Genomic DNA, 55115 nt, shown 5'->3' with positions numbered 1-55115 from the left:
CGCTGTCGGACTGCACTCGCCTCGTCGGAGCCGGAATCGGAGTCGGTAGACATCCGTCGTGGCTTCCGGCGGGACGGACGAAACACTTTCGGGCAGTTGCCGGAATGCGGAACTGGTTCTGGTTTCGGTAGTGGCTGTGGCAGGACGCGAGTAACTGTAATGCGTTACCTCGTCACATCCCCCCACGTTCCGTGGAGTCACCGGCCGGGACGCCCGCCGACGGCGTCAGTTGGGGTCGTCGTAGCCGACGACGAGCCCGTCGAGCACTTCGTGGTGTTCGGTCGTGTGCGGGGCGGTGAGCGGCGACACCGACACCCGGCCCTCGACGACGGCGCGGCGGTCGGTCCCCTCGGGGTCGGTGATGTCGCCCTCGGCCATCCGCTCCCAGATGCGGTCCTCCAGGTGGATAGTCGTCCCCTCGCGTTCGGCGTCCATGTCGTACACGCGGGAGGGACGGGTGACGACCATCTGGGCCTGCTCGTCGCCCGGGACGGGGCAGTTGACGTTGAGGTAGTCCGCCTGCTCGAACACGCCGGTGTCGACGGTGTGTTTGACCAGATACCGGGTGGCGCGGGCCGCCTCGGCGTACTCGCCGTAGTCGACCGGGAAGTCGCTCGTGGAGATGTCCTCGCCGACCGGGACGTACAGCGAGACAGCGATGGCCGGCAGACCGAAGAAGGCCGCCTCGACGGCCGCCGACACCGTTCCCGACCGCCCGAGCACGTACTCGCCGAGGTTCGCGCCGCGGTTACAGCCGGAGACGACGAGGTCCGGCGTCAGGTCGAGCGCGCCGACGGCCGCGACCACGCAGTCGGTCGGCGTGCCGTGGACGGCGTAGCCGAGGTCGTGCTCGTCGATGTCGACCTCGTGTGACATCATCCGGCCGACCGCACTCTGGTCGGTCGCGGGCGCGACGGCGGTCACGTCACCGACGTCCGAGAGGGCGTCGTAGATGGCGTGGAGGCCGTCGGCCTCGATGCCGTCGTCGTTGGTGAGCAGGATCTCCATACGAGCGAGAGGAGCACCGGGTGCAAAAAGCTACCCGGCGAGACGGTCCACGACCGTCTCCGCGTCGACCACGAGGTTGTACGCCCCCTCGTCGTCGTTCCACAGCACGAGGGCGTTCTCGAACGCGAGCGGGTCGCCGTACGCCGCCCGCGAGAGGTCGCGGTTGAGCGCCGATTCGCGGGTGAGAACGGCGTAGTGGTCGACCGCCTCCGAGCCGTCCGACACCTTGTAGAGCGGGTTGCCGTCCTCGGCGAGGTCGTGGGACAGTTTCAGCGCCACGCAGTCGACGCGGTTAGTGACGTGCGTCTCGCTGTCCGCGAACCGCGCGAATCGGGAGGCGTCCGGGCGGAACGCGACCATCCGCTCGTCGTCGTGGCGGACGACCGAGAAGGCGTACTGCACGTCGACGTTGACAAACTCGCCGTCGCCCGCGGTGCCGTCAGCCGCCGCCCGGTCTCCCTCGTCGAGTCGCCGCTGGAACGGCGGCACCGCCAGGTCGGGCTGGACGTCGAAGCTCCACCCCTCGTCGGTCGGCCGACAGTCGGGCCACAGCCGGACCTGTGGCCCCCAGACGCCGTAGCCCGCCGCTTCGAGCGACCGTTCCACCTCGCGGAGCCCGACGGCCGTGTTGCGGTCCGCGGGTGCGATACCGACGAGCGACCCGTCCTCGGCGACCGACTCCGCATAGCGGGCCGCGACGGATTCGGGGTCGTCGAGTTCCGAGAGGACGTTGGCGAACAGCACGATGTCGAAGGTGGCGTCGAGGTCGAACGCCTCCGCAGTCGTGCGGTGGACGCGCGTGTCGAACCCGGGGCGGGTCTCCCCGACGAACGCCTCGAACACGTCGGCCGCCGCGGACGGCTCGACCGCATGATACTCGACGACGCTGTCGTCGGGCACGAGGTCGTGGACGCCGAGCATCGGCCCCCCGACCCCTGCGCCCACGTCGAGCACGCGCAGGCGACGGTCGAGGAGGCCGTGGTCCGCCAGCCGTGCCAGCACGTACTGGACGACGGCGTAGTAGTCCGGCAGATGGTAGAGCGCGTACGCCAGCGCCGTCCGGTAGTCGTACTCGACGGCCGTGCCCTCGAGGTAGTCGGCCTTCAACTCGCGGACCGTCGCCCGCAGGTCGTCGCCCGATTCGCCGTCGGGCCAGCCGGCCCCGAACTCGTCGACGAGCAGGTCCTCCAGCGTGCGGCCGTACCGCTCGGGGAACGACTCGACGCCGGCGAACGTAACCGACAGCGGGCCTTCCTCGACGGGGACGAACGTCCCCTCGTCGGTCTCGCGGACGCCGAGTTCGACGGCGTGTTCCCGCAGGACCTGCCGGACGACGGCCGGATGGGGCTGGCCGTCGACGTACTCGTATATCTCCTCCGGATCGATGGGTCGCACCTCGCGAAGGTAGCGGGCGTTGTCGAGCACCGCCTCGCGCTGGTCGGGGTTCATCGTGACGCCTCCTCGTACAGGTCGACGAACGTCTCGGTGTCGGCATCCGCTATCCGTCGAGCGGCGTCGGCCACCCCGTCGGCGCCGTCGAAGGCGGCCTGTATCTCGGCGTACACGCGGGGGTTGTTGTCGAGCAGTTGGTCGACCAACTGCTGGAGCGGGCCGGACAGCGGCGTGTGGAACTCCTCACGGACGTCTTCGGCCGCCAGCGCGTACGCGAGCACGGCCGCGTGCGCCTTCGCCTGCACCGTCTCCATCGCGCGGTCGTGTTCGGCGGCCGTGGTCTCGAAGACCTCGTTGCCGGCGACCTCGAGTGCGTCGACCACCGCGTCGGTGACCGGGCCGACGGCATCGCGGACGACGGCGACGTTGCCGGGGGCGTTGGCGGCCGCGAACAGCGGGTGGGTCGACAGCCGCTCGCGGTCCGGTGCCACATCCCGCATCGCGTCCAGCGCGGTCGTCATCTCGCCGGTCACGTCGAGCAACGCGCGGTCGGCGCGGTCAGCGTGGGCGGCGACGGCATCGTCGACGGCGCTCATCGGGACGGCGAAGCAGACGGCGTCGAACGTCTCGCCGTCGTCGGCGACCCTGGCGTCGACGACGGCCGCGGCGTCGCGGGCGACGGCCTGGTCGACGTCGGTGACCGCGACATCGAAGGCGGGGGCGAGGCTCTCGGCGAGCCAGCGGCCCATCTCGCCCGCGCCCACGACGAGTAGTCGCATCAGTAGCCGGTATCGGGCCGGGGTGCAAAAGGGGTTCGCTCGACGCCTACACGACCAGCGACGTCTCGTAGTCGGTGAAGTTCTCGTAGCCGTCCTCGGTGACGACGACGATGTCCTCGATGCGGACGCCGCCGACCTCGGGGTCGTACAGGCCGGGTTCGATTGTGACGACGTGGCCCGGTTCGAGTTCGTTGTCCGCCGTCGAGACGCGGGGGTACTCGTGGATGTCGAGACCGACGCCGTGGCCCGTCGTGTGGATGAACCCCGTCTCCGTCTCCGGGTCCGAGCGGAGCGTCGGCAGACCGGCGTCCTCGTACACGTCACAGACGGCGCCGTGGACCTCGCTCCCGGAGACGCCAGGCCCGAGTGCGTCTAGCGCGGCCTCCTTGGCTTCCAGCGTCAGGTCGTACCACTCCTGGACCGTGTCGCTCGGGGCGCCCTTCACGAACGTTCGCGTCATGTCGGCGAAGTAGCCGGTCTCCTTCGACCGCGGGAAGATGTCGACGATGATGGATTCGTCGGCTCGGAGCGGCCCGGAGCCACGGTCGTGGGGGTCCGCGGCGTCGGCACCGCAGGCGACGATGGTCGTATCGAGCGCGTAGCCGTCCCGCAGGAGGCTGATTTCGATTTCGGTCTTGACGCGCTCGCTCGTCAGCACGTCGCCGTCGTGGACGAGTTCGCCGTCGCCGTTCACGTCCGCCTCCCGAACGAGACGCTCGGCGGTGGCCATCGCCCGCTCGTTGGCCTTCTGGGCGTCGCGCACGTGGTCGAGTTCCTCCGGGAGCTTCGTCGCGCGGATGTGTTCGACGACGCCGTCGTGGTCGACGGTCACCTCGATGCCCTGCTCGCGGGCGCCGTCGGCGGTGCCCGCGGGGAACTCGTTGGGCACGGCGACCGATTCGGCGTCGTGGGTGCGCAGGAACTCCGCAAGCAAGCGATGGCTTCCCTCGTGTTCGCCGTACTCCTCGATCTTCTGTTGGCCGTCGTAGTCGGCGCTCCGCTCGACCGTGTCCGCCCGGGCCTCGCGCTTGGCCCGGCCGTACTCCAGCGACGAGACCAGCAGGTGCGTCTCGCCTGTGTACAGCGTTCCGAACGGGTCCGGGGCGGTGAACCCGGAGAGATACCGCTGGTCGGAGTCGTCGCCGTCGGCCTCGATGAGGTAGCCGTCGAGGTCGTTCTCGTCGAGGTAGTCGTCGAGTCGAGAGAGGTCGGGGTCCATGCCCTCGCGTGGGGTGCGCGCCGGCTAAAGGCTACCGTCTGCCGGGGCCGGTAGCCTCTTTTCGACCGGCGACGACCCCCGGACGTGAACGTCTCCGTCTCCCCATCGCGGGTCGCGGGTCGGGTCCGTGCCCCACCGTCGAAGAGCTACACCCACCGGGCGATACTGGCCGCCGGCCACGGGCAGGGTGCGACCGTCACTGACCCGCTCGACTCCGCGGACACCCGGGCGACGGCGCGGGCCGTCGAGGCGTTCGGCGGCACCGTCGAGCGCCGCGAGGGGAGCATCGAGGTGGTCGGGTTCGACGGCCGACCCGACGTGCCCGACGACGTGCTCGACTGCGCGAACTCCGGGACGACGATGCGGCTCACGACGGCGACCGCGGCGCTGGCCGACGGGCTGACGGTGCTCACGGGCGACGACTCGCTCCGGTCGCGGCCGCAGGGACCGCTGCTGGAGGCGCTCGACGCGCTCGGCGCGCGCGCCGAGTCGACGCGCGGCAACGGGCAGGCGCCGCTGGTCGTCGGCGGCCCCATCGACGGGGGAGAGGTGTCCATTCGGGGGGACGTCTCCTCGCAGTACATCACCGCGCTGTTGATGGCGGGCGCGGTCACGCCGGAGGGTATCGACGTGGAGTTGACGACCGAGCTGAAATCCGCGCCGTACGTCGACATCACGCTCGAACTGCTCGACGACTTCGGCGTCGAGGCGACGAAGACGGACGCGGGGTTCTCCGTGCCGGGGGGACAGTCGTACGCACCCGCCGACGGGGAGTACGCCGTTCCGGGCGACTTCTCCTCGATGTCGTACCTGCTGTCGGCGGGCGCGCTCGCGGCCGACGGCGAACTGACTGTCGAGGGTGCGCGTCCGAGCGCGCAGGGCGACTCGGCCATCGTCGACGTGTTAGAGCGGATGGGCGCGGCCCTCGAGTGGGACCGCGAGGCCGGCGAAATCGTCGTCGCTCGGTCCGACCTCTCGGGCGTCGAGGTGGGCGTGGCGGACACTCCGGACCTGCTCCCGACCATCGCCGCCGTGGGTGCCGCGGCCGACGGCACCACCCGCATCACGGACTGCGAGCATGTCCGCTACAAGGAGACGGACCGGGTGAGCGCGATGGCGACCGAACTGGAGACGCTCGGTGCGGTCGTCGAAGAGCGCGAGGACGAACTGGTGGTCCGGGGCGGCGAGTCCGACCTGCGTGGCGCCACCGTCGCGGGGCACGACGACCACCGTATCATCATGGCGCTGGCGCTGGTCGGGCTAGTCGCCGAGGGGACGACGACCATCGAGGGGGCCGACCACGTCGACGTGTCGTTCCCCGGGTTCTTCGACACGCTTCGTGACCTCGGCGCGGCCATCGAGTAGCGAACAGGCGGATATCTCGCCCCGAGTCGGTGTCCCGCGCTACGGCCTCGTCCCGACCCGGACTGTGCTCAGGTCACGGGACCGGTGGCCGCGCCCCCGTATTTCAACCCTCGGTCCGGCTTGCACCGATTGTAAGGTATAAGCGGCCGCCCGCCCGACGCCGTGGTAATGAACGGCAACAGTTTCGGGCGGCTCTTCCGGTTCGTCACCTACGGCGAGAGCCACGGCGACGCGATGGGCTGTACCGTCTCGGGGTGTCCCGCGGGCGTCGAACTCTCCGAGGAGGAGATACAGCGGGAACTCGACCGCCGGAAGCCCGGCCAGTCGATGATAACGACCTCGCGGGGAGAGCCCGACGAGGTGACCATCAACTCCGGTACGCAGGACGGCTACACGACGGGGACGCCCATCGGGATGGTCATCCAGAACAAGGACGCCCGCTCGGGCAAGTACGAACCGTTCGTGACCGCGCCTCGCCCCTCGCACGGCGACTACACCTACTCCGCGAAGTTCGGCACGCGCAACTGGGGCGGCGGCGGCCGCTCCTCGGCCCGGGAGACGGTGAACTGGGTCGCGGCCGGCGCCGTCGCCAAGCAGGTGCTCGACCAGTCCGAGTACGACATCGAGATAAAGGCCCACGTCAACCAGATAGGCGGCATCACCGCACCCGAGGTCACGTTCGAGGAGATGCTCGAACACACGGAGGAGAACGAGGTCCGGTGTGCCCACCCGGAGACGGCTGAGGAGATGCGCGAGGCCATCGACCGCTACCAGGAGGAGGGCGACTCCATCGGCGGTTCCATCTACTTCGAGGCGCGCGGCGTCCCCCGGGGGCTCGGCGCGCCACGGTTCGACAGCGTTCCGTCCCGGCTGGGACAGGCGATGATGTCGATTCCGGCGACGACGGCCTTCGAGTTCGGCCTCGGGCGCGACGCTCGCGAGGTGCGCGGCATCGACCGCAACGAGGACTGGGAGTTCGACGACGGGAGCCGCGAGGAGGTCGCGAGCGACGAGGGCGACCCCGTTCCCGTCGGCAACGACCACGGCGGCTTGCAGGGCGGTATCACCACCGGCGAACCCATCTACGGCGAGGTGACGTGGCACGCACCCACGTCGATTCCGAAGAAACAGCGAACCGTGGACTGGGAGACGGGCGAGGAGAAGGAGATTCAGGTCGTCGGCCGTCACGACCCCTCCCTGCCGCCGCGAGCGGTGCCCGTCGTCGAGGCGATGCTGTACTGCACGGTGCTGGACTTCATGCTTCTGGGCGGGCGCATCAACCCCGACCGGCTCGACGACCGGCCCGGCGAGTACGCCACCGACTACCACCCGTCGTCGCCGCAGTCGGACCCCGACGACGCCGCCACGAGCGCGGAGTCGGTCGACGAGGAGTGAGTCAGCGGGACCCCGTCGCGGTCTCTCGACCGTCGCGGTCCGCCTCAGCGACGTACGTCTCGCCGTCGTAGCGGAACGCTCTGCGGCGCGCGTCGTACCCGACCACGCCGTCGACGACGTGCTCGTCGGCACGGAGCACGACGGGCGTCTCCGAAAGGTACGGCACCACGTCTCGGAGTCCACGGAACGGCCGCCGATACACCTGCTCGGGGATGAGCCGGCGGGCGTCGGCCGCGTCGCCGGTGGGTTGGACGGTTAGCGTCGCGTTCGCCGGGTGGTCGCCGTCGTTCCACTCGGGCCGGGTGACGACGGTGCGGCCGTCCCGGGTCTCTACTGTCGCCTCGCCCGTGGGCGTCACCTCCAACGCGGGCGCCTCGAACCCGACGAGCGCGGCGTTCGTCCCCGAGTCCCGCCGCGAGAACCCCGCGCGGACCGCGTAGGTCCCGCCGCCGAGGTGGCCGACCGCGCCGCCGGTCGCCTCGTCGTCACAGCGGATGGAATCGCCGTGGAACGCGTGGACGGCGTAGTCGAACCGCTCGCCGGGGGAGACGGCGCTGGCGGGCACGTTGACTCCCCACGGCGCCACGTGGAACCACTCGCCGTCGACCAGTTTGTACAGCCCCCAGTCGTACGGGTTCCCCGGGACGGGGTCGGCCGTGTGGTTGACCAACTCGAATGTGAACGTTGCGGGCGCGTCGGCCTGCTCGGTGGCCGGTTCGAGGTAGACGCCCGCGTTCGCGTCGGCCTCGTGGTACCAGTCCGTGGTGTCGCCGTCGGGCAGGTCCGGCACGACACGGTCCTCGAACCGGGAGTCGCGCGTCGGGCCCGGCGTCTCGGTATCCCACGCCGCGATTCCGAACGCGCTCTCGTCGTAGCCGAACTGGTAGCGACCGGTCGGGAACCCGCGCCGTTCCCAGTAGCCGAGCAGGAGATACTCGCCGTGGATGGACTCGCCGGGTGCGAGCCGTAGCGTCGACGGGAGCTTCGGCGGTACCTCGGTGGCCTGCCAGTACCCCTCGGGCCCGCGCTCGTAGCCGGGGTCGGCGTCCACGAGGTCGTGGTTCGCGGTCGGCGCGAGATACAGCGTCGTCTCGCGGTCGGTGTCGAGGTCCCGCAGACGCGCAGTGTTCACCTCTTGGAACGGTGCTATCTCGCGGAGTCGGAACGTGTTCGACCAGTCGTTGTCGTTCGTGAGCGTCGCGGTCACCCGTGCGGGCGAGTCGGCGGTCGCCGTCCCGGCGAACCGCATTTCGACTACCGCGCCGTCGGGGCCGCGCGAGACCGGCGGCGACAGCGACAGCGTCCGCGGGCCGGTCTCGAGACTGACAACGCTGGCATCTCCCAGCCGGAACTCGGGGTCGTCGTCGGGCGTCGACTCGGGCGTCTCCGTCGGTGTCGTGGTCTCGGATGGGTCGACGGGCGTCAGCGTCTCGGACGGCGAACTGTCCGCGGGGTCGCCGACCGACGAACAGCCGGCGAGCCCGGCCGCGACGCCCAACGAAGCGAGAAAGCGGCGACGGTCCATACTCCCGCGTTCCGGATGTCCGGATAAACGCCTTCGGTACGTTCAAGCGTCCCTTTGAGTCACGGCTCGGGCCCCCTCGGGCCGCGGCTCACCAGTAGCCGCCGTTGGCGAGCCAGCGGCTCCCGGTGCCGCGAGCGCCCGCGGCGGCGGCGCCGACGACCAGAAGCGCCACCAGCGCGACGGTGACCGCCGCCGCGGTGGGGTTCGGACCGGCCGACAGCGGACCGACCACGAGTTGCACGAGCGCACCGACGACGGTCACTGCGACGGCCAGCACCGCGACGGCACTCACCAGTGTAGTCCAGTTCATGTCTCCGACTGTAGTCCCCGAGATATAAAACTCAAGACGTTCCCGCGACGACTGCCGACCATGACCACCGTCGCCGTCCTTGTTGACCCGCCCCGTCCCGGCCACGTCCTGCCCCGTCTTCCCGAGACATCGCCGCTCTCCGAACGCGAGGCCGCCGACCTGTACGCCGCGATGGCGAGGGACCTCGTCGGCGCCGTGGCGGGAAGCGGCGGTGACCTGCTCGTCAACTACCGCCCCGAGGATGCGGTGCCGGGCGACGGCGACGCCGAAGCGGAGGTGCGCGAACTCGCGGTCGAGGCGGGCGTCGACGAGCCCCGACTGGAGGTGCAGGTCGGCGAGACGTTCGCCGGTCGCGTCGGTAACACCGTGACGCATCTGCTGGAGTCCGAGGGCGTCGCCTCGGCGGCGGCCGTCGCGCCGACGACGCCGTTCCTGACGCGCCAGCACATCGACGAGGCGGCGATGAAACTCCGGCGAAGCGAGGTGGTGCTCGGCCCCGCGACGGGCGGGCGGGTCTACTACGCCGGCTTCACCGACGGCATCGACTTCGCCGACGCGTACACCGACCCGGCCGTCGGGACGCTCACGGACCGCGCCCGCGACGTGGGCCACGAGGTGGACTTCCTCCCGTTCCTGCCCGTCGTCGAGACGGGGAGCGACCTCGCCACCGCCGTCGCCACCCTGAACGCCCGCCGCCGCGCGGAGCGTATCGTCCCGACCCACACCGCCGAGACGCTGGCCGACTTGGGACTCGTGGTCGAGTCCGCGGACGGTGACCTGACGCTGACCCGGTAACCGAAAGCGAAAAACCGCGGGAGGAAGTACCTCCGCACGCGGTGGGATGGCAGAGTGGCAATGCGCCTGCCTTGAGAGCAGGTGTCCGTCAGGACTCCTGGGTTCAAATCCCAGTCCCACCGCCTCTCGCGTGAGTGCGTGGCGACCACCGCGACGCGTGTGGTCGCCAGCGGCGAACGCGTGTTCGGGTCGCTGGTTTGAATCAGGGAGGACGCGCACAGCGACCGACGGGAGCGAGCACGTCCGACCGTGGTTCAAATCCCAGTCCCACCGTTTCTCTCGCGCTTGTGACCGACGAGCGGCGCGCTGGCGGGTTACCGAAGGAGCGTGAGGAGCGCGTGGAGCACGGCGCGTCAGTCCGGTCTGCCGTTACTGGACGAGCCCCGAGACGACGCGGGATTCGGCCTTCCGGAGGTGTTCGTCGACGGTCGATGGCGCACAGTCGAGCGTCGCGGCGATGTCCTTGTGGGTGGCGCGGCGGGGCACGTCGTAGTACCCCTCGTCGACGGCCGTCTGGAACACCTCTAGCTGGCGGTCGGTCAGCGGCGACAGCAGGTCCTCGCCGCCGGGGATGTACGGGCCGGCGTTGTCGACCGAGAACTGGATGCCGTCGGGCATCTTCGACAGCGCTTCCCGGAGGTTGCTGTGGGTGCCCACCAGCGTCGCGCTGAGGCCGCCCTCGACGAACTCCAGCGGCGTGTCGATGATGAGCGCGTGGTCGTGAGCCACCTCGACGAGTTCGCCCATCGCCGAGGAGCCGACCTGCAGGAACACGTGGAAGCCGTCCGAAACGTCGACGACCTCGTGGTCACGGACCGTCGAGCGGTCGGCCAGCGCCGACCCGAACGCGTCCTCGTCGCCGGTCAGTCGGTACAGCAGGACCGTCGTGCCGTCGGCGCGGGCGTCGACGTGCATGAGTGCCTCCCGCTGGACGTCGTCGTGGTCGGCCACGAACGCGTCGATGGGGTGAATCGCCCGGTCCGCCGGTGAGATCGTGAGTTTGAGGTACTGCATCGGTGCTCCACCTGACCTGGAGTGGGATATAGACGGGAAAAGGGGTTCTGACAAAACCATCAAAACGTCCGTGTACGTTCGGCCACGGACCGCCGTGCCAGCGCCCCACGCCGGACGGAAACCCTTTTGCGAGGGCTCTCCGACGTTGGTATATGGACTGGCTGCACGACCCCGACGGCGAAGAAGGGAGCGAGGGGATGCGCAAATTCGGACACGCCGTCATCGTCAAGAAGGTCGACGAGGAGGAGTCGTTCCCGCTGTCGGCCGAGGAGTTCGTCGAGGAGTACGGCGACGACCCCGTCAGGATGGACTTCGAGACGGTGGTGTCGGTCGCGGACGTGTTCGAGTACGTCGACGCCGAGGAGTTCGAGGACATCGTCGACATGCACCGGGCGGTCGGTGACGCGCTCCGTGCGTCGCCGTACTGGCAGTACAACCCGCAGGTAGGCGAGTCCCGCTCCGCCTAAACGCCGGGACGCTCGTCGCCCGAGACCACGCCGCGGACCCGCTCGCGCAGGAGGTCGACCGCGGTGTCGTTGACCCCCTCCGGGATGATGAGGTCCGCCTCCTTCTTCGTCGGTTCGACGAACTGCTCGTGCATCGGCTTCACCGTCGAGAGGTACTGCGAGACCACGCCTTCGAGGTCACGCCCCCGGTCGACCACGTCACGGCGGATGCGCCGGATGATGCGCACGTCGGCGTCCGTCTCGACGTACAGTTTCACGTCCAGCATCTCCCGAATTTCGGGCCGGTGGAGCGTGAGGATGCCCTCGACGATGATGACGTCGCCGGGGTCGATGCTGGTCGTCTCGTCGGTCCGGTTGTGGATGGAGAAGTCGTACTCGGGCATCTCGACGGTCCGCCCCTCCGCGAGCGCGGACAGTTGCTCGACGAGCAGGTCCCAGTCGAACGCGTCCGGGTGGTCGTAGTTTATCTCCTCGCGCTGCTCCATCGGGATGCCGGAGCGGTCCTCGTAGTAGTTGTCCAGCGGAACGAGCGTCACCGACTCGACGCCCGCCGTTATCTCGCGGGCGATGGTCGTCTTGCCGGCACCGGTCCCCCCGGCGATGCCGACGACGAGCGACGGAACGGGCATTACCGTGGTGTGTGCCCCGGGGGAAATGAGCGCTCGGGTTCACAGCAGGAGACCGGCGACGCCGAAGCCGGCCGCGACGAGCGCCCCCAGGAGGTAGCTGTACCGCGTCATCGCTACCTTCCAGCCGGCGGCCTCCACCTCGCGTGCGGCGTCCCGGGTACTCCCGACTGCGTCCCACTTCTCGTCGCGGTCGGCGATTTCCTCGGCGTTGCCCGCCGCGGCGAGCAGAAACACCGCGGCGCCGAACCCGACGATGGCCCACAGCGGTTTCATGCGCGCGGCTGGCGCCGTAGCCGACAAATGTCTTGTGGGAGACAGGTACGTCTCGTGTGGCTTACAGCCGCGTCGAGACGTACGGCCCGTCCTGGTAGTAGCCGAGTTTCTCGCGGTAGTACTCCCGGACGCCGATACCCGAGATGACCGACAGCTTCCCGTAGCCGGCCTCGCGGGCGAGTTCTTCGGCGCGGCCGAGCAGTTTCCGGCCCCAGCCACGGTGCTGGTGGGTGGCGTCGTCACCCGGGTCGCCCATCCCCACCTCCGAGCCGTAGACGTGCAACTCGCGGACGATGGCGGCGTCCGATAGCTCGCGGCGCACCGGGTCGTTCGGGAACCGGAGCCGACAGAACCCGACCAGAAGGTCCTGTTCGAAATCTTCGACCGAGATGAAATGTTCGGTGCCACCCGCCGCCTCGTACGTGTCGACGCGCATCTCGACGCCCTGCGGTTCGGCGTCGTTCATCCCGGCTTCCCGACACCGAATGCACTCGCAGGTCCAGCCGTGTTCCTCCATCCGCTTCCACGCGAGCTGTCGGAGGTTGGACTTCCAGACGCCGGCGTCGATGTGGTCGGCGGGGATGTCCCGCTGGACGCGCTGGAGCCGGGTGTAGCGGGGCACCATCGACTTGATTTCCGCGACGAGTTCGGCGGCCTCGTCGTTGTCGAGCGGTTCGTACTCGTCGCGGCGCCACATATCGTAGGTGAGGGTGTCGCGGACGACGAGCGTCGGGTAGATTTTGAGGTAGTCGGGTTTCCACTCCGTCCGCTCGAAGATGCGCCGGAAATCTTCGAGACACATCTCCTTCGACATCCCGGGCTGACCGGGCATCATGTGAAAGCCGACCTTGAACCCCGCGTCCCGGAGCCTACGGTTGGCGTCGATGCTGGCTTGAACGCCGTGACCCCGGTGCATCTCGCGGTTGATGCGCTCGTAGGTCGTCTGGACGCCCACCTCGACTTTCGTGCCGCCCAACTCGAGCATCCGATGTATCTGCTCGGGGTCACACCAGTCCGGCTTCGTCTCGAAGGTTGTGCCGATGTTGCGCACGTCGGCCGTCTCGTTGGCGGCGATGACGTCCTCGAGATACCGGAACGGGTAGTCGTCTTCGGCGAACGACTCCGTCTCCGACGGCGAGGGGGCGGCGTCGGGGTCGAACTCGTTCATCGCCTCCAGACACCGCTTCACGAACCACTCCTGGTAGTCGTGGCTCCGGGCGGTCATCGTCCCGCCCATCACGATGAGTTCCACCTTGTCGACCGGGTGGCCAATCTCCCGCAGTTGGTTCAGCCGCAGGGTGACCTGCCCGTACGGGTCGTAGTCGTTCTGGACGCCGCGGGCGGCGGCGGGTTCGTGGCCCGTGTACGACTGCGAGGAGTCGAACTCCGAGGCCGGACCGCCCGGACAGTAGAGACATTTGCCGTGGGGACAGGTGTGTGGCGAGGTCATCACCGCGACGGGCGAGACGCCCGAAGCGGTGCGGACAGGCTTCCGCTGGAGCACCGACTCCAACTCCTCCCGGCGCCCGTCGGGGGCGGCATCGAGGATGTCGGCGTGTTTGGGGACCGTCCCGGCGGAGAACTCCGAGCAGACCTCCAGTTTCGCCTGCTCGACCTCGTCCTTCTCGATTTCGCCCGCGAGGATGCGCTCGGCGAGGGTCTCACAGACCTGTCTGAAGGCGTCGTCGGTGCTCACGCTACCGGACGCAGGCCGCGGACGAACTTGTGTCCGACGGTTACAACCGCTCGGTCACCGCGTCGACGACCGCGTCGACCACGGCGTCCCGGCGACCCGAGAGGAACACGAGTTTGCCGACGTGGGCGCCGCGGGCGGAGACGCCCGCGTTCGGCGCGCGCTCGGCGGCGTCGGCCGCCACGTCGTCGAGGTCCAGCCCGTTCGGGGAGCGGACGTACAGTTCGTCCTTCGCGTAGCCAACGACGACCGGCGTCTCCTCGCGGTGCCGGCGGTGGAGTTCGTCGAGCAGCAGCGTCTTCGGCGGGAAGTCGAACCGGTGGGTGTACGCGTCGGTGTCGAGCACCGCGACCTCCGTGCCGCCGACCTCGCGGGTCTCGATGTTCGCCTCCGCCGTGTCGAGTTCCGCGTCGAGTTTCTCGCGGAACTGCGTCGACACCTGCTCGGCGAGGCCGACCTCCTGGTCGAACAGGAGGTCGATGATGAGTTCGCGCTTGTCCTCGTAGCTCTGGTAGTAGGCTTCGAGCGCGATGGCCTCGCGCAGGCGGGTCGCGGCCTCCGCGTCGATGCCGGCCTCGCTGGCCAGGTCGACGTACACCTCGGGCGTGTCCTCCCAGTAAGTGACTGCAGGCAGGTGGAACAGGTCGTCGCGCACGTCGTCGTTGACCGCCGCGGCGACGTTGGCCGCGAACGTGCCGGCCGTGCGGTCGCCGTCGCCCGTGACGGTGACGGCCGCCCGCTCGCTGATGTCGTCGTCCGCCGCGAGGCCGTCGACCACGACGCTCTCGGCGCCGTACACGTCGAGCAGGCCGAGCCCGTCCAGCGAGTCGCCGGTCGACCCGGCGGCCGCGAACACGAACAGCGGGAGCTTCTCGTCGTGGCGCTCGCGGTTGTCGAGCATCCGGGTGACGTCCTTCGTCGCGTCGTCCATATCGTAGGTACCGTCCTCCAGCGGACGGCGGTCGAAGTAGTGGTACGCCGCGTCCGTGCCCGGGTGCTCCTCGCGGACCAGCGGCAACACCGCACGCTCGATGGCGGCGCCCGCGACGTAGCCGTCCGTCGTCGCGGAGTGACGGACGACGATGGGCCGCGAGTCCAGCACCGCGCGCCGGATGGCCGTCGCCGCGTCCACGACGTCGTCGACCAGCGCCGCCACGGCGTCGTCGTCGGCCAGCAGCTCGTAGTCGGTCGGTTCGGCCTCGCTGTCGAGCGCGTCGGCCATCCGCTCTTCGACGGCCTCCCGTTCGTCGCCCTCGAGGACGGTCAGCGTCTCCGTCTCGACCTGCAGTTCGTCGCGGCGGACCCGAACCTCGCCGTCCAGGCGGACGACGTCGCCCGACTCCACGTCGGGGTACGCACGGACGCCCGCCTCCTCGAAGGCCGCACAGTCGACGACGGCCGTCTCGTCGCGGAGTTCGAACACCGTCGGGCCGGCGGTCTGACGCGCGGAGACTATCTCGCCCTCCAGGCGCACGTCCTCGCCGACGCGGTCGGTCAGCGACTCGACGGTCGCCCGCTCGTAGTCGCGGTCGTCCGCGTCTGACCCCGCCTCGGTGGGCTCGTCTGCCGTCTCGCTCCGGTCGTCCGCGGACGATTCCGTGGCGGCCTCCGCGCCGCCGTCGTCGGCCGACTCGCCGGCGGACGACTCGGTGTCGTCCGTCTCGGCGTCGGCGCCGTCGCCGGAGCTTGACGGTCGGCGGTCCGTCGAGTCGGCGTCGCTCGATTCGATGTTCGAGACGTTCGTCCGCGTCGGGCCGTCGTCGTCGTCGTCGTCGCTCTCCTCGGGCAGTTCGTCGCCCTCGGGCGTCTCGACGAGCACGCCGCGGAAGTCGCGCTCGGACTGGCGGATGGACCAGCCGAGGTCGATGTCGCCGTTGTCGCGGACGTTCGTCACCTGCACGAACACCTCGTCGCCCTCCTCCCAGTCGAGGGATTCGAGCCGGCGGTCTATCTTCGAGCGGTGCAACAGCCCGGTGACCCCGGGCGCGAGGTCGACGAACACGCCGAAGTCGGCGTAGCCGTCGACCGTCCCGCGGTAGAACCGTCCGTCGGTGAGTTGCGAGGCGGAGTTGCCCGTGAATTCGAACAGCACGTCCTCCTGGTGGGTGTCACAGACCGGCCCCCCACAGGACGCACCACAGATGATGCACGTATCCATTACCGTGATGAAACGGGTCGGGGGTAAAACGGTTGTCGGAATCGTCTCGGCGCCACACGCGTCGCGCGACCGCAGAACAGCGGGTCGAGACGCCCGCTGCTCGCGGGTCGTCGCTCCGCTCCTCCCCGCTCGCCGTGACGTGGCCTCGCTCCGCCGGTCGCTCGGCCACGCTCTACTCGAACACCCGACTCTCCTCCTCCAGCATCTCGATACCGCGTCGCACCTCCGCGGCCTGTTCGGGGAACAGCGCCACCTCCACCTCGTTGCCCTCGTCGTCGTCGAACGCGAGCTTCAGCCGCTTGTCGCCGAACTCCCTGACGTCGACCGACTCCACGTCGAACAGTTTCCCGGTCGCACCCTTGTTGGTGGGGCCGACGTTCTTGATGGAGCCTTCGGTCAGTTCCACGTTCCAGTTGTCGAGCGATAGGTTGAACACGACCACCACTCGCCGGGGCGCACGCATAAAGTTTCGAGCCGCGAGCGAAACGCGGGGCTTAGGTAGTTCCCCCCGGAACTCCAGGTGAATGCGCGTCGAACAGTTGGGCGAGGGGGAGCCGGAAATCGCCATCGTCGGCGGTATCCACGGCGACGAGCCGTGCGGCAAGCGGGCCGTCGAAGGGTTGCTCGATGCGGACCTCGACGTCACCCGCCCGGTGAAGCTCGTCGTCGCGAACGAGGAGGCGCTGGAGCGGAACGAACGGTACGTCGAGGAGGACCTCAACCGGGCGTTTCCAGGGGACCCCGACGGCGACACACACGAGTCGCGGCTGGCCCACGAGCTGTTACAGGAGCTCCGGGGGCAGACGGTGTTCTCGCTCCACTCGACGCAGTCGTACGCCGCGCCGTTCGCGCTGACGGACGACCTCGACCCGCTCGCGGCGTCGGTGGTGCCGTATCTCACCGTCGAGGCCGTCGTCGAGACGGCCAACTTCTCGGAGGGCCGACTCATCCAGAAGCCGGACGTGCTCGAGGTGGAGTGCGGCCTGCAAGGAAGCGAGAGCGCCGCACAGAACGCCTACCTGCTGTGTACGCAGTTCCTCGCGGGCGTCGGCGCGCTCTCCGACGACGGTCACCGCCGCGTCGACGAGGTGCCGGTGTTCCGGCTGGAGCGGGAACTCCCGAAGCCGGCCGGCGTCCCCGGCCAGTACGAGTACGAGGTGCTCGCGGCCAACTTCGAGCGGGTCGCCGAGGGGAGCGTCTACGCCCGCGCGAACGACGAGACGTTCGTCGCGGACCGCCCGTTCTACCCGGTGCTCCTGTCGGCGTACGGCTACGAGAGCGTGTTCGGCTACGCGGCGTCGCTCGTCGGACGGCTCGACGAGAACGCCGCACAGGAACACGCCGCCGAACGCCTGTAGGTCACTCGACGAGCGTGACGCCGGCGAACTCGAAGCGAGCGCCGCCGTCGGACCCCTCCGTCACCCGCACATCCCACCCGTGGCCGTCGGCGACGTCGGCGACGATGTTGAGCCCCAGTCCCGTCCCCCCGTCGGCCGTCGTGTAGCTGGGGTCGAACACCTCCTCGCGGACGGGTTCCGGCACGCCGCGACCGTCGTCCTCGACGTAGAACCCCTTCTCGCCGACGAGCAGGCCGACCGTCACCGTCACGTCGCCGGCGTCGGGCGTCGCGTGGTCCCGGCTGTTGCGGAACAGGTTCTCGAACAGCTGTCGGAGCCGGGCGGGGTCGGCCCGGAGCGCAACCGACTCCGGGGCCGACATCTCGACGGTTAGCTGGTCACCCGAGACCATCGCGCGGGCGTCGCTGGCCGCCTCCTCGAGCGACACCCGTTGGAGTTCGCCGACCGCGGTGCCGTCCCGTGCGAGCATCAGCAGGTCCTCGACGAGCACCGTCATCCGGTCGAGCGCGTTCGAGGCGGCGTCGAGATGCTCGTCGTCACGTCGCTCGCGGGCGAGGTCGACCCGGCCGCTGGCGACGTTCAGCGGGTTCCGCAGGTCGTGGGAGATGATGCCCGCGAACTCGTCGAGACGGTCGTTCTCCGCCTCGAGTTGCCGTTCGTGTTCGCGGACCAGCCGCTCGCGTTCCGTCCGGTCGAACGCGGCCGTAAGCGCCGTCGCCAGCACCTCGACCAGCAGTTCGTCCGTGGCGTCGAACGCGTCCGGTTCCGTCGCCGCCACGACGAACACCCCGTGGTCGTCGAGTGGATGGACGAAGCCGGACGCGGTCCTGACCGAGGGGGCGCCGGGTACCTCCGTCCCCGCGAACGACGTCCGCTCGCCGGTCTCGTACGCCTCCCAGAGCACCGCGCCGACCGGGTCCTCCCGGATGCACTCCTCGCGGGGCGGCAACTCGAGCGGGTCGTCCCCGACGGCGTCGTGGAACGCGACCGGCTCCAGCACCTCCCGGTCGGGGCCGTCGACGACGTGGACGCCGGCCAGCGGGACGCCGATGATGTCGCTGGCGGCCGCGACGGCCACCTCGGCCGTCTCCACGGTGTCCTCCGTGTGCATCAGTCGCTCCGTGCACGCCTGCAGTTCCCGAAGCATGCGCTCGCGCTCCCGGCGCTCGGAGATGTCACGGACGACCGCGAGCACGCGCTCGCGGCCCCCGAGCGTCGTCTGTCGCAGGCTGACCTCCATCGGCACGGCCTCGCCGTCGCTCGTCTCGCAGACCCACTCGAACACCTGCGACCCCTCCTCGGTGGCCGCCGCGATGCGGGCTCTCGCCGCCGCGTCGGTGTAGTCCGTATCGGAGGCGCTGAACTCGCCGACCGACATCTCCAGCACCCGCTCGCGGTCGTAGCCGAGCCGCTCGCAGAACGCCCGGTTCACGTCCAGCACCGCGCCCGTGTCGGGGTCGTGGACGAGGATACCGTCCGAGGCCTCGTCGAATATCTCGCGGTAGTCGGAGCGGACCCGCCGTCGGGCTACCGCGTTCCCGACGCGTCGCGCGAGCAAATCGGTCGTCGTCCGCGTGCCGTCGAACCGCACGCAGTCGGTGACGCCGGCCGACAGCGCCGCCTCGACGGTCGCTTCGTCACCGGGAGACACGAGCAGTACGAACGGGAGCGTGGCGTCGACGGCCTCGAACAGGTCCAGTCCCGTCCGGTCGGGCAGGTCGTGAAAGCTCACGACGCAGTCGACCCCGCCCGCCTCGATGCGGTCGAGCGCCGCGGCGCCGTCGGGGACGGCATCGACCCGGACGTGCCCCACCTCCCCGGCGAGCGCCGTCTCGACTGCTCCGACGGTCTCCCCCGTCGGTCCGACGAGAAGCACCGTCACCACACGGTCCTCAGCGTCGACACCTGGGGGTGTCTGCTCGTCGGACATCGATACAACCGTGTCGCGGTTCGAGCACCGACCGTATTAATTTCCCCGGTTCTCAACACCGGGGGCACACCGGCCAGCCGACGCCGGAGCGCAGAACGCTACGGCGGGAGATACTCGACGTAGCGGTCGTCGTAGCCGACGGCCCTCCCCAGCGGTGCGAGCAGGCGAACCGCGGCCCGCTGGAGCCACACCGGGAGCGCCGAGAGATACAGCATGTCGTCGTACGTGGAAAGCAGGACGGCGAGCCGAAGGACGTTCAGCGGCATCCCCGACGGCGTGATGGGCGCGCCGTCGCGGGCCAGCCCGTACGTGACCCGCATGAACTGCTCGGTGCGCAGGCCGGGCGCGACGCCGCCGTGGAGGCGGAGTTCACCCCTCCCGGCGTTCCAGAACCGGTGGGGCGTGCCCGCCGGTATCGTGACGCGCTCGCCCGGTTCGAGTTCCTCGGTGCGGCCCTCGACCCAGACACCGAGGCGTCCCTCCTGTACCTCGAGCCACTCGTCCTGTTCGGGGTGGACGTGCCGCATCGGCCCGTGGCCGTCGGGCGCGAGCGTCATCTCGAAGGTGAGCGGGTCGCTGTCGGGGTCGTCGGGCCGCTCCAGGAACCGGACCGTCTTGCCCGACGGGGGACTCGTCACCATCTCCGAGTCGGGGAGGACGACCGCGTGGTCGGCCACGCCGCTACTCCTCCTCGGGAGGTGCAAACTCCACGAGCGTCAGGTCGCGGTCGAGCATGCAGTAGTCGTGGGGCGGGTCGCCGACTACCTCCGCGATGCGGTACTCGACGTCGAACTCGGCGCCGGCCGGCTCGCAGAACTCGTGGCTCGGACACTCGGTGTACGGACACGGGCCCTCGAGTTCGGCTTTCGACCCGGCGTACGCGGAGTTGGCCGCGACGTTGGCCCGCACAGGCGCGGGCTCTACCTCGACGGCCCGGACCCCCGAGTCGTGGACCGCACACTCCAGCCGCTGGGTGTTGTCGCGGACCCCCGTCACCCGGTAGCGCCGCCCCTCGGTGAGGTTGAGACACTGTTCGCGGTACGGACAGCCCTCACACAGCGCGGACTCGCCGTCGTAGACGAACTCGGTGCCCGCCTCCGCGAGGCGGGTTCCGATGAGCGTGACCTTCGACATGAGCGGGGGTAGGGCCACGCCGTTGGTAAGTCTCCCGCCCGCTCACGGCCGAGCGGTCACTCCCGTCCGGTCAACTCGTCCAGTTTCTCGAAGTACGTCTCCCGCGGGACCTGGTACAGCGCGCGGTAGTCGACGTCGCCGGCGTCGAACCGGCGGGCGAGTTCGCGGGCCGCCTCGCGGGCTTCGGCCTCCGTCGGATACTGCTCGGCGTCGCGTTCGACCTCGGGTTCGAGAAACAGCGTGACGTACCACGGCGTCCCCGGCGCGGGGTCGCGGTCGGTGCCCGGCCGCCGGGAGCGTCGCCCCTGGGTGACGTAGATGGTGGGGAGACACGGCGCGGGAAAGGCGTTTCCGTCGAACACGTCCGGCCGGTACGCGACGACGAGTTTGTCGTCGGCGTCGCTCCACACCAGCCACCCGGGGGCGAACTCCTCGTCGTCTGCGTCGCCGTCGGCCATGCGCGTCCGTAGCGGGGGGCCCGGCAAGACCGTTGTGCCCCGGCGAAGCGACGCCGACACCCCCGGCCGGCCGGTGCTCTCGCCGTGTATCGCCGGCAGATTTAAATACGCATTTACTTCATCTCACCGACCCCGCCGACGCGACCGGCATTCGCGCACCGTTCGCCGGTTTGGCGCCGCTGGCTGGGGGTCGCTATATATCTTCTGGAGGCAAGCTTATGTGAATGCGACACACACCTATAATAGGGTATCGGTACGGCGCGAGCGCCGTTCGATCCGTCGCCCTGCTGTGCCGTCACGTCGTTCGACGGTCGCGCGGTGCACGCAGGGTGTCACACGCACACATGACACACACGTCCGACCGCTCCGGGGACGGAGCACAGACACCCTCGGCCCCGCCGGCGGGGACCGGCGCCCGTGCCACCCGTACGCCATCGTCGCGTCGCGCGGCGACAGACCGGCTTGCCCGGATGATAGAATGAGCGACATGGAAACACTCGAAGACCTGAGCGAGGAGTACCGGCGGTCGATCCCCGCGGACCTCCGCGAGACGCGGTCGTTCGACTGGTACCTCGAGGAGCTACACGACGCGCCGAAGGTCGCACGCAACGCCCACCAGCGCGTCGCGGACATGTTCGACTACTACGGCACCACCTACGACGAGGAGGCCGGCGTGGTCGAGTACGAACTCGCGTCCGAGGACCCGCTCGGGGACGGCGAGAACACGTTCTACGGCCGGAACATCCACGAGTCCATCCACGAGTTCGTCAACAAGGTGAAGTCCGGTGCGAGGGGGCTCGGCCCCGAGAAGCGGATCAAGCTCCTGCTCGGGCCCGTGGGGTCTGGGAAGTCCGACTTCGACCGGCAGGTCCGCCGCTACTACGAGGACTACACGATGCGGGAGGCGGGTCGGATGTACACGTTCCGGTGGACGAACCTCTGTGACGTGGTCCGCGACCAGGACCCCGGCGACGACGTGGTCCGGTCGCCGATGAACCAGGACCCGCTCGTCCTGCTTCCCGTCGAACAGCGCCAGCGCGTCGTCGACGACCTCAACGAGCGGCTGGACGCGCCGTACACCATCCGCAACGAGCAGGCGCTCGACCCGGCCAGCGAGTTCTACATGGACAAACTGCTGGAGCATTACGACGACGACCTCCAGCAGGTGCTGGAGAACCACATCGAGGTGATCCGGCTCGTCGCCGACGAGAACAAACGGCAGTCCATCGAGACGTTCGAGCCGAAGGACAAGAAGAACCAGGACGAGACGGAACTGACGGGCGACGTCAACTACTCGAAGATAGCGGTCTACGGCGAGTCCGACCCGCGGGCGTTCGACTACTCGGGGGCGTTCTGCAACGCGAACCGGGGGCTGTTCTCAGGCGAGGAACTGCTGAAACTCCAGCGGGAGTTCCTCTACGACTTCCTGCACGCCACCCAGGAGCAGACCATCAAGCCGAAGAACAACCCGCGCATCGACATCGACCAGGTCATCGTCGGCCGGACGAACATGCCCGAGTACCGGGACAAGAAGGGCGACGAGAAGATGGAGGCGTTCAACGACCGCACCAAGCGCATCGACTTCCCGTACGTTCTCCAGTACGAGGAAGAGGCCCAGATTTACCGGAAGATGCTGTCGAACGCCGACGTGCCCGACATCCACGTCGAGCCACACACCCTGGAGATGGCGGGGCTGTTCGGCGTCCTCACGCGCATCGAAGAGCCGGACGGCGGGCAGGTGTCCATCGTTCAGAAAGCGAAGGCCTACAACGGCGAAATCGACGAGGCTGACGACATCGACGTGAAGAAGCTCCGCGACGAGGCCGAGGAGACGGCCGACATCGGCGAGGGGATGGACGGCGTCTCCCCGCGGTTCATCGGCGACGAAATCGCGGAGGCCATCATGGACTCGATGCACCGCGACCGCGGCTTCCTCTCCCCGCTGACGACGTTCAACCACCTCGAGGAGAACCTGGAGAACCACGGCTCCATCCCGACCGAGAACTTCGAGACGTACTACCGCTACCTCGAGTCCGTCCGCGAGGAGTACAAGGAGCGGGCCATCGAGGACGTCCGGCACGCCCTCGCCTACGACCTCGACGAGATACAGCGGCAGGGCGAGAAGTACATGGACCACGTCATGGCGTACATCGACGACGACACCGTCGAAGACGAGATCACGGGTCGGGAGCAGGAGCCCGACGAGAAGTTCCTGCGCGACGTCGAGGAGAAACTCGACATCCCCGAGGACAGGAAAAACGACTTCCGCCAAGAGGTCGCCAACTGGGTCTCGCGGCGCGCCCGCGAGGGGTCGTCGTTCGACCCGCAGGACAACGACCGCCTGCGCCGCGCGCTCGAGCGGAAACTCTGGGAGGACAAGAAACACAACATCAACTTCTCCGCGCTGGTGTCCAGCGGGGAGATGGACGACGACGAGCGCAACGCCTGGATAAGCGCCCTGGAGGAGCAGGGCTACTCCCGTGAGGGCGCCAAGGAGGTGCTCGAGTTCGCCGGCGCGGAGGTCGCAAAGGCAGAGATGGAGGAATGAGCGAGGAGTTCATCCGCGCCGCCGACGACGCCCTCCGGGAGACGTACGAGCCGCCGATGTCGCTGTCGGCGTACGTCGACCACGTCATCGAGAACCCGACGACCGCGAGCCACGCTTCGAAGTACCTGCTGGAAGCCATCGAGGCCGCGGGCACCCGCACCGTCGTCGAAGAGGGCGAGGAGAAACAGCGCCACCGGTTCTTCGACGACCCGCACAACGACGGCGAGCACGCCATCCTCGGCAACACGGAGGTGCTCAACGCGTTCGTCGACGACCTGCGCTCCATCGCCGCAGGACGGGGGAAAGACGAGAAGATAGTGTGGCTCGACGGGCCCACCGCGACCGGGAAGTCCGAGCTGAAGCGGTGTCTCATCAACGGCCTCCGGGAGTACTCCAAGACGCCGGAGGGCCGCCGCTACACCGTCGAGTGGAACGTCGCGGGCGTCTCCGAGTCGCCGGGGATGACGTACGGCGACGGTCCCGTCGCCGACGAGGACGACTGGTACGAGTCGCCGGTGCAGGTCCACCCGCTGTCGGTGTTCCCCGAGTCCGTCCGCGAGGACGTGCTCGCGCGGGTCAACGAGTCGCTCGACGACCACGTCCCCGTCCGCGTGGAGGGGCGGCTCGACCCGTTCTCGCGGGAGGCGTACGAGTATCTGGAGGAACGGTACCGGCGCGAGGGCGTCGAGGCGCTGTTCTCGGCGGTGACTGACCCCCAGCATCTCCGTGTGAAGAACTACGTCGCCGACGTGGGGAAGGGCATCGGCGTGCTCCACAGCGAGGACGACGGCCCGCCGAAGGAGCGGCTGGTCGGCTCGTGGATGCACGGGATGTTGCAGGAACTCGACTCGCGGGGCCGCAAGAACCCGCAGGCGTTCTCCTACGACGGCGTGTTGTCGCAGGGCAACGGCATCCTCACCGTCGTCGAGGACGCCGCCCAGCACGCCGACCTGCTCCAGAAACTGCTGAACGTGCCCGACGAGGGCACCGTCAAACTCGACAAGGGCATCGGGATGGACATCGACACCCAGATGGTCATCATCTCGAACCCGGACCTCGAGGCTCAGTTGAATCAGCACGCTGAGTCCGGGGGGTCCGACCCGCTGAAGGCGCTGAAGCGCCGGCTCGACAAACACGAGTTCACGTACCTGACGAACCTCTCGCTGGAAGCCGAACTCGTGCGCCGGGAGCTGACCGATGAGACGCAGGTGTGGGACGCCGACAGCTACGACCAGCTCGCCGAGAAGATACGGGAGCCGCTCCACGTCACCGTCCGGGGGCGTGACGGCGAGACGCGCGACCGGGAACTGCCGCCCCACGCCGTCGAGGCGGCCGCGATGTACGCGGTCGTCTCGCGACTGGACGGCGAGGACCTGCCGCCGGGCGTCGACCTGGTGGACAAGGCGCTGGTGTTCGACCGCGGCTACCTGCGTGACGGCGACGAGCGACGCGAGAAGGCGGAACTGGCGTTCGACGACGACGCGACCGACGGCGAGGCGGGTATCCCCGTGACGTTCACCCGCGACGTCATCGCGGACCTCCTCCAGGAGGAGACGGACCGCCACCACCCCGACCTCCCCGTCGAGGACGTGGTGATGCCCCGCGACGTGTTGAACGCGATGGCCGCGGACCTCGGGGACGCGCCCGTGTTCTCCCCCAGCGAGCGCACCGAGTTCGAGAACCGTCTCGTCCCGGTGAAGAACCACGTGTTCACCGCCCAGGAGGAGGACGTGCTCGCGGCCATCATGCGCGAGAAGCGCGTCGACGCCGAGACCGTCGAGGAGTACATCGAGCACGTGTACGCCTGGGTCGAGGACGAGACCATCGAGAACGAACGCGGGGAGTCGGAGGAGCCGGACCCGCTGAAGATGAAGGTGTTCGAGACCGAGCATCTCGGCCGGTTCGACGAGAGCGACTACGACGGCACCGACCCCGACGAGGGGGTCCGGGAGTTCCGCGAGGGGAAGGTCGTCACCGCGCTCAACCGCCACGCGTGGCGCAACCGCGACGCGGAGTTCCGCGTCGGCGACGTCAACCCCAAGGAGATTCCCGTCATCGAGACGGTGCTGGGGAGCCACGACTGGGACGACGTGCGCCGCGTCCACGAGGACTTCGACCCCGCGCAGTGGGACGACCCGCCCTCGGGGACGGAGACGGCTCGCGTCAAGGAGCAGACCATCGAGAACTTGGTCGAGATGTTCGACTACAGCGAGGCGTCGGCGGAACTGACCAGCCGGCACGTCATGAGCCAGGTGAGCTACAGATGGGACTGAAAGAAGACCTCGACCGCTACCGGGAAGTCGGCGAACAGCGCCGGCAGGACCTCTCGGAGTTCATCCAGTACGGCGACCTGGGCCAGTCGCTCCCGGGCGAGATACGCGTCCCCATCAAAATCGTCGACCTGCCGGCCTTCGAGTACGACAGACGCGACATGGGTGGGGTCGGACAGGGCGACGGCGGCACGCCCGAGGAGGGCGACCCGGTCGGCCAGCCCGAACCCGGCGACGGCGACGAGGACGGCGACCCCGGCGAGGAGGGCGCGGACCACGAGTACTACGAGATGGACCCCGAGGAGTTCGCCCAGGAACTCGACGAGGAACTCGGCCTGGACCTCGACCCCAAGGGGAAACAGGTGGTCGAGGAGAAGGAGGGTGACTTCACCGACATCACCCGCACCGGCCCCGCGTCGACGCTGGACTTCGAGCGGCTGTTCAAGCAGGGGCTCAAGCGGAAACTGGCGATGGAGTTCGACGAGGCGTACGTCGAGGAGGCGCTCCGGGTCGACGGCTGGGGGCCGGCGACGGTGTTCGAGTGGGCCCGCGGCGAACACATCCCCGTCTCGCGGGCGTGGCTCGACGACGCCTACGAGTCGATTCCCGACGACGAGCGGGCCCGCTGGGACTCCATCGACGAGATGACGGCGAACGTCGAGCGGGAGTCGACCGCCGCGCGCATCCGGCGGGAGGGCGTCGACCAGATACCGTTCCGGCGGGAGGACGAACGCTACCGCTACCCCGAGATAATCGAGGAGAAGGAGACGAACGTCGTCGTCGTCAACATCCGCGACGTCTCCGGGAGCATGCGCGAGACGAAACGGGAACTCGTCGAGCGGACGTTCACGCCGCTGGACTGGTATCTGACCGGCAAGTACGACAACGCCGAGTTCGTCTACATCGCCCACGACGCGGAGGCGTGGGAGGTGGAACGCGACGAGTTCTTCGGCATCCGCTCGGGCGGGGGGACCCGCATCTCCAGCGCGTACGAACTCGCCGCCGAACTGCTCGAGGAGCGATACCCCTGGAGCGAGTGGAACCGCTACGTGTTCGCCGCCGGCGACTCGGAGAACTCCTCGAACGACACCGAGGAGCAGGTCATCCCGCTGATGGAGGCGATACCGGCGAACCTGCACGCGTACGTCGAGACCCAGCCGAGCGGCAACGCCATCAACGCGACCCACGCCGAGGAGGTGCAGAACCACTTCGGCGAGGAGGGCAACGTCGCCGTCGCCTACGTCCAGAGCCAGGAGGACGTGGTCGACGCCATCTACACCGTCCTGAGCACCGAGGACAATGACTGACATCGACCGAATCAGGAAACAGCGCATCGCCGAGGGGCTCGAGGAGCCGGTCCGGGAGGCGAACAACCTCGCCCGGAAACTGGGGCTCGACCCGTACCCGGTGAACTACTGGATCGTCGACTACGACGAGATGAACGAACTCATCGCGTACGGCGGGTTCCAGCGGCGCTACCCCCACTGGCGGTGGGGGATGCAGTACGACCGCCAGCGCAAGCAGGGGCAGTTCCTCGGCGGGAAGGCGTTCGAAATCGTCAACAACGACGACCCCGCCCACGCCTTCCTGCAGGAGTCGAACGACCTCGCGGACCAGAAGGCCGTCATCACCCACGTCGAGGCCCACGCCGACTTCTTCAGGAACAACGAGTGGTTCGGGCTGTTCAGCGGCCGGGACGGCGAGGGCGGCCCCGAGCGTGGCCCGGACGCCGCGGCGATGCTGGAGCGCCACGGCGAGGCCATCCGCGAGTACATGGAGGACCCCGACGTCGACCGCGAGGCCGTCGAGGCGTGGATCGACCACGTGCTCTGTCTGGAGGACAACATCGACCAGCACCGGCCGTTCGCCCCGGTCGACGCCTGGGGTGGAGAGGCTCCGGAGACCGACGAGGATGCGCCCGACCTCGACGAGTTGGACCTCTCGGAGGAGGTGAAACAACAGGTGTTCGACGACGACTGGCTCGACGCCCAGCGGTCGGACGCCGGCGTCGGCTTCCCCCCCACCCCCGAGAAGGACGTGCTCGCGTTCCTCGCGGCCCACGGCAAACAGTACGACCCCGACGCCGAGAAGGCAGTCGAGTACGAGCAGTGGCAACGGGACGTGCTCGAAATCCTCCGGCGGGAGGCGTACTACTTCGCACCCCAGAAGATGACGAAGGTGATGAACGAGGGGTGGGCCTCCTACTGGGAGTCGCTGATGATGACCGGTGAGGCGTTCGCGGCCGACGAGGAGTTCCTCTCGTATGCCGACCACATGGCGCAGGTACTGGGCTCGCCCGGGCTCAACCCCTACTCGCTCGGCCTCCAGATATGGGAGTACGTCGAGAACCGCGCGAACCGCCGGGAGGTGCTCGAGCGCCTCCTGAAAGTCGAGGGCGTGACGTGGCGCAACGTCCACGAGGCGGTCGATGTCGACGCGGTGCTGGACCTGTTGGAGCCGGACCCCGCCATAGCGGACGTGCCGGGCCACCTCGACGAACTGGACCCCGAGGACCCGCGCGTCGACGCCGACGCGCTGGAGCGGGCTCGCGCCGGCGAGTTCGACGTCGAGACGTACCCGTGGAAGGTGCTCACCTTCGAGGGGCTCGCGGAGCGGCACTACTCGCTGGTGAAGCGCCAGCACCGCGGGTTCCTCAAGCGGACGAGCCAGGAGACGCTCGAGCGGGTGTCGCGGTACCTGTTCGACACAGAACGCTACCCGTCGGTGGAGGCGGCCGTCGCCGACATCGACCGCACGGCGGGCTGGCGCCGGATGTTCGAGATACGCGAGAGCCACAACGACGTGACGTTTCTCGACGAGTTCCTCACTCAGGAGTTCGTCGACGAGCACGACTACTTCACCTACGAGTACGTCCACACGTCACGCGACTACCGCGCCACGTCGACGGACTACCGCGACGTGAAGAAGAAGTTGATGCTCCAGTTCACCAACTTCGGCAAGCCGACCGTCACGGTGCAGGACGGCAACTACGACAACCGCAACGAGCTACTGCTGGCCCACCACTACAACGGCGTCATGCTCGACCTCCAGCAGGCCGAGCAGGTGCTCGAACGCGTCTTCGAGCTCTGGGGCCGGCCGGTGAACCTCAAGACCGTCGTGAAGGAAGTGGACGAACACGACGTGGAGGTGGCGCGGCGCCGCGACCGCGAGCCAGACCCCGAGGAGGTCGGCAAACGCATCCGGTACGACGGCGAGGAGTTCACCGTCGAGGACGTCCCCGATGAGGAGTGGGCCGACATCGCGGCCACCGACGTCGACTACGACACCAAACCCGACGACTGGCTGGCCTGACCTGGGTCACATTCTTGTCCCCTCGCTTGCAACCGCCGAGCGTGCCAGAGCAGTCGGCCGCGGCGGCGCTCGACGAGGGGGAGATACACGACATCCTCCGGAACGACCGGCGACGCCTCGCGCTCCGCTGTCTGCAGGAGGCCGACGACAACGAACTCACCGTCAGGGAACTGTCCGAGCAGGTCGCCACGCTGGAGACGGACGAGGACCCCGCGCCCCGCGACAAGCGACAGTCGGTGTACGTGTCGCTCCACCAGACCCACCTCCCGAAGCTCGACAAGCTCGGCATCGTCGCGTACGACTCCGACGCGAAGGCGGTCGCCCTGCTGGAGAAGGCGAAGGAGGTGGAAGTGTACATGGAGGTCGTCCCCCGATACGGGCTCTCGTGGGGCGAGTTCTACTTCGGACTGGGGTTGCTCGGTATGCTGACGACCATCGCCGTCCTCCTGGGCGTTCCGGGCGTCACCGAACTCGGCGTCACGGCGGTCGCGTCGCTGTTCTTCGTCGTCGTGATGCTGTCGGCGACGTACCACGTCTACAGCCAGCAGGAACGGGTGCTGTTCCAGCGATTCCGCTAAGACGCTGGCCGGCATCACCTCGACCATGCGCTTTCAGGTCTCCACCGACGCAAAGACCGACGTCGTCGACGTGACCGACCAGGTCCGCGAGGCCGTCCCCGACGGGAGCGACGGCACCGTCACGGCGTTCGTCCGCCACACGACCGCGGGGGTCGTCGTCAACGAGGCCGAGCCGCGACTCCTCGAAGATATCGACCGGTTCGTCGCCGGCCTCGTGCCCGACGAGGGGTGGCGCCACGACGAACTCGACGGGAACGCCGACGCCCATCTCCGCGCGCTCCTCGTCGGCCCGGACGTGACGCTCCCGGTCCGTGACGGCGGCCTCGCGCTCGGCCGGTGGCAGTCAGTCCTGCTCGTCGAGTGCGACGGCCCCCGAACCCGGACCGTCGACGTCGTCGTTCGAGCCGACTGACATAAACCGAGCGCCGGTGACAGCCGGCCGATTATGATTCGAGACCTGTACCGGCCGAAACACCTATTCCGGTAACGGCGCAACCGCAAATGACACGGTTCCACACGGGAGGACGCATGCGATACTTCGACTTCACACTGTCACCGTCTGACGGCGCCATCCACCCCGTCGACCAGGTCATCCTGAACGCGACCGGCGTGGAGCGCGAGGCGTTGATGCACGTCAACGCGCTCGGTGACGGCACGGGCGTCCTCCTGTACGAGCTCCACGGGTCGCCAGTCGGGGTGGTCGAGGAGCTCGCCGAGCATCCGGAAGTTATCGACCTCGACCTGCTGGACGCCGAGGAGCACCCGGAGGTGGTCGACCCGGAGACCCTGAACGACGACGAGGACACGTTCCACCTGTATCTCCACGTCCGGCCCGGCGAGCCGGCGGGGTCGCTGATGTCGCTGGCCCAGAAGTACGCGCTGATGATAGACACTCCCCTGGAGTTCAGCGGCCGTGGGAGCCTCCGCGTCACCGTCGTCGGCACCCACGAGATGCTCCGCAAGGCGCTAGACGAACTCCCCGACGACGTCCGCATCAACGTCGAGCAGGTCGGCCAGTACTCGCCGGAGAACGGCCACGCGCTGGCGGCGCTCACCGACCGCCAACTGGAGGTGTTCCAGGCGGCCGTCGAACTCGGCTACTACGAGATTCCACGGCGCGCAACTCACGAGGACATCGCGGACAGACTGGACTGTGCGCCATCGACCGTCGACGAACACCTCCGGAAGGCCGAGTCGCAGGTTCTCTCCTCGCTGGTCGGCAACTGATTGCTCGTCGCCGCTACTCGTCGTCGCCGTAGATGTCCGCGACCGCGTCGTCGTACTCCGAGAGGATGTTCCGTCGCTTCTTCTTCATCGACGGCGTCAGCATGTCGTTCTCGGGCGTCCACTCGGCGGCGACGAGGCGGAACTCCTTGATGCGCTCGTGGTTCGAGAGGCCGTCGTTGACCCGTTCTATCTCCTCGCCGACCCACTCGCGGACCCGCTCGTCCTCGATGGCCTCGCTCTTGTCGGATGAGAGGTCGGGGGCGTTCTCCCGTGCCCACCGGCCCAGCGCCTCGAAGTTCGGCACGACGAGCGCCGCGACGAACTTCTCGTTGTCGCCGATGACGATGACCTGGTCGATGCGGTCGGACGTGGCGAACTGCTCCTCGATGGGCTGGGGGGCGACGTTCTTCCCGGTGTCGAGCACGAGCAGTTGCTTCAGGCGGTCGTGGTAGACGAGATAGCCGTCGCTCGTTCGCTCGATTATGTCGCCGGTGCGGAACCACCGGTCGCCCGACTCGTCGACGGTGAACGCGTCCTCGCTGGCGTCGGGTCGGTTCCAGTACCCCTCCGTGACGTTCGGCCCCTTGACGAGCAGTTCGCCCACCTCGCCGGTCGCACGACTCTTCTGCTCGGGGGAGACTGGGCCGGTGTCGAGACGGGTGTCGACGTCGACGAGCGGTGGGCCGAGCGTCCCCGGGCGGGGGTCCTCCGGGGGGTTCGAGGAGACGACGGGCGAGGTCTCGGTCAGCCCGTACCCCTCGTAGATGGGGAGCCCCATCCCCTGGAACACCTCCGCGAGTCGCTTCGAGAGCGACCCACCGCCCGAGATGAACATCTCGACGTTGCCGCCCATCTGCTCTTTGACCGACTGGTAGACGAGCCGGTCCGCCACGGCATGTTTCGTCCGCAGGGCGAGTCCCGGGTCGTCCGTGGTGGCCCGGTCGCGGGCCACCTCCAGTGCCCACCCGAAGATACGCTGTTTCAGGTCGGACTCGCTGGCCTGCTCGCGCATCGAGTCGTAGATGCGCTCGTACACTCGGGGGACGGAGGTGGCGACGGTCGGTCCCACCGTCTTGATGTCGTCGGCGACGGTGTCGGCCGACTCGGCGTACGCGATGGTCGCACCGGATGCGAGCATGAAGAAGTGGCCCGCAAGCCGCTCGAACACGTGGGCCAGCGGCAGAAAGGATAGCGACCGCGAGGCCGGGGTGATGGAGGGGAGGTCGGGGTCGCGGTCACGCCGAGGACCGAACCGCTTGCGGACCTGGTTGACGTTCGCCCGGAAGTTGCCGTGTGTCAACTCGACGCCCTTCGGCTGGCCCGTGGTCCCCGAGGTGTAGATGAGCGAGGCCGTGTCCGACAGTTCCCGCTCGCCAAGCCACTCCTCGTAGGCCTCGATGTCGAAGGCGGCCGCCCCGCGGTGATGGACCTCCGCGAGCGTCACGATGTCCTCGCGGTCGTCGTAGCCGTCGAACTCGTCCATCACGGCGATGAACTCCAGGTCGAGCGCGTCCTCGACTTCCAGGACGCGCTCCAGAAGCGCCTCGTTCTCGCAGACGACCCCCGTCGCGCCGGGGTCGTCGAGCAGGTACTCGACCTGGGAGGGCGAGGAGTCGGTGTAGACGGTGGTGACGATGCCGCCGGCGTTGAGCACCGAGAGGTCCGTCTGTGCCCACTCCATCCGGGTGTCAGCGAAGATGGCGACCCGGTCGTCGGCGGTGATGCCGAGGTCACGCCAGCCCGCCGCGAGATGCTGGACGATGGTCTGCATCCGCTCGTAGGTGACCGCCGCGTACTCGCCGTCGGGCGCCGCCGGTAGCACGTCGGGCGTCAGCGACCGGTCGTACACGCCGCCCTTGTACCACTGGGCGTCCCGCTCCGCGTGACGGGAGGCGCTCTGCTGGAACATCCGACCGAGCGTCGTCTCGCCGACTACCTCGTCGGCGTGCCGCTTCTCGGCGTCGAACCACTCCGCGTCCACTCCTGTCATGGTCGTTGGCCGTGGTGTGCGCCCGGTGGGGACTTCAATATGCGTACCGTGTCCGCGAAAACAGCACCGCCGCGGTGGCGCGGCCCGTCACCATGGGCGGAGGGGCGACAGATGCGTCCACTCCCAATCCGCTCGCTTCTCTCTCCGTCCATCCGCTCCGCCCATTCGCTCCGTCCCTCCGCTCCGCCCACTCGCGTCACGCTTCTGGCGGGTGCATCCTTCGCTCCCGCGACACGAGCGGAATCACTCGATGTCGATACGGTTGCCGTCGTCCTCGCCGGGCGAGTCGAGCGTCGGGACGACGATTTCGAGGACGCCGTTGCGGTAGGTTGCCTCGATGTCGTCGACGACGACATCGCCCGGGACGGACACGCGCTCGTGGACGTGCCGCGAGCGAGACAGCGACCCGACGGGCGACTCGTGGGTCACTTCGTGGACCGCCTCCACGAGCAGGTGTCCTTCGTCGAAGCGGAGGTCGATCTCGTCCTTTTCGAAGCCGGGCATGTCGACGACGACGGCGTACCCCTCGTCGCCCTCCTCGATGGAGACGTGGGCGTCGCCCATGCCGGCCATCGAGCGTACGTCGTCGACGCCCTCGTACATCGAGCGGCGCATCTGCTCTACGAAGCGTTCCATCTCGTCGAACATGTCGAACGGGTATCGTCGGGTTGCCATCGGTAGTTTCACCGACCACTAAGACGACGTCTCAGGAGTTAAACATCGCGAGAATCGTGTTAGCTCGTCGCCCTCAGCGTTCCGCGTCGTCGGCCGCGTCCAGTAGCTCCTCGGCTAGCTCCCGAACTTCGTCGGGCGTGTACAGCGTGTGGTCGCCGTGGCCCTGCTGGACGTTGACGTAGCCGTCCTCCGACTCGACGTAGACTGGCGCGACGTGCTCGAGTGGAACGGAGCGCTGACGCTCTGCCATGCTCGCAGTTGTGTGCGGCGTGGTAACAAGGTTTCGGCAGGTCAGGAAAGGTAGCCGAATTCCTGTATGGTCGCGGGGCGCGTCGGTGCCGCTGTGGGCCTCGTGGCCCCGGTCGGTCGTGGGAGAGGCCGCCGACGGGCGGGCGCTCGTAGCACGGGGACGTTCCCCCCTCCCCCTATTGGAGGCCCCCGAACGCGCTGACGCCCGTGCCGGCGGCGACGGCCACACCTCCGGCGTCGTGACTCAGGAGGTGACAAACGTACGGATGCACCGTCAGGGATTCGGCGTCTGGGAGCTAGGCCAATCGAGCGGAGGCACTACCTTCGGAGGATGATTCACTACTATTTAGTAGGTCTCTTCGAGCACAGTCATCACCCAAATGTTGAACCCGCCGCGGCGTCAACGCTGTCAACAAGGATGTCGCATCAGATTCGTCTCGAAGACCACGTCTACGAGCGCATCAAGGCGAACAAGCGCGACGACGAGTCGTTCAGCGATGCCGTCGAGCGACTCATCGGCGGGCGGTCGCTCCGCGATCTCCGCGACGTCTTCGACGACCAGCAAGTGAGCGAGATGCGGGAAGCCATCGACGAGGCCGACGCCCAGGACCACGAGGAGACCCGCGAGGTCGCGGACCGGTTCGAATGATCGTCGACACGAGTTTCGTCTTGGACATCATCGACGATGTCGACGGCGCCGTCACGAAGGAGCAGGAACTCGAAGCCGAAGGCGTCCCTCTGGTCATCCCCGCGATGACCGTACTGGAGCTCTACATCGGCGTGGGGAAGGTGGCAAACACGCAGAAGGAACGCCAGCGTGTCGAGGCCGTTCTCGATTCCTACCCGCTGGTAGATATGACTCCAAGCATCTCCCGCCGTGCGGGACGGCTCCTCGGCGAACGCATGGCCGACGGCGACGACGGACCCGGAATCGGGAAGGGGGACGCGGCCATCGCGGCGACCGCCCTCGAGCGCGACGAGCCCGTCCTCGCCAGCGACAGCCACTTCGGGAACATCCCCGGTGTCACGGTCGAAACGTACCGATAGCCGCTTCTCTGGAGGGCTTCAGAACCAGTCGACCGTCCTCCGCCCTCGGAGCTACGCTTCGAGCGAGAAGGTGCCACGGTAGTGGTCGAGGAACGCCTCGACGTCGCGCTCGACGGAGCTCATGTTGACCACCTCGAAACGTCAGAAATTCCCTAAAACTGCTAGAGAGCTTCTGAAAAGACTCGATTACGGATGCACCGTCAGGGATTTGAACCCTGGTCCTCGGCTCGAAAGGCCAAGATGATTGGCCGGACTACACCAACGGTGCGCACTCCGACGTTTCCACGAAAATCGTATAAGCGTTCCGTTCCGCGGTGCGTTCGTCAGCCGCTCACGGGGGAGCCCCCCGCGTTACTTCCCTTCGAACTCGGGTTCGTGGTCGCCCATGAACGCGGTGATGCCGGTCATGAGGTCGTCCGTGTTGATGAGGTGGCCGAACGCCTGGGACTCGAGTTCGAGGCCGGCCTCGGTGTCCTCCCAGCCGCGATGCATCGCGCGCTTCGTCAGCTTCCGGGAGACCGGCGGGCCGCCGGCGAGGTCCGCGGCGAGTTCGTGGGCGCGCTCTTCGAACTCGTCGTTGGCGACGACCTCGTTGACGACGTTGTAGTCGTACATCGTGTCGGCGTCGAACCGCTCGGCAGTGAAGATGATCTCCTTCGCGCGGGACATGCCGACGAGCCGCTGGAGCCGCTGGGTGCCGCCCCAGCCCGGCAGGAGCCCGAGGTTGTGTTCGGGCAGACCGAGCTCCGACCGCTCGGAGGCGAGCCGCATGTCACAGCACATCGCCAGCTCGAACCCGCCGCCGAGGGCGAACCCGTCGATGGCCGCCAGCGTCGGGAGCGGCGACTCCTCGAGGCGGCCGAACGTCGACTGACCCTGCTTCGACAGTTCGATGGCGTCGAGCGGCTCCGCCGACGAGGCCATCGAGGTGACGTCGGCGCCCGCCGAGAAGGCGCGGTCGCCCTTCCCCGTGATGAGGATGCCGCGCACGTCGTCGTCGTCCTCGAACAGCTCGATGGCCTCCTCGATTTCGCCGAGCATGTCCGGGTTGATGGTGTTCATCCGGGCCTCGCGAGAGAGCACGATGTGGCCGACCATGTCGCCGGGGTACTCGACCTCGATGTTGGTGAACTCCACACCGTCGTCGTCGCCGTCCTCGCCGCCGTGGAAGCCGCCCTCGTCGGCGGCCGCACGGAGCGCGTCGCTGACCTCGAAGCGCGGGTGGCCGGTCTCCTCGTGGAGCTCCTCCAGCGTCTCGACGAGCCGCTCGACGCCCACGTCGTCGGCCATCTTGGCGGGGCCGTCCGGGAAGCCGGCGCCGAGCATCACGGCCTCGTCGATGTCGCCCGGGTTCGAGACGTCGTTCTCGACGAGGTTGCCGACCTCGTTGGCCATCACGGCCGCGAGCCGGAGCTTGATATCCTCGCTACCCGCGTCGGTGGGGACGTCAGCACCGTCGCCGTCCTCGTAGTCGTAGAACCCCTCGCCGGTCTTCTTGCCGTACTTCTCGGCCTCGACCGTCTCCTCGAGGAACGGAGCCGGCTCGTACGCCTCGCCCAGCACCTCGTGGAGATACTCGAGGACGTGGTAGGTGACGTCGTTGCCGACCTGGTCGCCGAGTTCGAACGCGCCCATCGGCAGGCCCATGTCGAACTTCGTCGTGGAGTCGACCTCCGCGACGGTGGCGTCGTCGTTCGAGACCATCCAGCAGGCCTCGTTCATCAGCGGCACGAGGATGCGGTTGACGATGAAGCCGGGCGAGTCCTTGCGGACCCGGACCGGCGTCTTGCCGAACGCCTCCGAGAGCTGTTCGACGGCGTCGAGCGTCTCCTCGGCGGTGTGTTCCCCGGAGATGACCTCGACGAGCTGCATCCGGACCGGCGGGTTGAAGAAATGCATCCCACAGAACTGCTCGGGCCGGTCGGTGACCTCCGACAGCTCCGTGATAGAGAGCGAGGAGGTGTTAGTGGCGAAGATGGCCTCGTCGGGCGCGTACTCCTCGACCTCGCCGTACACGTCCTTCTTTATCTCCATCTTCTCGGGGACGGCCTCGATGACGACGTCCGCCTCGGAGACGGCGTCCTCGACGGGGACGACCGGCGTGACCCGTTCGAGCGCCGCGTCGGCCTCCTCGTCGGTGATGCGCTCCTTGTCCGCGAGCTTCTCGAGCGACCACTCTATCTGGTCGTAGCCGTCCTGCACGAACTCCTCGTTGATGTCGCGCAGGTTCACCTCGTAGCCCGCGAGCGCGGCGACCTCGGCGATGCCGTGACCCATGTTCCCGGCGCCGAGCACCGCGACGGTCTCGATGTCGTCGAACTCCATGAACACGCGAACGGACTGCTGGCGTCGGTTTCAACCTTTCCGTATCGTCCGGGCTTGCGGCCGCTCGAACCGGTTTCCGGGCGTTGCGCGTACGAGAAGAACTATGGGGGATTGTTCGTGATGTTCGGTAGAATGGATTTCGAACTCACGGACGAGCAGGAGCAGATGCGTCAGGAGGTACGCCGGTTCGGCGAGAACGAGGTTCTTCCGCACGCCAAGGAGTACGACGTCGAGGAGAAGTACCCCCACGACATCGTCGACAAGGCCGCCGAGATGAGCCTGACCGGCATGTCCATCCCCGTCGAGTACGGCGGCGCGGGCTACTCCCCGCTGGACAACATGATCGTCGCGGAGGAGCTGTTCTCCATCGACCCCGGCATCGGGTTCTGCATCCTCGCGTCGGGCTTCGGCTGTGAGGCAATCATGGAGTTCGGCACCGACGAGCAGAAGGAGGAGTACCTCCCCGACGTGGCCAAAGGCGACGCGGTCTCGGGTGCGGCCATCTCCGAACCCCACGCCGGCTCGGACGTCTCCTCCATCTCCACCCGCGCGGAGAAGGACGGCGACGAGTGGATCATCAACGGCAACAAGATGTGGATTTCGAACGGCACCGTCGGCGACTTCTTCGTCGTGCTGTGTCAGACGGACCCCGACGCCGACGGCCGCTACAACGGCTTCTCACAGATCATCGTCGAGTCCGACCGCGACGGGTTCCAGGCGGACAAAATCACCGGCAAGCTCGGTATTCGCGCGTCCGATACTGCCGAACTCATCTTCGACGACGTGCGGGTACCCGAGGAGAACCTCGTCGGCACCCAGGGGATGGGGTTCCTCCAGCAGATGCAGTTCTTCGACGCCACCCGGACGGGCGTCGCGGCCCAGGGCGTCGGCATCGCCAAGGGCGCCGCCGAGCGCGCCCTGGAGTACGCCCAGGAGCGCGAGCAGTTCGGCCGCCCCATCGGCGAGTTCCAGGCCATCCAGCACAAACTCGCGGACATGCACACGAAGATAGAGGCCGCGCGGATGCTGACGTACAAGAGCGCGTGGTCGGTCGAGAACACCGACGGCCAAATAACCAAACTCGCGTCGATGGCGAAGGAGTACGCCTCCCGCATCGCCGTCGACGTGGCCAACGAGGCCGTCCAGATTCACGGCGGGTCGGGCTACGTCAACGACTTCGACGTCGAGCGCTTCTACCGTGACGCCAAAATTACTCAAATCTACGAGGGCACCACCGAAATTCAGAAGAACATCATCGCCCGCGAACTCCAGGGCAAGGGCTTCTAACCCACGTTCTACGAGCGTGGCGCTCGCTCCGCTCACGTGGATGCTCCGTCCCGACCGGACCACGCGCCGCCCCTTGTTTATATACACCACACCACGCCGCCGGAGCCCACGGGTGGAGCGACGCGGACTTAAAGCAACCGGGCATCACCCGTAGTTAAACAAAATCCCCCGGGTTCCGAAACTGCGCTTCCAGCGTTAGCGCGGCTGTCGCCGGCGGATAACGACGTTAGGAAGAAATGGGTTTATGTAGTTCCAACCGTAAGCTCGGGGTATGGACTTCGAGCTGTCCGACGAACAGGAGCAACTGAAACAGGAGGTTCAGCGGTTCGCGGAGAACGAGGTCAAGCCGGTCGCCAAGGAGTACGACGTCGAGGAGAAGTACCCCCACGACGTCGTCGACAAGGCCGCCGACATGGGTCTGCTGGGCGCGCAGATTCCCATCGAGTACGGGGGCGCCGGCTACTCGACGCTCGACCTCTCCATCATCATCGAGGAACTGTTCGCCGCGGACCCGGGCATCGGCCTGTGTCTCACGTCGACCGGCTTCGGCGGCGAGGCCATCATGGAGTACGGCACCGACGAGCAGAAGGAGGAGTATCTCGCTCCCATCGCCTCGGGCGACGCCATCATGGGCGCGGCCATCTCCGAACCGGACACCGGCTCCGACGTCTCCTCGGTGTCCACGCAGGCCGAGAAGGACGGCGACGAGTGGGTCGTCAACGGCAACAAGATGTGGATCACCAACGGCTCGGTCGGTGACTACTTCGTCGTGCTGTGTCAGACGGACCCCGACGCCGACGGCCGCTACAACGGCTTCTCACAGATCATCGTCGAATCCGACCGCGACGGGTTCACCGCCGACAAGATAACGGGCAAGCTCGGCATTCGTGCCTCGGACACCGCCGAACTCATCCTCGACGACGTGCGGGTGCCCGAGGAGAACCTCGTCGGCACCCGCGGCATGGGCTTCCTCCAGCAGATGCAGTTCTTCGACGAGACGCGCACCGGGGTCGCCGCGCAGGCGGTCGGTATCGCCAAGGGCGCCGCCGAGCGCGCGCTCGACTACTCGCAGGAGCGCGAGCAGTTCGACCGTCCCATCGGCGAGTTCCAGGCCATCCAGCACAAACTCGCGGAGATGCACACCAACATCGAGGCCGCCCGCCAGCTCACCCGGAAGTCCGCGTGGTCCGTCTCCAACAAGGACGAACAGCTGACGACGCTGGCGTCGATGGCGAAGGAGTACGCCTCGCGGGTCGCCGTCGACGTGGCGAACGAAGCCGTCCAGATTCACGGTGGGTCGGGCTACGTCAACGACTTCGACGTCGAACGCTTCTACCGTGACGCCAAAATCACCCAGATTTACGAAGGGACGACGGAGATTCAGAAGAACGTCATCGCCCGCGAACTCCAGGGCAAGGGCTTCTAAACCACTTTTTGCGCGACAGGGGGGTCCGGCCCCCGCCGGCAAAACTGGTGGAAAATATGCGCGTCGGCCTCCAGTCGCGCGCCGGAGGCGCGCGGTAGTCGGCCGCCGCTACGGACGCCTCGCTCCGCTCGGCGTCCGCGAACCGCGCTCACTTCGTTCGCGCGAATGCTCCGTCTCCCCGTAGTTCACGGCACGACGACCACTTTCCCGACGACGCTCTCCTCCATCACGACCCGATGTGCCTCGTCGCCCTCCTCCAGCGACACCGTCCGGTCGATCGCCACCTCGATGCGACCTTCTTCGAGCAATCGCCCGAACCGCTCCAGAATCGGGCCGATGTCGGGCAACTCGGGGTGTGTGACGAGATTCGACATGCTCATCCAGTGGACCGCGAGTTCCTTCCCCCGCGCGGCGGCCACGTCCGGAAACGTCGCCTCGTCACCGGCGACGACGACCACGCTCCCGCCGAACGCCGCCACCTCGACGTCGGCGCCGGCGTACCGGTCGGGCATGTGGTCGAGAACGACGTCGACGGGGTCGCCCGCATCCAGCACCGCCGCCGCGAGGTCCTCGCGCCCGTAATCGACGACGGCGTCGGCGCCGAACTCGCGGACTCGCTCGTGGTGTTCGGCCCGTGCAGTCGCCACCGCCGAGGCCCCCATCGCGTCCGCCAACTGGACGGCGACGTGACCGAGACCGCCGTTGCCGCCGTGGACGAGCACCCGCTGTCCGGGTTCGAGCCTCCCGTGGTGGACGAACGCGCGCCACGCGGTGACCCCGACGAGTGCGACGGCCGCACCGGCCTCGAAACTCACGCCGTCGGGAAGCGGCGCGAGCAGGTGGGTCGGCACGGTGGCGTACTCCGCGAACGACCCGCCAGCGTCGTCGGTGTTGTGCAGGCCGGTGGCGACCACCCGGTCGCCGACCGCGATGTCGTCGACGCCGGGACCGACCGACTCGACGACGCCCGCCACGTCCGACCCCGTCGTCCGCGGACCGTCCGGCGGCACCGACGCCCGGAGTATCGCGTCGATTGGGTTGACGCTGGCCGCGCGGACCGCGACCAGCACCTCGCCCGGCCCGGGGGTCGGCCGCTCCGTCTCCTCGACCTGTAACACCTCGGGACCGCCAGCCTCCCGGTAGCGTACTGCGCGCATCGGTACCAGTAGCCGGAGCGACACCGTATAGATTGGGTCGACGTTGGGCGGCGTCCGTGCGAGCACCGACAGCTTTTACCTCGACGCTGGCCCAGTCGTAGGTATGCTGACCGCCCCCGAACGGTCCGGTGGTCGCCCCGTTCGTCAGCCAGCCCACGGCACGGCTGGCGGCTGTTGCTGTCGTTGAGACTCCTTCTCGGCCGATAGCTCGCCTGCTCACTGCCCCACTCGACGACAGCACCATGTTCGACAGACTCCACGAGGACGTTCGCACCGCACTCGAAACCGACCCCGCCGCCGGCTCAGTCGCCGAGGCGCTCCTGTACCCCGGCCTGTACGCCGTCTGGCTCCACGTCTACGTCTGCAACCCCCTGTGGGAGCGGGGCCACCAGTTCACCGCGCGTCTCGTCTCGCAACTCGTCCGCGGGCTGACCGGCATCGAGATACACCCCGCCGCGACCGTCGGCCGCCGAGTGTTCGTCGACCACGGGATGGGCGTCGTCGTCGGCGAGACGGCCGAACTCGGCGACGACGTGAACATGTACCACGGCGTCACGCTCGGCGGCGCCTCTAGCGAGCGCGTGAAGCGTCACCCGACCGTCGAGGACGGCGTCACCCTGGGCGCGAACGCGACGCTCGTGGGCGACATCACCGTCGGCGAGGACGCGAAGGTGGGTGCCGGCGCCGTGGTCGTCGAGGACGTGCCCGCGGGCGCGACGGTCGTCGGCAACCCGGCCGAGGTGGTCGAACGGGAGGAGAGCGTCGAACTGACTGCGGACTAATCGACGGCGCGCCAGAGATATCGGCTCGCGTACGAGCGGTAGGGTCGCCACCGCTCGGCGTGCTCGACCATCGCCTCCCGCTCGTCCTCCTCGAACCCGTACAGGACGGCCATCGCCTTCCGGATGCCGAGGTCCTCCACCGGGAACACGTCCTCGCGGGCGAGCACGAACACCAGCGCCATCTTCGCGGTCCACGTTCCAACCCCCTTGACCTCGGTCAGCGCCGCCACCGCCTCGTCGTTCGACATGGCGGCCAACCGCTCCCGGGAGAGCCGTCCCGCCTCGAACTCGCGTGCGAGGTTGCGCACGTACTCTGTCTTCTGACTCGACAGCCCCGCCTCGCGCAGGACCGTCTCGTCGGCCGCGAGCATCCCCGCGGGCGTCACCTCACACTGCTCGAACACACGCTCGCGGATGGCGGCGGCCGACTCGGTCGACAACTGCTGGTTGATGACCGAGACGACGAGGCGCTCGAACGGCTCGTCCGCCGGGTCGAGGTCGATGGGCCCGTGCTCCTCGACGAGCGGGCCGAGTTCGGGGTCCTCGCGGAGGCGTGCGTGCGGGTCGTCCATCTACTCTTCCAGCGACTCCTCTTCCTCCTCGCCCTCGATGCCCTCGGCGTCCTCGTCGGCGCGACGGCGCACGTCGACGTGGTAGTGCTGGAGGATGTCGCGGCCCAGAAGCAGGGGATAGTCCATGTGCGACCGGTCCTCGACGCTCGCGGTGACGGTGTGCTGGCGGCCGCTGATGCCGACCACGAGGTCGACGACGGGCCGCTGTTTGCCGGACTTCAGCGACCCCGACTTTATCTTCACGATGTCCTTGATGGGGCCAGTGCCGATGTCCGCGGCGAGGCGGGCGTCGATGCTGGTGCGGGTCGCCCCGGTGTCGGATTTTGCCAGCACCGACTTCTGCCCGCGGGTGCCCATCGCCACGACTTCCTCGATGTAGCCGATGGTGGTGGCGTCCGGCGTTTCCTGTGTCGGCTCGCGGGGCATGCAGGCGGGCCGGGAGTCGTCCAGCATCGCGGAGAGTTCGTACACGCGCTCGTCGTTCACGTCGCCGCCGGCCCGCTCGATGGCGAGTCGCGCGATGAACGGCGCGGGCGAGCGCCCGGTCGCTTCGAACAGTCCCTTGAACCCGGCGGTAGGGTTCACCTCGAGGATGTAGTAGCCGTCCTCGCCTTCGACGATGTCGACGCCGGCGTAGTCGAGGCCGACGACGTCGGCCGCGCGCTTCGCCATCGTCTCCACCTCGTCGGTGAGCGCGTCGGTGGCGTTCTCCACGTCGCCGCCCAGCGCGACGTTCGTCCGCCACTCGCCTTCGGGGGCGTAGCGGTTCATCGCGCCGACGACCTGCTCGCCGACCGTGTAGATTCGGAGGTCCGAGTGGCGGTCGGCGTCGTGGTCGATGAACCGCTGGAGGAACGCCTGCCGGGAGCCGACCATCGGGTTGACCGGGTCGTCGGCGCTGACCTTCCAGGTGCCGCCGCCGTGGGTGCCGATGGCCGTCTTGTAGACGACTTCCTCGCCGAACTTCTCGCGGTCAGCGTTCAACCGCTCCGCGGACAGCGACATGAACGCGTCCGGCACCGGCAGGCCCGCCTCCGCGAGGGCGGTGCCGGTGGCGAACTTATGCATCGCGGTCATCGTCTCCATCGGGTGGTTGAGCATCGGCCGCATCCGGTCGAGCATCGTCGCCAGTCCCAGCGCCTCCGCCGGCTGTTCCTCCTTCGACAGCAACAGGCGGTTGACGATGATGTCGACGTCGGGGTCGAGCGTCACGGCACCGTCGTCGATGTCAACCGACAGCGTCTCCGCGCGGAGCCACTCGGTGTCGTAGCCCAGGTCGTCGACCGCGTTCAGGATGGCCTTCGTCTCCTTGGAGTTGTGAAGGCTCAACACCCCGACGGTGATATCGTCGTTCATACCGACTGGCCGGTAGCGGGGACGAAAGAATTGACGGTAGCGCCCGCGGAGGTCGGTCGGGATACCGCCGTGCGGGGTGTGTCGGGGTTTATACCCGGGCGTCACCGACGGGGCGTATGACCGACGGCGCGTTCACCTACGACGGCGGCATCGTCGCTCCGGGTGAGACGCAGAACATCCGCTACTCCGTCTCCGAGACGTATCTCGGCGACCCCATCAAGATTCCCGTCACCATCGTCAACGGCGAACGCGACGGTCCGACGGCGTTCCTCTCGGCGGCGGCCCACGGCGACGAACTGAACGGCATCGAAGTGGTCCGCGAGGTGGCCCACGAGTGGGACCACTCCTCGTTGCGGGGGACGCTCGTCTGCATGCCCGTCCTCAACGTCCCCGGGTTCATCGCCCAGGAGCGGTATCTCCCCATCTACGACCGCGACCTGAACCGCTCGTTCCCGGGCGACCCCGACTCCACGAGCGCCAAGCGCATCGCCTACCGCGTGTTCCACAACTTCGTCCAGCCGTGTGACGTCGGCATCGACTTCCACACCTCGACCCGGGGGCGGACGAACATGCTCCACGTCCGCGCCGACATGGGCAACGAGGGGGTCGCCCGGGTCGCCAACGCGTTCGCCTCGAACGTCATCATCGACAGCGAGGGGCCGACCGGCTCGCTCCGGACGGAAGCGGCGGCCGCCGGCACCCCGACCATCACCGTCGAGATGGGCGAGGCCCACCGGTTCCAGCGGGCGCTCATCGACAAGGCGCTCGCGGGGACGCTGTCGGTGTTCGCGGAGTTCGGCCTCCGCGAGGAGGAGCGGGTCGCGTGGCCCGGCTGGCGCACCGTCATCGACGGCTCCGACGAGAAGACGTGGCTCCGTGCAGACACCGGCGGCCTCGTCGAGATGCACCACGACCGCGGGGCCCTCGTCGAGGAGGGCGACCGAGTCTGTACCATCACCAACCCGTTCAAACAGGACCACGACGTCGTGACCGCGCCGTTCACCGGCCTGCTCGTCGGCGTGCTGGAGAACCCGCTGGTGTACCCCGGCAACCCGCTGTGTCATCTCGTCGCGCTGGACGACCGGACGCGCCGGGCCCTCGAGTACGAGCAGAGCCGGACCGACCACCCCGCCGGCCCCGCCGCCGACGACGGCAGAAACCGCCGGCACCGCTCCGAGAGGTAGTAACTACTATGATTGGGCAGTCCGGAGGGGGACGTGCATGAGTCAATCGTACGACCGGGGCCTCATCGAGGACTTCGGCCGGTGGACGGAGTTCTCCGCCGGCATGTGGGCCTGGGTCTTCCACAAGTTCACCGGGTGGGTGCTCATCGGCTACCTGTTCACCCACATCGCGGTCCTGTCGACCGCGACGGTGGGCGCCGGGACCTACACCCAGACGATACAGGCGCTCGAGAGCCTGCTCGTCGTCCGCATCCTCGAGGTCGGCCTGCTGGCCGTCGCCGTGTTCCACATCCTCAACGGCGTCCGCCTGCTGTTCGTCGACCTCGGCGTCGGACTGGAATCGCAGGACAAGAGCTTCTACGCGTCGCTGGTGTTGACGGGTGCCATCGTGGTCGCCAGCGTGCCGACGTTCCTCGCGGGGGTGTTTTAGCGTGGCGGAGCGCTACTCCTCGTTCGAGCCGAAGGGGACGCGCTGGCTACTCCAGCGGCTGACGGCGGCGTTCCTCGTCGTCGTGCTGGCGTTCCACTTCATGCTGTTGCACTTCGTCAACCACGCCGCCGAGGTCACCTTCATGGGGACCCAGATGCGGATGCAACAGCCCGGCTACCTCATCACGATGATAGCGTTCGGGCTGACCGCGACGTTCCACGGCGTCAACGGCGTCTACAACGCCCTGGTCAACCAGGGGCTCGACGGTACGGGGAAAACCGCCGTGAAGTACGTCCTCGTGTTCGCCGGCCTGTTGCTGGCGGTCCAGATAGTCCGACTCGCGCTCGTCATGGCGGGTGTTTCCTTCACATGAGCACGCAGATTCCAGAATCAGAGACCGAGAGCAACGCGGAGACCGAGACCGAGACCGAGACGGAACGCGAGTCGGAGGCGACGGGCGCGGCCCGCGCCGCCACCGACCGCGACTACGCGGCCGAACAGCGCGAGCGCACCCAGGAGCGACTGGAGGCGGCCGACACCACGCTCGATTTGAAGGTGTTCCGCTACGACCCCGAGGTGCCCGACAAAGAGGAGCCGCGGTTCGACACGTTCACCGTCCCGTTCAAGAAGGGGATGACGGTGCTCGACGCCCTGATGTGGGCCCGCGACCACTACGACTCCTCGCTCACGTTCCGGCACTCCTGCCGGCAGGCGGTCTGTGGCTCCGACGCGCTGTTCGTCAACGGGCAACAGCGTCTCGGCTGTCAGACCCAGATTGCGGACCTCGGCGAAGGCGGCGTCCCGGGCACCGTGCGGGTCGAGCCGCTCCCCCACCAGGAGGTCGTCAAGGACCTCGTCGTGGACATGGAGCATTTCTACGACCAGATGGAGGCCGTCGAGCCGTACTTCCAGGACGAGGACACCCCCTCCGGGCTGGAGGAGCAGCGCCAGTCCCGCGAGAACCGCGAGAAGATAAAGATGTCCACGCGGTGTATCTGGTGTGGCGCCTGCATGTCCTCGTGTAACATCGCGGCAGGCGACAACCAGTATCTCGGCCCCGCCGCCATCAACAAGGCCTACCGGTTCGCGATGGACGAACGCGAGGGCGAGGAGCTGAAGGAACACCGGATGAACGTCATCGAGCAGGAGCACGGCGTCTGGCGCTGTCAGACCCAGTTCTCCTGTACGGAGGTGTGCCCGAAGGACATCCCGCTGACCGAGCACATCCAGGAGCTGAAACGCGAGGCGGTGAAGAGCAACCTGAAGTTCTGGTGAAGACAGCCTGAAGACCACCCGATACTAAACCCAACTATGCACGAACACGACGTCATCGTCGTCGGCGGCGGGGGTGCGGGGCTTCGCGCGGCCATCGCGGCCCACGAGGAGGGGGCCGACGTGGCCATCGTCACGAAGCTCCACCCCGTCCGCTCGCACACCGGCGCCGCGGAAGGCGGCATCAACGCCGCCCTGCGCGACGGCGACGACTGGCACGACCACGCCTACGACACCATGAAGGGGTCGGATTACCTGGGAGACGCCCCGGCCATCGAGACCCTCTGTGAACAGAGCCCCGAGGAGACAATCCAACTGGAACACTGGGGGATGCCGTTCTCCCGCGAGGACGACGGCCGCGTCTCCCAGCGACCGTTCGGCGGCCTCTCCTTCCCCCGCACCACCTATGCGGGCGCCGAGACGGGCCACCACCTGCTCCACACGATGTACGAGCAGGTCGTCAAGCGAGGCATCACCGTCTACGACGAGTTCTACGTGATGAACCTCGCCGTGACGAACGAGGCCGACCCCGAGGAGCGGTCCTGTCACGGCTGTGTCGCCTACGACATCAAGAGCGGCGACATCGTCGGCTTCCGCGCGACGGGCGGCGTCATCCTCGCCACCGGTGGCGACGGCCAGGCGTTCGACCACACGACCAACGCCGTCGCCAACACCGGCGACGGCCCCGCGATGGCCTACCGCGCCGGCGTCCCGGTCGAGGACATGGAGTTCGTCCAGTTCCACCCGACCACCCTGCCGTCGACGGGCGTCCTCATCTCCGAGGGCGTCCGCGGCGAGGGCGGCATCCTCTACAACGAGGAGGGCGAGCGGTTCATGTTCGAACGCGGCTACGCGAACAACGCCGGGGAACTCGCCTCGCGCGACGTGGTCGCGCGCGCCGAGTTGACGGAGGTCAACGAGGGTCGCGGCATCGAAGACGAGTACGTCTACCTCGACATGCGCCATCTCGGCGAGGAGCGCATCACCGACCGCCTGGAGAACATCCTCCATCTCGCGGAGGACTTCGAGGGCGTCGACGGCCTCGAGGAGCCGATGCCGGTCAAACCCGGCCAGCACTACCACATGGGCGGCATCGAGGTGAACGAGCACGGCGAGTCCTGCATCTCGGGGCTGTACGCGGCCGGCGAGTGCGCCTGCGTCTCGGTCCACGGCTCGAACCGTCTGGGTGGCAACGCCCTGCCGGAACTCATCGTGTTCGGGGCCCGCGCCGGTCGCCACGCCGCCGGCACGGACCTCGGGGACCCCGAAATCCGGACGGGGCCCTCGGCGGCCATCGAACAGGAGACCGACATCGAGACGCCCGTCGCACCGGGCGCGGTCGACAGCGACCCCGACGTGGCCGCCGACGGTGGTGCGGTGGCCGACGCCGATGCCGTCGTCGAGAGCGCCGTCGAAACCGAGCGCGACCGCGTCGAGACGCTGATGGAACGCGACGGCGTCAACCACGCCGAAATACGGAGCGACCTACAGGACGCGATGACCCAGTGGGTCAACGTGTTCCGCGAGGAGGAGGGGCTGAAGAAGGCGCTGGAGGCCATCCGCGAATGCCGCGAACGCTACCAGGACGTGGCCGTCGCTGACCCTTCCCGGACGTTCAACACCGACCTCATCCACACCATCGAGACGCGCAACCTCATCGACGTCGCCGAGACCATCACGCTCGGAGCCCTGGCCCGCACGGAGTTCCGCGGTGCCCACTGGCGCGCGGAACACCAGGAGCGCAAGGACGACGAGTGGCTCAAACACACGATGATAGCGTGGAACGACGGCGCGCCGAACATCTACTACACCGACGTGATTCTCGAGGGCGAGGAGAAGGAGTACGAGCCGAAGGTCCGCAGCTACTAACGCACATTTTTTCGCTCGGGTGCGCTTCGCGCACCCCTCGCGCAGAAAATCTGCACCAACAAAGCCCGGCGAACCGCTCGCTCCTTCCAGTCGCTCGCGGTGAATACAGAGCGCGAGTGCAGAGGTCGACACACGTCCGTGAAAGCGTTCTTCAGTCACCTTTCACAGTCTTTCCAGGGCCCAAACTCATCGTCCTGACCAGTATCGTTACGTGACCTGGCGTTCGACCGATTCCGTATGCCAGAGAGTATCTCACTCAGATTTTCGGCCGGGAGTACAGCAGACGTGGAGCGATTCCTCACCGAGTACGTCCTCGATGCCGTAGATCGCGTGCAGGATATGGACGCCTGCGACTGTTTCACGTTCGTCCCCTACCAGCCAGCGACCGGGGACCGGACAACGGGACTCCAGGTCCCGCCGCCAGACCATACGGTCGTCCTCACGATCCGGGGAGACACCGACGAGATTATCGACGCTGAACGGGACCGGTGGAATGCGCTCGTCGACGAAGGCATCGTTACCGAGTGGGAGGTCAAGCGGTCCGTTGACGTGGCAGAACTGGTCGAGGAACTCGGCCAGAAACGAGCCACGCTGGTGGCGCACACTAGCAACCTCTCGGCGCGCATGGCGGCCCTCGCATACGAGGCGTTCGAGAGCCTCGGCACCACTCCCGGGGCGGTCGACACCCATCCTGACGAAGAGAGCGACGGTGCTCCGTTCGGGTGGTGGTCGGTATTACACAACATCACCGTCCAACTCAACTACTCGCTCGCCGAGGAGGTCGAGGCCCACCGGTACGGCCTCGAACACGCCCTCCGGAACATCGCGGAATACGAAGGTGAAGCCGAGGCCGAAGCGCGACTCGACGACGTGATCGAAACACTCGACGCAATACGTACGGATATCAAGCAGGGCCGTTTGGACACCTGAGGTCGGGCCCGGAGCCATCAGGCCAGTTGCCACTCAACCTCTGGCTGAACTGATACGGCTGATGGAGACCGGTCTATCAGACGCTGGCGGACTGCTGTATCCATCCTCTGTTTCGTACGTTCGAGAGCACCGCAGTCAGGGAAGTGGGACGGTACGATTACTGCGTGCCCCGTCGGTGTGCTGGTGGATGACACGGAGCCTATCAGGGAGCGGGGTCACGGTCCGGTTGATGCGGACGACGAGTACGCCGGTCGATTCGGCTTGCAATGGACCGGGGCGCCGAACTGTGTGAATTTGCCACGTGGTGGCAGTGCGTTTCCGTACGGCGGTGATGTCGTACTCGCCGCCGGCGCCTCCGAACCGTCGACTGAACACCAACAGCGCCTCGTGCTCGAAGTCGGTCCGATTGATAAACGCGGCCACGTTCTGGGAGTCGGTCGCTTCCGCAAGCCGGCCGAACGCAACCCAGGAGCGGTGGGCCGGGCGCGTGAGAACCGTCACGTTGGCCGTTCGCGTAACCGGTTCTTTCAGGATTTCGTCCCGGAACACCCCATAGCGATTCGAACTGTCGAACTCGACGGAGACTGCCGTGTACGGGATAGCGGTTCTCTCATTAGCCGGCGAGGCAGTCGTTGATGTCGCCGGCGTATCGGTGTGCGTCTGGTGAGTGGTCCCGGGGACGGTTGCCGACGGTGTGGTCGACTGTTGCGTCGGCGGAACCGTCGTCGGTGCCTCGGTATCTCCACAACCGGCCAGTGCAACACTAACGACGAGCAGGACGAGGCCAGCCACTCGGGTCACCCTCCGACGCGACATGGTGGGGCGTCGTGTTCAGGACAGTAAAAATCGGGTTACACTGAAACGGCTGGTTTAGACACACGGCATCCGCTCGTCTCACGAGCAATCGGGCGCGTCGCGCCCGATGACGGTTGTTGCCGGGCGGCCGCAGGCGACCCTTCGCGCAAAAAGTGGGTTCAGAGCCCCAGCGCACCCAGCAGGTCGACGGTGTCGACGTACAGGTCGACGAGTTTGAACCCGACGTAGATGCCGACGATGCCGAGCACGCCCGCGACGTTCGGCGGCGCGGGGATGGGTACTTCGATGAACGCGAACAGCCCCCCGGTCAGCAGGCCGGTGAGGAACGCGAGGACAGCGAGCGTGGTGTTCATATCCCGATTCAGCGCCCGGGAGAGGCAAAAGCGCCACGAGTTCCGGTCGTCAGGGACTGCGGGTGCGGCCGCGGGCCTTCAGCGACGCCCCGAGGCCGACGAACACCAGCGCGAGCGCGGCGGCGACGAGGACCGTGGTGTCGACCGGCCCGCCCGCCACCACGACGACGGCGCCGAAGAAGAACAGCACGAGACCCGCGACGAGTAGCGCCTCGCCCGCCACGTCGTAGAGTCGGTCCCACATGACGCCCGTAGGCTACCACGTGTCGGCGAATAGGCGTTGTTACCATCTGGCCCGACGCCCCATCCAGCGGGTCCGGTAGCTCTTTCCGCTCGCCCGTCGGGAACCGGAGTATGCAGGCAGTCATCCTCGCCGCCGGCGAGGGCACGCGGATGCGCCCGCTCACCGAATCGGTCCCCAAGCCGATGCTCCCCGTCGCGGACCGGCCGCTGGTCGCCCACACCGCGTCGATGGCCGCCGACGCCGGCGCGGAGGAACTGGTGCTCGTGGTCGGCTACGAGGCCGACCGGGTGCGCGACCACTTCGGCACGGAGTTCGAGGGGGTCCCCGTCTCCTACGCGGTACAGGAGGAGCAACTCGGGACGGCCCACGCCGCCGCCGCGGCCCGCGAGCATCTCGACGGCGAGTTCGTCGTCCTCAACGGCGACGACCTGTACGACGCCGCGGCCATCGGGCCGCTGTTCGAGGGCGGCCCCGCAGTCGGCGCCTACGAGGTCGAAGACCCCCGCCCGTACGGCGTGTTCTCCATCGAGGGCGACCGGGTGACCGGCGTCGTCGAGAAGCCGGACGACCCCCCCTCGAACCGCGTCAACGTCGGCGCGTACCGCTTCCCGGCGGAGGCGGCCGACTGGCTCACCGAGGTCGAGTTGAGCGAGCGCGGCGAGTACGAGATAACCGACGTCCTCGAACGGGTCGTCGACGCCTACGACGTGCGCGCGGTTCCGGTCGAGCGGTGGCTCGGCGTCGGCCGACCGTGGGAACTGCTGGAGGCAAACGAGTGGAAACTGGCGGAACTCGACCGCCGGGTCGCCGGCGATGTCCACGAGACGGCCGACCTCCGGGGCGACGTGGTCGTCGAGCAGGGCGCGACCGTCGACGCCGGCGTCGTCGTCGAGGGGCCGGCGCTGGTCCGCTCGGGCGCGGAACTCGGGCCGAACAGCTACGTCCGGGGCGCGACCCTGCTCGCGGAGGACACCCACGTCGGCAACGCCGTCGAGGTGAAGAACTCGGTGGTGATGCGGGGGACGAACGTGCCCCACCTCTCGTACGTCGGCGACAGCGTGCTCGGGGAGGGGGCGAACCTCGGGGCGGGCACGAACGTGGCGAACCTCCGGCACGACGACCAGCCGGTCGAGATGACCGTGAAGGGCGAGCGGGTCTCGACCGGTCGCCGGAAGTTCGGCGTCGTCGTCGGCCCGGGGGCGAAGACGGCCATCAACACGTCGCTGAACGCCGGCGTGGTGCTGTCGGCGGGCGCGACCACCACCCCGGGCGAGACCGTGTTGCGCGACCGCTGACTACGGCAGGTTCGGACGGAACACGGGGCATTATCACACCCCTGACCGAAGGGAGGGGCATGACGCCCGACGCGCCGGACCTCTCCGGCCAGACCGCGTTCATCACGGGAACGACCCGCGGCATCGGCAAGGAGATAGCGCTCGCGCTCGCGGACTGTGGCTGTAACGTCGTCTCGACGGGGAAGACCAGCGAGGAGGACGACTACGGCGACGACCAGGACCTCGAAGGCACCATCGAGCAGACGGCCCGCGAGGTGCGCGAACGCGGGCCCGAGGCGCTCGCGGTGCAGTTGAACGTCCGCGACCCCGAACAGGTCGAGGGCGCCGCCCAGCAGGCCATCGACCACTTCGGGGAGGTGAACATCGTCATCAACAACGCCAGCGCCATCCAGATAGCCAACGTCGAGGAACTGCCGGCCAACCGGTTCGACCTGATGACCGACGTGAACGTCCGGGGGACGTATCTGGTGGCCCGCGCGTTCATGGACCACCTGAAGGAAATCGACGACGCGTGGCTGTTGACGAACGCGCCGCCCGTCGCCATCGACCGCGCGCCCGGCAAGGCACCGTACTCGTGGTCGAAGATGGGGATGTCGTTCATCACGCTGTCGCTGGCCCAGGAACTCGGCGGCCACGACGTGGGCTGTAACTCCTTCTGGCCCGTCACGGCCATCGACACGCGCGCGACCCGCTACTTCGGGCTCGGCACCGAGGACGACTGGCGCTCGCCCGACATCGTCTCCGACGCGGTGCTGGAGATACTGAAACGCGACCCGGCCGACTACACGGGCAACGCCGTCTACGACGAGGAGATACTCCGCGAGGCCGGCGTCGACGACTTCGCGGCGTACAACCTCACGGAGGGCGACCCGTCGCCGATGTCCGCGCGGATGTTCGACCCCGAGTTCGAGCGGCCGTGATACCTGCCGGGGTCTGTACCGCTAAGTGGGCCACCGTGAAACCCCCTCGTAATGGTTGACCCGACTTCGGACCTCGGCGAGGACATCTCCGAGGAGGACGCCCCGAGGTGTGCGACGTGTGCGGCGCCGGTGTTCGACGAGCCGAACCACCGGGTCATCACGTGGATAGAAAACGGGGAAGTGCAAAGCGCCCACTTCTGCGACGAAAGCTGTCGCAGCGAGTGGGCCGGACGATAGCAGCGCACGGGAACCTGTTTTACCCTACCCAAGGTACCGGTGGCTCGCGTACGCTGTCAGGCGATACGCCGCGGAGCCACGTAAGCGCTGTGACCGTTCACAGCGCCGAGACGAGCGACGACTCCAGCGCGACGACGACGACGTTGTTGACGACGACGAACGCCCCGGCTACCACCAGGAACAACAGATAACAGTCTATCATTATCGCGAACAGCCGGCGCCGACCGGGCGGCGTCAGCCGGAACAGTTCGAGCAGGGCGTAAAACAGGACCACGGCGGCGACGAGCGCCACGGCGTTGAGCGCGAGCACCGTTCCCACGCCCTGTCTGAGCGCCCACCGAACCAGCGGGTTCGCCTCGCCCGCGGGGCCGACCACACCGGCGGCCACGAGCGTCGTCAGCATATCACCGGCGACGAGCAACAGCAGAGCGATTCCCACCCGGGTCCAGTAGCCGTCGACGGGCTCGTCGGGCGCGTGACGGACTCCCATGGCTCCCAGAACCACGACTCCCCGTTTCAGTACGCGGCGCTTACCCCCCGACGAGGGCGGGTACGGACCGCCTACCCGGCCGTCACTCCGTGCCGACGAACAGGAAGTAGAGCGCGGCGACGCCGAACGGCACCACGAGCACCGACAGCGCCCCGACCAACAGCGCGGAGCCGACCGGGCCGACGGCGGCGCCGGAGACGGTGAGTTCCACGCCGGTCGGAAGCGCGGGGACGGCGACGAGCAGTCCGACCAGGACACCCACTGCGAGTCCGACCGCTGACCCGAGGGGGTCGCCACGTGTCGGCGTCGTATCCATGCGTGGGGATGCCGGCCCGGGACCAAAGAGCTATCGCAGCACCGTCGCCAGCAGGCCGGCGACGCCGGGCGCGACGGTGACAGCCGTCGCCGCGACAGCGAGCACGTGGCCGGCGACGGCGTCGGTCCGGACCGCGCGCGCGACGAGTGCGGCGACGCCACAGCCGACGAGCGCGCCCAGCGCGACGGCGGGCCACCCGACGCTCGCCGAGGCTACGGGGAGGTCCCGCGCCAGCACGACCAGCGTGGCGGTGGCGCGGCCACCCACCTGCCCGTACACGTCGACGGCGACGGCCGTGACGGTGCCCGAGAGGACGAACCCGAACACGACGAGGTAGCCGACCCACCGCGTCGTCGCCAGGGTCGTCGGGTCGAGGAAACCGAGCGCGACGTACGCGGCCGCGGCGACGACCGCCGCCAGTAGCGGCCCCGCGGAGAGCCACAGCAACGCGCGGCCGCCGAGCCCGACCCGAACCAGAAGCGTCACGAGCAGGACGACGGCCGCCCCCATCCCGGCGGCGGCGAGATACCGGCCGGAGCCCGAATCGAAGTCGCGCAGGGTGGCGAGCTGCTGGAGCGGCATCCACACCAGCACGGCGACGACGAACGTCGCGGCCAGCACCGTCGGCAGGCGCACCACTGGCGCGAGGACCGACGGGTACGCGCCGGAGGCGGCCAGCGCGTCGACCAGACCGGCGGCGACGACCCACGGCAGGGCCGCCACGACCGTCGCCCCGTTCACCGGCGGCCGCTCGACGGCCAGCAGCGCGACGGACACCACGGCCGCGAGTGCGACGCCGACGACGGCCACTGTTCCGGGGTCGACCATATGTGTTCTCCCTCGCCGCGGCGAAATGAACGTTTCGCGTGAGCGCAACCGTTAGGCTCGCGGCACCGCTACCTCGGCCGTGGACGACACCGTCGCCGGCCTCCGCGAGCGCCCCGACTACGACGGACAGGTACGGGACCACCGGACGCTCCCGGGTCGGGAGGCACGAACCCGGAGCATCGAGATGGACTCGCGGCTCGCAGGTGCGCTTTCCGAGCGGGGAGTCGA

At 68.0% G+C, this 55115-nt stretch carries 57 protein-coding genes and 2 tRNA genes (2 of these 59 cut by a window edge); 28 read left to right on the top strand and 31 right to left on the bottom strand.

The features are described from left to right. The 5 genes from NL112_RS13170 to NL112_RS13150 all read right to left on the bottom strand — a co-directional run. A protein-coding gene (locus NL112_RS13170) for an aldehyde dehydrogenase family protein (protein WP_255149302.1) crosses the window boundary here: on the bottom strand, positions 1 to 53 show its 5' portion. It extends 1465 nt beyond the left edge of the window; the window shows 53 of its 1518 coding nt (coding positions 1-53); it begins with the start codon at positions 51 to 53; its stop codon lies off the left edge, out of view. Positions 54 to 225: 172 nt separating this feature from the next. Next, positions 226 to 1008 carry a 5'/3'-nucleotidase SurE gene (surE, locus tag NL112_RS13165; RefSeq protein ID WP_255149301.1) on the bottom strand — a complete coding sequence of 261 codons (783 nt, stop codon included), beginning with the start codon at positions 1006 to 1008 and terminating at the stop codon, positions 226 to 228. 30 nt (positions 1009 to 1038) lie between these two features. After that, complete coding sequence (locus NL112_RS13160) at positions 1039 to 2457, bottom strand: small ribosomal subunit Rsm22 family protein (protein ID WP_255149300.1); 1419 nt, start codon at positions 2455 to 2457, stop codon at positions 1039 to 1041. Further along, a complete protein-coding gene (locus NL112_RS13155) occupies positions 2454 to 3179 on the bottom strand; it encodes a prephenate dehydrogenase/arogenate dehydrogenase family protein (RefSeq protein ID WP_255149299.1) in 726 nt (241 codons plus the stop codon). Before NL112_RS13155 ends, NL112_RS13160 begins: the two co-directional genes overlap by 4 nt. A 46-nt stretch (positions 3180 to 3225) precedes the next feature. Next, positions 3226 to 4398, bottom strand: coding sequence for a M24 family metallopeptidase (locus NL112_RS13150; protein WP_255149298.1), 1173 nt, complete (start codon positions 4396 to 4398; stop codon positions 3226 to 3228). Positions 4399 to 4482: 84 nt separating this feature from the next. Here NL112_RS13150 and aroA point away from each other — a divergent pair, with 84 nt between their 5' ends. Continuing rightward, positions 4483 to 5763: a 3-phosphoshikimate 1-carboxyvinyltransferase gene (gene aroA / locus NL112_RS13145; RefSeq protein WP_255149297.1), complete on the top strand. Its 1281-nt coding sequence runs from the start codon at positions 4483 to 4485 to the stop codon at positions 5761 to 5763. A gap of 168 nt (positions 5764 to 5931) precedes the next feature. Further along, positions 5932 to 7158 (top strand): chorismate synthase, encoded by a 1227-nt coding sequence (gene aroC, locus NL112_RS13140; RefSeq protein ID WP_255149296.1) that lies wholly within the window; start codon positions 5932 to 5934, stop codon positions 7156 to 7158. Position 7159: 1 nt separating this feature from the next. Here aroC and NL112_RS13135 read toward each other — a convergent pair whose 3' ends face one another. Both NL112_RS13135 and NL112_RS13130 read right to left on the bottom strand, forming a co-directional pair. Further along, positions 7160 to 8683: a hypothetical protein gene (locus NL112_RS13135; protein WP_255149295.1), complete on the bottom strand. Its 1524-nt coding sequence runs from the start codon at positions 8681 to 8683 to the stop codon at positions 7160 to 7162. Positions 8684 to 8771: 88 nt separating this feature from the next. Then, positions 8772 to 8993 (bottom strand): hypothetical protein, encoded by a 222-nt coding sequence (locus tag NL112_RS13130; RefSeq protein WP_255149294.1) that lies wholly within the window; start codon positions 8991 to 8993, stop codon positions 8772 to 8774. A 60-nt stretch (positions 8994 to 9053) separates the two neighbouring features. On the opposite strand from NL112_RS13130, the gene NL112_RS13125 reads away from it, so the two are divergent. After that, positions 9054 to 9788 (top strand): TIGR04282 family arsenosugar biosynthesis glycosyltransferase, encoded by a 735-nt coding sequence (locus tag NL112_RS13125; RefSeq protein WP_255149293.1) that lies wholly within the window; start codon positions 9054 to 9056, stop codon positions 9786 to 9788. Positions 9789 to 9828: 40 nt separating this feature from the next. Next, positions 9829 to 9910, top strand: a tRNA-Ser gene (locus tag NL112_RS13120). A gap of 247 nt (positions 9911 to 10157) precedes the next feature. Here NL112_RS13120 and NL112_RS13115 read toward each other — a convergent pair. After that, positions 10158 to 10802 (bottom strand): helix-turn-helix domain-containing protein, encoded by a 645-nt coding sequence (locus NL112_RS13115; protein WP_255149292.1) that lies wholly within the window; start codon positions 10800 to 10802, stop codon positions 10158 to 10160. A gap of 152 nt (positions 10803 to 10954) precedes the next feature. On the opposite strand from NL112_RS13115, the gene NL112_RS13110 reads away from it, so the two are divergent. Continuing rightward, on the top strand, positions 10955 to 11269 hold the full coding sequence (locus NL112_RS13110; RefSeq protein ID WP_255149291.1) for a DUF5785 family protein: 315 nt from the start codon (positions 10955 to 10957) through the stop codon (positions 11267 to 11269). On the opposite strand, the gene udk is transcribed toward NL112_RS13110, so the two are convergent. The 5 genes from udk to NL112_RS13085 form a co-directional block, all read right to left on the bottom strand. After that, a complete protein-coding gene (gene udk, locus NL112_RS13105; protein ID WP_255149290.1) occupies positions 11266 to 11898 on the bottom strand; it encodes a uridine kinase in 633 nt (210 codons plus the stop codon). The two genes, NL112_RS13110 and udk, sit on opposite strands and share 4 nt — an antisense overlap. A gap of 39 nt (positions 11899 to 11937) precedes the next feature. Further along, positions 11938 to 12171 (bottom strand): hypothetical protein, encoded by a 234-nt coding sequence (locus NL112_RS13100; protein ID WP_255149289.1) that lies wholly within the window; start codon positions 12169 to 12171, stop codon positions 11938 to 11940. Between the two features lie 61 nt (positions 12172 to 12232). Beyond that, positions 12233 to 13867, bottom strand: coding sequence for a tRNA uridine(34) 5-carboxymethylaminomethyl modification radical SAM/GNAT enzyme Elp3 (locus NL112_RS13095; RefSeq protein ID WP_255149288.1), 1635 nt, complete (start codon positions 13865 to 13867; stop codon positions 12233 to 12235). A gap of 40 nt (positions 13868 to 13907) precedes the next feature. Then, positions 13908 to 16022 carry an OB-fold nucleic acid binding domain-containing protein gene (locus NL112_RS13090; protein WP_255149287.1) on the bottom strand — a complete coding sequence of 705 codons (2115 nt, stop codon included), beginning with the start codon at positions 16020 to 16022 and terminating at the stop codon, positions 13908 to 13910. Between the two features lie 172 nt (positions 16023 to 16194). Then, positions 16195 to 16458, bottom strand: coding sequence for a hypothetical protein (locus tag NL112_RS13085; RefSeq protein ID WP_255149286.1), 264 nt, complete (start codon positions 16456 to 16458; stop codon positions 16195 to 16197). A gap of 88 nt (positions 16459 to 16546) precedes the next feature. Here NL112_RS13085 and NL112_RS13080 point away from each other — a divergent pair, with 88 nt between their 5' ends. Continuing rightward, positions 16547 to 17380, top strand: coding sequence for a M14 family metallopeptidase (locus NL112_RS13080; protein ID WP_255149285.1), 834 nt, complete (start codon positions 16547 to 16549; stop codon positions 17378 to 17380). A 1-nt stretch (position 17381) separates the two neighbouring features. Here the strand turns inward: NL112_RS13080 and NL112_RS13075 are convergent, their stop codons facing one another. From NL112_RS13075 to NL112_RS13060, 4 genes are all read right to left on the bottom strand, one after another. After that, the gene (locus tag NL112_RS13075; protein ID WP_255149284.1) at positions 17382 to 19310 is read right to left on the bottom strand and encodes a hybrid sensor histidine kinase/response regulator; all 1929 of its coding nucleotides are present in this window, start codon (positions 19308 to 19310) and stop codon (positions 17382 to 17384) included. A gap of 98 nt (positions 19311 to 19408) precedes the next feature. Beyond that, positions 19409 to 19987: a cupin domain-containing protein gene (locus NL112_RS13070; protein ID WP_255149283.1), complete on the bottom strand. Its 579-nt coding sequence runs from the start codon at positions 19985 to 19987 to the stop codon at positions 19409 to 19411. Positions 19988 to 19991: 4 nt separating this feature from the next. Then, entirely contained in the window at positions 19992 to 20444 is a 453-nt protein-coding gene (locus tag NL112_RS13065; RefSeq protein WP_255149282.1) for a UPF0179 family protein, read from the bottom strand. Positions 20445 to 20500: 56 nt separating this feature from the next. Continuing rightward, positions 20501 to 20902 carry a DUF5820 family protein gene (locus NL112_RS13060; RefSeq protein ID WP_255149281.1) on the bottom strand — a complete coding sequence of 134 codons (402 nt, stop codon included), beginning with the start codon at positions 20900 to 20902 and terminating at the stop codon, positions 20501 to 20503. Positions 20903 to 21380: 478 nt separating this feature from the next. Here NL112_RS13060 and NL112_RS13055 point away from each other — a divergent pair, with 478 nt between their 5' ends. The 7 genes from NL112_RS13055 to NL112_RS13025 all read left to right on the top strand — a co-directional run bounded on the left by NL112_RS13055 (position 21381) and on the right by NL112_RS13025 (position 30837). Beyond that, positions 21381 to 23450 carry a PrkA family serine protein kinase gene (locus NL112_RS13055; protein ID WP_255149280.1) on the top strand — a complete coding sequence of 690 codons (2070 nt, stop codon included), beginning with the start codon at positions 21381 to 21383 and terminating at the stop codon, positions 23448 to 23450. Next, positions 23447 to 25723 (top strand): PrkA family serine protein kinase, encoded by a 2277-nt coding sequence (locus NL112_RS13050; RefSeq protein WP_255149279.1) that lies wholly within the window; start codon positions 23447 to 23449, stop codon positions 25721 to 25723. The genes NL112_RS13055 and NL112_RS13050 overlap by 4 nt, the downstream gene beginning before the upstream one ends. Continuing rightward, positions 25714 to 27027 (top strand): YeaH/YhbH family protein, encoded by a 1314-nt coding sequence (locus NL112_RS13045; protein ID WP_255149278.1) that lies wholly within the window; start codon positions 25714 to 25716, stop codon positions 27025 to 27027. Before NL112_RS13050 ends, NL112_RS13045 begins: the two co-directional genes overlap by 10 nt. After that, positions 27020 to 29032, top strand: a complete 2013-nt coding sequence (locus NL112_RS13040; RefSeq protein ID WP_255149277.1) for a SpoVR family protein — start codon at positions 27020 to 27022, stop codon at positions 29030 to 29032. Before NL112_RS13045 ends, NL112_RS13040 begins: the two co-directional genes overlap by 8 nt. Before the next feature lie 41 nt (positions 29033 to 29073). Further along, positions 29074 to 29610, top strand: a complete 537-nt coding sequence (locus tag NL112_RS13035; protein ID WP_255149276.1) for a DUF7344 domain-containing protein — start codon at positions 29074 to 29076, stop codon at positions 29608 to 29610. A gap of 25 nt (positions 29611 to 29635) precedes the next feature. After that, positions 29636 to 30022, top strand: coding sequence for a secondary thiamine-phosphate synthase enzyme YjbQ (locus NL112_RS13030; RefSeq protein WP_255149275.1), 387 nt, complete (start codon positions 29636 to 29638; stop codon positions 30020 to 30022). Positions 30023 to 30138: 116 nt separating this feature from the next. After that, a complete protein-coding gene (locus NL112_RS13025; RefSeq protein WP_255149274.1) occupies positions 30139 to 30837 on the top strand; it encodes a helix-turn-helix domain-containing protein in 699 nt (232 codons plus the stop codon). A gap of 13 nt (positions 30838 to 30850) precedes the next feature. Here NL112_RS13025 and NL112_RS13020 read toward each other — a convergent pair whose 3' ends face one another. The 3 genes from NL112_RS13020 to NL112_RS13010 all read right to left on the bottom strand — a co-directional run bounded on the left by NL112_RS13020 (position 30851) and on the right by NL112_RS13010 (position 33752). Further along, positions 30851 to 32827 (bottom strand): AMP-dependent synthetase/ligase, encoded by a 1977-nt coding sequence (locus NL112_RS13020; protein ID WP_255149273.1) that lies wholly within the window; start codon positions 32825 to 32827, stop codon positions 30851 to 30853. Positions 32828 to 33070: 243 nt separating this feature from the next. Further along, positions 33071 to 33502, bottom strand: a complete 432-nt coding sequence (locus NL112_RS13015) for an Hsp20/alpha crystallin family protein (RefSeq protein WP_255149272.1) — start codon at positions 33500 to 33502, stop codon at positions 33071 to 33073. A 73-nt stretch (positions 33503 to 33575) separates the two neighbouring features. Continuing rightward, complete coding sequence (locus NL112_RS13010) at positions 33576 to 33752, bottom strand: hypothetical protein (protein WP_255149271.1); 177 nt, start codon at positions 33750 to 33752, stop codon at positions 33576 to 33578. Between the two features lie 417 nt (positions 33753 to 34169). Between NL112_RS13010 and NL112_RS13005 the strand changes: the two genes are divergently transcribed. Beyond that, positions 34170 to 34400, top strand: coding sequence for an antitoxin VapB family protein (locus NL112_RS13005; protein ID WP_255149270.1), 231 nt, complete (start codon positions 34170 to 34172; stop codon positions 34398 to 34400). Then, the gene (locus NL112_RS13000; protein ID WP_255149269.1) at positions 34397 to 34798 is read left to right on the top strand and encodes a PIN domain-containing protein; all 402 of its coding nucleotides are present in this window, start codon (positions 34397 to 34399) and stop codon (positions 34796 to 34798) included. Before NL112_RS13005 ends, NL112_RS13000 begins: the two co-directional genes overlap by 4 nt. A 193-nt stretch (positions 34799 to 34991) precedes the next feature. Here the strand turns inward: NL112_RS13000 and NL112_RS12995 are convergent. Both NL112_RS12995 and NL112_RS12990 read right to left on the bottom strand, forming a co-directional pair. Further along, positions 34992 to 35066, bottom strand: a tRNA-Glu gene (locus NL112_RS12995). Between the two features lie 83 nt (positions 35067 to 35149). After that, positions 35150 to 37123 carry a 3-hydroxyacyl-CoA dehydrogenase/enoyl-CoA hydratase family protein gene (locus tag NL112_RS12990; protein WP_255149268.1) on the bottom strand — a complete coding sequence of 658 codons (1974 nt, stop codon included), beginning with the start codon at positions 37121 to 37123 and terminating at the stop codon, positions 35150 to 35152. 132 nt (positions 37124 to 37255) lie between these two features. Here NL112_RS12990 and NL112_RS12985 point away from each other — a divergent pair, with 132 nt between their 5' ends. Both NL112_RS12985 and NL112_RS12980 read left to right on the top strand, forming a co-directional pair. Continuing rightward, the gene (locus NL112_RS12985; RefSeq protein ID WP_255149267.1) at positions 37256 to 38410 is read left to right on the top strand and encodes an acyl-CoA dehydrogenase family protein; all 1155 of its coding nucleotides are present in this window, start codon (positions 37256 to 37258) and stop codon (positions 38408 to 38410) included. Positions 38411 to 38681: 271 nt separating this feature from the next. Next, entirely contained in the window at positions 38682 to 39836 is a 1155-nt protein-coding gene (locus NL112_RS12980; protein ID WP_255149266.1) for an acyl-CoA dehydrogenase family protein, read from the top strand. Between the two features lie 185 nt (positions 39837 to 40021). Here the strand turns inward: NL112_RS12980 and NL112_RS12975 are convergent, their stop codons facing one another. Continuing rightward, positions 40022 to 40993, bottom strand: coding sequence for a quinone oxidoreductase family protein (locus NL112_RS12975; RefSeq protein WP_255149265.1), 972 nt, complete (start codon positions 40991 to 40993; stop codon positions 40022 to 40024). Positions 40994 to 41235: 242 nt separating this feature from the next. Here NL112_RS12975 and epsC point away from each other — a divergent pair, with 242 nt between their 5' ends. Beyond that, a complete protein-coding gene (gene epsC / locus NL112_RS12970) occupies positions 41236 to 41775 on the top strand; it encodes a serine O-acetyltransferase EpsC (RefSeq protein WP_255149264.1) in 540 nt (179 codons plus the stop codon). On the opposite strand, the gene NL112_RS12965 is transcribed toward epsC, so the two are convergent. Beyond that, positions 41772 to 42347, bottom strand: coding sequence for a DNA-3-methyladenine glycosylase family protein (locus NL112_RS12965; protein WP_255149263.1), 576 nt, complete (start codon positions 42345 to 42347; stop codon positions 41772 to 41774). The genes epsC and NL112_RS12965 overlap by 4 nt on opposite strands. After that, a complete protein-coding gene (locus NL112_RS12960; protein WP_255149262.1) occupies positions 42348 to 43703 on the bottom strand; it encodes a RimK family alpha-L-glutamate ligase in 1356 nt (451 codons plus the stop codon). Between the two features lie 116 nt (positions 43704 to 43819). Here NL112_RS12960 and NL112_RS12955 point away from each other — a divergent pair, with 116 nt between their 5' ends. The 6 genes from NL112_RS12955 (at position 43820) to NL112_RS12930 (ending at position 49388) form a co-directional block, all read left to right on the top strand. Continuing rightward, a complete protein-coding gene (locus tag NL112_RS12955; protein WP_255149261.1) occupies positions 43820 to 44887 on the top strand; it encodes a succinylglutamate desuccinylase/aspartoacylase family protein in 1068 nt (355 codons plus the stop codon). 37 nt (positions 44888 to 44924) lie between these two features. Further along, positions 44925 to 45317 (top strand): succinate dehydrogenase, cytochrome b556 subunit, encoded by a 393-nt coding sequence (sdhC, locus tag NL112_RS12950; protein ID WP_255149260.1) that lies wholly within the window; start codon positions 44925 to 44927, stop codon positions 45315 to 45317. Position 45318: 1 nt separating this feature from the next. Further along, on the top strand, positions 45319 to 45690 hold the full coding sequence (locus NL112_RS12945) for a succinate dehydrogenase/fumarate reductase transmembrane subunit (RefSeq protein ID WP_255149259.1): 372 nt from the start codon (positions 45319 to 45321) through the stop codon (positions 45688 to 45690). Then, complete coding sequence (locus tag NL112_RS12940) at positions 45687 to 46592, top strand: succinate dehydrogenase/fumarate reductase iron-sulfur subunit (protein WP_255149258.1); 906 nt, start codon at positions 45687 to 45689, stop codon at positions 46590 to 46592. Before NL112_RS12945 ends, NL112_RS12940 begins: the two co-directional genes overlap by 4 nt. A gap of 36 nt (positions 46593 to 46628) precedes the next feature. Beyond that, positions 46629 to 48458: an FAD-binding protein gene (locus NL112_RS12935; protein WP_255149257.1), complete on the top strand. Its 1830-nt coding sequence runs from the start codon at positions 46629 to 46631 to the stop codon at positions 48456 to 48458. 339 nt (positions 48459 to 48797) lie between these two features. Next, a complete protein-coding gene (locus tag NL112_RS12930; RefSeq protein WP_255149256.1) occupies positions 48798 to 49388 on the top strand; it encodes a hypothetical protein in 591 nt (196 codons plus the stop codon). Positions 49389 to 49523: 135 nt separating this feature from the next. On the opposite strand, the gene NL112_RS12925 is transcribed toward NL112_RS12930, so the two are convergent. The 3 genes from NL112_RS12925 to NL112_RS12915 all read right to left on the bottom strand — a co-directional run bounded on the left by NL112_RS12925 (position 49524) and on the right by NL112_RS12915 (position 50801). After that, entirely contained in the window at positions 49524 to 49889 is a 366-nt protein-coding gene (locus tag NL112_RS12925; protein ID WP_255149255.1) for a hypothetical protein, read from the bottom strand. 473 nt (positions 49890 to 50362) lie between these two features. Beyond that, positions 50363 to 50557, bottom strand: a complete 195-nt coding sequence (locus NL112_RS12920) for a XapX domain-containing protein (protein WP_255149254.1) — start codon at positions 50555 to 50557, stop codon at positions 50363 to 50365. Between the two features lie 49 nt (positions 50558 to 50606). Further along, the gene (locus tag NL112_RS12915) at positions 50607 to 50801 is read right to left on the bottom strand and encodes a hypothetical protein (protein ID WP_255149253.1); all 195 of its coding nucleotides are present in this window, start codon (positions 50799 to 50801) and stop codon (positions 50607 to 50609) included. A 110-nt stretch (positions 50802 to 50911) separates the two neighbouring features. On the opposite strand from NL112_RS12915, the gene glmU reads away from it, so the two are divergent. Genes glmU through NL112_RS12900 form a run of 3 tightly spaced genes read left to right on the top strand, consistent with a single transcriptional unit; the run spans position 50912 to position 53253 of the window. After that, positions 50912 to 52096 (top strand): bifunctional sugar-1-phosphate nucleotidylyltransferase/acetyltransferase, encoded by a 1185-nt coding sequence (glmU, locus tag NL112_RS12910; protein ID WP_255149252.1) that lies wholly within the window; start codon positions 50912 to 50914, stop codon positions 52094 to 52096. A 59-nt stretch (positions 52097 to 52155) separates the two neighbouring features. After that, positions 52156 to 53016 (top strand): SDR family oxidoreductase, encoded by an 861-nt coding sequence (locus NL112_RS12905; protein WP_255149251.1) that lies wholly within the window; start codon positions 52156 to 52158, stop codon positions 53014 to 53016. Between the two features lie 51 nt (positions 53017 to 53067). Continuing rightward, entirely contained in the window at positions 53068 to 53253 is a 186-nt protein-coding gene (locus NL112_RS12900) for a DUF7576 family protein (protein ID WP_255149250.1), read from the top strand. A gap of 97 nt (positions 53254 to 53350) precedes the next feature. On the opposite strand, the gene NL112_RS12895 is transcribed toward NL112_RS12900, so the two are convergent. The 3 genes from NL112_RS12895 to NL112_RS12885 all read right to left on the bottom strand — a co-directional run bounded on the left by NL112_RS12895 (position 53351) and on the right by NL112_RS12885 (position 54887). Continuing rightward, complete coding sequence (locus tag NL112_RS12895; protein ID WP_255149249.1) at positions 53351 to 53743, bottom strand: DUF5658 family protein; 393 nt, start codon at positions 53741 to 53743, stop codon at positions 53351 to 53353. An 82-nt stretch (positions 53744 to 53825) separates the two neighbouring features. Then, positions 53826 to 54059 carry a hypothetical protein gene (locus tag NL112_RS12890; protein WP_255149248.1) on the bottom strand — a complete coding sequence of 78 codons (234 nt, stop codon included), beginning with the start codon at positions 54057 to 54059 and terminating at the stop codon, positions 53826 to 53828. A 30-nt stretch (positions 54060 to 54089) separates the two neighbouring features. Then, positions 54090 to 54887, bottom strand: coding sequence for a hypothetical protein (locus NL112_RS12885; RefSeq protein ID WP_255149247.1), 798 nt, complete (start codon positions 54885 to 54887; stop codon positions 54090 to 54092). Between the two features lie 79 nt (positions 54888 to 54966). On the opposite strand from NL112_RS12885, the gene NL112_RS12880 reads away from it, so the two are divergent. Further along, on the top strand, positions 54967 to 55115 hold the 5' portion of the coding sequence (locus tag NL112_RS12880) for a DEAD/DEAH box helicase (RefSeq protein ID WP_255149246.1). It continues 2179 nt past the right edge of the window; the window shows 149 of its 2328 coding nt (coding positions 1-149); it begins with the start codon at positions 54967 to 54969; its stop codon lies off the right edge, out of view.

This window comes from Halorarius halobius, assembly GCF_024298865.1.
Taxonomy (GTDB): domain Archaea; phylum Halobacteriota; class Halobacteria; order Halobacteriales; family Haloarculaceae; genus Halorarius; species Halorarius halobius.
The sequence above is the reverse complement of the archived record's forward strand: the minus strand, read 5'-3'. Positions and strand labels throughout refer to the sequence as shown.

Excerpts from the sequence above, each read along its gene's own strand:
- surE (WP_255149301.1), bottom strand. The coding sequence starts at position 1,008 with ATGGAGATCCTGCTCACCAACGACGACGGCATCGAGGCCGACGGCCTC.
- NL112_RS13160 (WP_255149300.1), bottom strand. The coding sequence starts at position 2,457 with ATGAACCCCGACCAGCGCGAGGCGGTGCTCGACAACGCCCGCTACCTT.
- NL112_RS13155 (WP_255149299.1), bottom strand. The coding sequence starts at position 3,179 with ATGCGACTACTCGTCGTGGGCGCGGGCGAGATGGGCCGCTGGCTCGCC.
- NL112_RS13150 (WP_255149298.1), bottom strand. The coding sequence starts at position 4,398 with ATGGACCCCGACCTCTCTCGACTCGACGACTACCTCGACGAGAACGAC.
- aroC (WP_255149296.1), top strand. The coding sequence starts at position 5,932 with ATGAACGGCAACAGTTTCGGGCGGCTCTTCCGGTTCGTCACCTACGGC.
- NL112_RS13135 (WP_255149295.1), bottom strand. The coding sequence starts at position 8,683 with ATGGACCGTCGCCGCTTTCTCGCTTCGTTGGGCGTCGCGGCCGGGCTC.
- NL112_RS13130 (WP_255149294.1), bottom strand. The coding sequence starts at position 8,993 with ATGAACTGGACTACACTGGTGAGTGCCGTCGCGGTGCTGGCCGTCGCA.
- NL112_RS13125 (WP_255149293.1), top strand. The coding sequence starts at position 9,054 with ATGACCACCGTCGCCGTCCTTGTTGACCCGCCCCGTCCCGGCCACGTC.
- NL112_RS13115 (WP_255149292.1), bottom strand. The coding sequence starts at position 10,802 with ATGCAGTACCTCAAACTCACGATCTCACCGGCGGACCGGGCGATTCAC.
- NL112_RS13110 (WP_255149291.1), top strand. The coding sequence starts at position 10,955 with ATGGACTGGCTGCACGACCCCGACGGCGAAGAAGGGAGCGAGGGGATG.
- udk (WP_255149290.1), bottom strand. The coding sequence starts at position 11,898 with ATGCCCGTTCCGTCGCTCGTCGTCGGCATCGCCGGGGGGACCGGTGCC.
- NL112_RS13100 (WP_255149289.1), bottom strand. The coding sequence starts at position 12,171 with ATGAAACCGCTGTGGGCCATCGTCGGGTTCGGCGCCGCGGTGTTTCTG.
- NL112_RS13090 (WP_255149287.1), bottom strand. The coding sequence starts at position 16,022 with ATGGATACGTGCATCATCTGTGGTGCGTCCTGTGGGGGGCCGGTCTGT.
- NL112_RS13080 (WP_255149285.1), top strand. The coding sequence starts at position 16,547 with ATGCGCGTCGAACAGTTGGGCGAGGGGGAGCCGGAAATCGCCATCGTC.
- NL112_RS13075 (WP_255149284.1), bottom strand. The coding sequence starts at position 19,310 with ATGTCCGACGAGCAGACACCCCCAGGTGTCGACGCTGAGGACCGTGTG.
- NL112_RS13065 (WP_255149282.1), bottom strand. The coding sequence starts at position 20,444 with ATGTCGAAGGTCACGCTCATCGGAACCCGCCTCGCGGAGGCGGGCACC.
- NL112_RS13060 (WP_255149281.1), bottom strand. The coding sequence starts at position 20,902 with ATGGCCGACGGCGACGCAGACGACGAGGAGTTCGCCCCCGGGTGGCTG.
- NL112_RS13055 (WP_255149280.1), top strand. The coding sequence starts at position 21,381 with ATGAGCGACATGGAAACACTCGAAGACCTGAGCGAGGAGTACCGGCGG.
- NL112_RS13050 (WP_255149279.1), top strand. The coding sequence starts at position 23,447 with ATGAGCGAGGAGTTCATCCGCGCCGCCGACGACGCCCTCCGGGAGACG.
- NL112_RS13045 (WP_255149278.1), top strand. The coding sequence starts at position 25,714 with ATGGGACTGAAAGAAGACCTCGACCGCTACCGGGAAGTCGGCGAACAG.
- NL112_RS13040 (WP_255149277.1), top strand. The coding sequence starts at position 27,020 with ATGACTGACATCGACCGAATCAGGAAACAGCGCATCGCCGAGGGGCTC.
- NL112_RS13030 (WP_255149275.1), top strand. The coding sequence starts at position 29,636 with ATGCGCTTTCAGGTCTCCACCGACGCAAAGACCGACGTCGTCGACGTG.
- NL112_RS13025 (WP_255149274.1), top strand. The coding sequence starts at position 30,139 with ATGCGATACTTCGACTTCACACTGTCACCGTCTGACGGCGCCATCCAC.
- NL112_RS13020 (WP_255149273.1), bottom strand. The coding sequence starts at position 32,827 with ATGACAGGAGTGGACGCGGAGTGGTTCGACGCCGAGAAGCGGCACGCC.
- NL112_RS13015 (WP_255149272.1), bottom strand. The coding sequence starts at position 33,502 with ATGGCAACCCGACGATACCCGTTCGACATGTTCGACGAGATGGAACGC.
- NL112_RS13010 (WP_255149271.1), bottom strand. The coding sequence starts at position 33,752 with ATGGCAGAGCGTCAGCGCTCCGTTCCACTCGAGCACGTCGCGCCAGTC.
- NL112_RS13005 (WP_255149270.1), top strand. The coding sequence starts at position 34,170 with ATGTCGCATCAGATTCGTCTCGAAGACCACGTCTACGAGCGCATCAAG.
- NL112_RS13000 (WP_255149269.1), top strand. The coding sequence starts at position 34,397 with ATGATCGTCGACACGAGTTTCGTCTTGGACATCATCGACGATGTCGAC.
- NL112_RS12990 (WP_255149268.1), bottom strand. The coding sequence starts at position 37,123 with ATGGAGTTCGACGACATCGAGACCGTCGCGGTGCTCGGCGCCGGGAAC.
- NL112_RS12985 (WP_255149267.1), top strand. The coding sequence starts at position 37,256 with ATGGATTTCGAACTCACGGACGAGCAGGAGCAGATGCGTCAGGAGGTA.
- NL112_RS12980 (WP_255149266.1), top strand. The coding sequence starts at position 38,682 with ATGGACTTCGAGCTGTCCGACGAACAGGAGCAACTGAAACAGGAGGTT.
- NL112_RS12975 (WP_255149265.1), bottom strand. The coding sequence starts at position 40,993 with ATGCGCGCAGTACGCTACCGGGAGGCTGGCGGTCCCGAGGTGTTACAG.
- epsC (WP_255149264.1), top strand. The coding sequence starts at position 41,236 with ATGTTCGACAGACTCCACGAGGACGTTCGCACCGCACTCGAAACCGAC.
- NL112_RS12965 (WP_255149263.1), bottom strand. The coding sequence starts at position 42,347 with ATGGACGACCCGCACGCACGCCTCCGCGAGGACCCCGAACTCGGCCCG.
- NL112_RS12960 (WP_255149262.1), bottom strand. The coding sequence starts at position 43,703 with ATGAACGACGATATCACCGTCGGGGTGTTGAGCCTTCACAACTCCAAG.
- NL112_RS12955 (WP_255149261.1), top strand. The coding sequence starts at position 43,820 with ATGACCGACGGCGCGTTCACCTACGACGGCGGCATCGTCGCTCCGGGT.
- sdhC (WP_255149260.1), top strand. The coding sequence starts at position 44,925 with ATGAGTCAATCGTACGACCGGGGCCTCATCGAGGACTTCGGCCGGTGG.
- NL112_RS12940 (WP_255149258.1), top strand. The coding sequence starts at position 45,687 with ATGAGCACGCAGATTCCAGAATCAGAGACCGAGAGCAACGCGGAGACC.
- NL112_RS12935 (WP_255149257.1), top strand. The coding sequence starts at position 46,629 with ATGCACGAACACGACGTCATCGTCGTCGGCGGCGGGGGTGCGGGGCTT.
- NL112_RS12930 (WP_255149256.1), top strand. The coding sequence starts at position 48,798 with ATGGACGCCTGCGACTGTTTCACGTTCGTCCCCTACCAGCCAGCGACC.
- NL112_RS12920 (WP_255149254.1), bottom strand. The coding sequence starts at position 50,557 with ATGAACACCACGCTCGCTGTCCTCGCGTTCCTCACCGGCCTGCTGACC.
- NL112_RS12915 (WP_255149253.1), bottom strand. The coding sequence starts at position 50,801 with ATGTGGGACCGACTCTACGACGTGGCGGGCGAGGCGCTACTCGTCGCG.
- glmU (WP_255149252.1), top strand. The coding sequence starts at position 50,912 with ATGCAGGCAGTCATCCTCGCCGCCGGCGAGGGCACGCGGATGCGCCCG.
- NL112_RS12905 (WP_255149251.1), top strand. The coding sequence starts at position 52,156 with ATGACGCCCGACGCGCCGGACCTCTCCGGCCAGACCGCGTTCATCACG.
- NL112_RS12900 (WP_255149250.1), top strand. The coding sequence starts at position 53,068 with ATGGTTGACCCGACTTCGGACCTCGGCGAGGACATCTCCGAGGAGGAC.
- NL112_RS12895 (WP_255149249.1), bottom strand. The coding sequence starts at position 53,743 with ATGGGAGTCCGTCACGCGCCCGACGAGCCCGTCGACGGCTACTGGACC.
- NL112_RS12890 (WP_255149248.1), bottom strand. The coding sequence starts at position 54,059 with ATGGATACGACGCCGACACGTGGCGACCCCCTCGGGTCAGCGGTCGGA.
- NL112_RS12885 (WP_255149247.1), bottom strand. The coding sequence starts at position 54,887 with ATGGTCGACCCCGGAACAGTGGCCGTCGTCGGCGTCGCACTCGCGGCC.